Origin of the sequence: Rhodobacter capsulatus (assembly GCF_052363185.1) — a bacterium.
In the GTDB taxonomy this organism is placed as follows: domain Bacteria; phylum Pseudomonadota; class Alphaproteobacteria; order Rhodobacterales; family Rhodobacteraceae; genus Rhodobacter; species Rhodobacter capsulatus_E.
Map to the genome: position 1 here is coordinate 1,171,595 of NZ_CP198955.1, position 54,970 is coordinate 1,226,564.

The 54,970-nt window shown below is 66.5% G+C and carries 57 protein-coding genes and 1 tRNA gene (2 of these 58 cut by a window edge); 35 read left to right on the forward strand and 23 right to left on the reverse strand.

Translation table 11 applies throughout. The annotated features are described in order from the left end of the window. The 4 genes from ACTTAG_RS05890 to ACTTAG_RS05905 all read left to right on the forward strand — a co-directional run. A protein-coding gene (locus ACTTAG_RS05890) for an SLC13 family permease (protein ID WP_444464599.1) crosses the window boundary here: on the forward strand, positions 1–471 show its 3' end. It extends 1,314 nt beyond the left edge of the window; the window shows 471 of its 1,785 coding nt (coding positions 1,315–1,785); its start codon lies beyond the left edge, outside the window; the stop codon is at positions 469–471. Between the two features lie 7 nt (positions 472–478). After that, on the forward strand, positions 479–847 hold the full coding sequence (locus tag ACTTAG_RS05895; RefSeq protein ID WP_444464600.1) for a hypothetical protein: 369 nt from the start codon (positions 479–481) through the stop codon (positions 845–847). Between the two features lie 85 nt (positions 848–932). Then, the gene (locus ACTTAG_RS05900; RefSeq protein ID WP_444464601.1) at positions 933–1,673 is read left to right on the forward strand and encodes a YebC/PmpR family DNA-binding transcriptional regulator; all 741 of its coding nucleotides are present in this window, start codon (positions 933–935) and stop codon (positions 1,671–1,673) included. 113 nt (positions 1,674–1,786) lie between these two features. Then, positions 1,787–2,479 (forward strand): hypothetical protein, encoded by a 693-nt coding sequence (locus ACTTAG_RS05905; RefSeq protein WP_444464602.1) that lies wholly within the window; start codon positions 1,787–1,789, stop codon positions 2,477–2,479. A gap of 99 nt (positions 2,480–2,578) precedes the next feature. Here ACTTAG_RS05905 and ACTTAG_RS05910 read toward each other — a convergent pair whose 3' ends face one another. From ACTTAG_RS05910 to ACTTAG_RS05940, 7 genes are all read right to left on the reverse strand, one after another. Further along, a complete protein-coding gene (locus ACTTAG_RS05910; RefSeq protein ID WP_444464603.1) occupies positions 2,579–3,577 on the reverse strand; it encodes a hypothetical protein in 999 nt (332 codons plus the stop codon). After that, positions 3,574–4,251: an ABC transporter ATP-binding protein gene (locus ACTTAG_RS05915; RefSeq protein WP_444464604.1), complete on the reverse strand. Its 678-nt coding sequence runs from the start codon at positions 4,249–4,251 to the stop codon at positions 3,574–3,576. Before ACTTAG_RS05915 ends, ACTTAG_RS05910 begins: the two co-directional genes overlap by 4 nt. Beyond that, on the reverse strand, positions 4,248–5,387 hold the full coding sequence (locus tag ACTTAG_RS05920; protein ID WP_444464605.1) for an ABC transporter permease: 1,140 nt from the start codon (positions 5,385–5,387) through the stop codon (positions 4,248–4,250). The genes ACTTAG_RS05915 and ACTTAG_RS05920 overlap by 4 nt, the downstream gene beginning before the upstream one ends. Next, complete coding sequence (locus tag ACTTAG_RS05925) at positions 5,384–5,713, reverse strand: hypothetical protein (protein ID WP_444464606.1); 330 nt, start codon at positions 5,711–5,713, stop codon at positions 5,384–5,386. The genes ACTTAG_RS05920 and ACTTAG_RS05925 overlap by 4 nt, the downstream gene beginning before the upstream one ends. Next, positions 5,710–6,231 carry a nitrous oxide reductase accessory protein NosL gene (locus ACTTAG_RS05930; protein WP_444464607.1) on the reverse strand — a complete coding sequence of 174 codons (522 nt, stop codon included), beginning with the start codon at positions 6,229–6,231 and terminating at the stop codon, positions 5,710–5,712. Before ACTTAG_RS05930 ends, ACTTAG_RS05925 begins: the two co-directional genes overlap by 4 nt. A gap of 55 nt (positions 6,232–6,286) precedes the next feature. After that, the gene (locus ACTTAG_RS05935) at positions 6,287–6,934 is read right to left on the reverse strand and encodes a nitrous oxide reductase accessory protein NosL (RefSeq protein WP_444464608.1); all 648 of its coding nucleotides are present in this window, start codon (positions 6,932–6,934) and stop codon (positions 6,287–6,289) included. A gap of 95 nt (positions 6,935–7,029) precedes the next feature. Further along, entirely contained in the window at positions 7,030–7,464 is a 435-nt protein-coding gene (locus tag ACTTAG_RS05940) for a DUF2946 family protein (protein WP_444464609.1), read from the reverse strand. Between the two features lie 220 nt (positions 7,465–7,684). Between ACTTAG_RS05940 and ACTTAG_RS05945 the strand changes: the two genes are divergently transcribed. Next, positions 7,685–8,572: a DMT family transporter gene (locus tag ACTTAG_RS05945; RefSeq protein WP_444464610.1), complete on the forward strand. Its 888-nt coding sequence runs from the start codon at positions 7,685–7,687 to the stop codon at positions 8,570–8,572. A gap of 65 nt (positions 8,573–8,637) precedes the next feature. Here the strand turns inward: ACTTAG_RS05945 and choV are convergent, their stop codons facing one another. The 3 genes from choV to choX form a co-directional block, all read right to left on the reverse strand. Continuing rightward, positions 8,638–9,699, reverse strand: coding sequence for a choline ABC transporter ATP-binding protein (choV, locus tag ACTTAG_RS05950; RefSeq protein WP_444464611.1), 1,062 nt, complete (start codon positions 9,697–9,699; stop codon positions 8,638–8,640). Further along, complete coding sequence (choW, locus tag ACTTAG_RS05955) at positions 9,696–10,727, reverse strand: choline ABC transporter permease subunit (RefSeq protein ID WP_444464612.1); 1,032 nt, start codon at positions 10,725–10,727, stop codon at positions 9,696–9,698. The genes choV and choW overlap by 4 nt, the downstream gene beginning before the upstream one ends. A 75-nt stretch (positions 10,728–10,802) precedes the next feature. Further along, entirely contained in the window at positions 10,803–11,729 is a 927-nt protein-coding gene (gene choX / locus ACTTAG_RS05960) for a choline ABC transporter substrate-binding protein (protein WP_444464613.1), read from the reverse strand. Between the two features lie 116 nt (positions 11,730–11,845). Between choX and betI the strand changes: the two genes are divergently transcribed. The 5 genes from betI to ACTTAG_RS05985 all read left to right on the forward strand — a co-directional run bounded on the left by betI (position 11,846) and on the right by ACTTAG_RS05985 (position 16,632). After that, entirely contained in the window at positions 11,846–12,430 is a 585-nt protein-coding gene (betI, locus tag ACTTAG_RS05965) for a transcriptional regulator BetI (RefSeq protein WP_444464614.1), read from the forward strand. Next, positions 12,427–13,878: a betaine-aldehyde dehydrogenase gene (betB, locus tag ACTTAG_RS05970; protein ID WP_444464615.1), complete on the forward strand. Its 1,452-nt coding sequence runs from the start codon at positions 12,427–12,429 to the stop codon at positions 13,876–13,878. The genes betI and betB overlap by 4 nt, the downstream gene beginning before the upstream one ends. Positions 13,879–13,959: 81 nt before the next feature. Beyond that, a complete protein-coding gene (gene betA, locus ACTTAG_RS05975; protein ID WP_444464616.1) occupies positions 13,960–15,615 on the forward strand; it encodes a choline dehydrogenase in 1,656 nt (551 codons plus the stop codon). 53 nt (positions 15,616–15,668) lie between these two features. Continuing rightward, positions 15,669–16,304 carry a thermonuclease family protein gene (locus ACTTAG_RS05980; RefSeq protein WP_444464617.1) on the forward strand — a complete coding sequence of 212 codons (636 nt, stop codon included), beginning with the start codon at positions 15,669–15,671 and terminating at the stop codon, positions 16,302–16,304. 88 nt (positions 16,305–16,392) lie between these two features. Next, on the forward strand, positions 16,393–16,632 hold the full coding sequence (locus ACTTAG_RS05985) for a YdcH family protein (protein ID WP_444464618.1): 240 nt from the start codon (positions 16,393–16,395) through the stop codon (positions 16,630–16,632). 60 nt (positions 16,633–16,692) lie between these two features. On the opposite strand, the gene ACTTAG_RS05990 is transcribed toward ACTTAG_RS05985, so the two are convergent. After that, complete coding sequence (locus ACTTAG_RS05990) at positions 16,693–18,090, reverse strand: helix-turn-helix domain-containing protein (RefSeq protein ID WP_444464619.1); 1,398 nt, start codon at positions 18,088–18,090, stop codon at positions 16,693–16,695. Between the two features lie 110 nt (positions 18,091–18,200). On the opposite strand from ACTTAG_RS05990, the gene ACTTAG_RS05995 reads away from it, so the two are divergent. Next, positions 18,201–18,761, forward strand: a complete 561-nt coding sequence (locus tag ACTTAG_RS05995; protein ID WP_444464620.1) for a hypothetical protein — start codon at positions 18,201–18,203, stop codon at positions 18,759–18,761. Here ACTTAG_RS05995 and ACTTAG_RS06000 read toward each other — a convergent pair. Together ACTTAG_RS06000 and ACTTAG_RS06005 are read right to left on the reverse strand one after the other, a co-directional pair. Beyond that, a complete protein-coding gene (locus ACTTAG_RS06000; RefSeq protein ID WP_444464621.1) occupies positions 18,755–19,939 on the reverse strand; it encodes a multidrug effflux MFS transporter in 1,185 nt (394 codons plus the stop codon). The genes ACTTAG_RS05995 and ACTTAG_RS06000 overlap by 7 nt on opposite strands. A gap of 68 nt (positions 19,940–20,007) precedes the next feature. Next, complete coding sequence (locus ACTTAG_RS06005; protein WP_444464622.1) at positions 20,008–20,358, reverse strand: DMT family protein; 351 nt, start codon at positions 20,356–20,358, stop codon at positions 20,008–20,010. A gap of 175 nt (positions 20,359–20,533) precedes the next feature. Between ACTTAG_RS06005 and ACTTAG_RS06010 the strand changes: the two genes are divergently transcribed. The 14 genes from ACTTAG_RS06010 (at position 20,534) to ACTTAG_RS06075 (ending at position 35,143) form a co-directional block, all read left to right on the forward strand. Beyond that, positions 20,534–22,066, forward strand: coding sequence for an acyl-CoA carboxylase subunit beta (locus ACTTAG_RS06010; protein ID WP_444464623.1), 1,533 nt, complete (start codon positions 20,534–20,536; stop codon positions 22,064–22,066). A gap of 10 nt (positions 22,067–22,076) precedes the next feature. Continuing rightward, on the forward strand, positions 22,077–22,553 hold the full coding sequence (locus tag ACTTAG_RS06015) for a DUF6497 family protein (RefSeq protein ID WP_444464624.1): 477 nt from the start codon (positions 22,077–22,079) through the stop codon (positions 22,551–22,553). 427 nt (positions 22,554–22,980) lie between these two features. Continuing rightward, positions 22,981–23,379 (forward strand): hypothetical protein, encoded by a 399-nt coding sequence (locus ACTTAG_RS06020; protein ID WP_444464625.1) that lies wholly within the window; start codon positions 22,981–22,983, stop codon positions 23,377–23,379. A 328-nt stretch (positions 23,380–23,707) separates the two neighbouring features. Then, the gene (locus ACTTAG_RS06025) at positions 23,708–23,944 is read left to right on the forward strand and encodes a hypothetical protein (protein WP_444464626.1); all 237 of its coding nucleotides are present in this window, start codon (positions 23,708–23,710) and stop codon (positions 23,942–23,944) included. 153 nt (positions 23,945–24,097) lie between these two features. Continuing rightward, a complete protein-coding gene (locus tag ACTTAG_RS06030; RefSeq protein ID WP_444464627.1) occupies positions 24,098–26,101 on the forward strand; it encodes an acetyl-CoA carboxylase biotin carboxylase subunit in 2,004 nt (667 codons plus the stop codon). Between the two features lie 87 nt (positions 26,102–26,188). After that, positions 26,189–28,318 carry a methylmalonyl-CoA mutase gene (gene scpA, locus ACTTAG_RS06035; protein WP_444464628.1) on the forward strand — a complete coding sequence of 710 codons (2,130 nt, stop codon included), beginning with the start codon at positions 26,189–26,191 and terminating at the stop codon, positions 28,316–28,318. 175 nt (positions 28,319–28,493) lie between these two features. After that, on the forward strand, positions 28,494–29,540 hold the full coding sequence (gene cbiM, locus ACTTAG_RS06040; RefSeq protein ID WP_444464629.1) for a cobalt transporter CbiM: 1,047 nt from the start codon (positions 28,494–28,496) through the stop codon (positions 29,538–29,540). 8 nt (positions 29,541–29,548) lie between these two features. After that, the gene (gene cbiQ / locus ACTTAG_RS06045; protein ID WP_444464630.1) at positions 29,549–30,403 is read left to right on the forward strand and encodes a cobalt ECF transporter T component CbiQ; all 855 of its coding nucleotides are present in this window, start codon (positions 29,549–29,551) and stop codon (positions 30,401–30,403) included. Next, positions 30,403–31,161: an energy-coupling factor ABC transporter ATP-binding protein gene (locus tag ACTTAG_RS06050; RefSeq protein ID WP_444464631.1), complete on the forward strand. Its 759-nt coding sequence runs from the start codon at positions 30,403–30,405 to the stop codon at positions 31,159–31,161. The genes cbiQ and ACTTAG_RS06050 overlap by 1 nt, the downstream gene beginning before the upstream one ends. A gap of 60 nt (positions 31,162–31,221) precedes the next feature. Further along, positions 31,222–31,692, forward strand: coding sequence for a nickel-responsive transcriptional regulator NikR (nikR, locus tag ACTTAG_RS06055; RefSeq protein ID WP_444464632.1), 471 nt, complete (start codon positions 31,222–31,224; stop codon positions 31,690–31,692). Positions 31,693–31,740: 48 nt separating this feature from the next. Beyond that, entirely contained in the window at positions 31,741–32,133 is a 393-nt protein-coding gene (gene crcB / locus ACTTAG_RS06060) for a fluoride efflux transporter CrcB (RefSeq protein WP_444464633.1), read from the forward strand. Position 32,134: 1 nt separating this feature from the next. Then, complete coding sequence (locus ACTTAG_RS06065; RefSeq protein ID WP_444464634.1) at positions 32,135–32,545, forward strand: fluoride efflux transporter FluC; 411 nt, start codon at positions 32,135–32,137, stop codon at positions 32,543–32,545. 3 nt (positions 32,546–32,548) lie between these two features. Then, positions 32,549–32,893 carry a DUF190 domain-containing protein gene (locus tag ACTTAG_RS06070; RefSeq protein ID WP_444464635.1) on the forward strand — a complete coding sequence of 115 codons (345 nt, stop codon included), beginning with the start codon at positions 32,549–32,551 and terminating at the stop codon, positions 32,891–32,893. Between the two features lie 333 nt (positions 32,894–33,226). Continuing rightward, the gene (locus tag ACTTAG_RS06075; RefSeq protein WP_444464636.1) at positions 33,227–35,143 is read left to right on the forward strand and encodes a methyl-accepting chemotaxis protein; all 1,917 of its coding nucleotides are present in this window, start codon (positions 33,227–33,229) and stop codon (positions 35,141–35,143) included. 409 nt (positions 35,144–35,552) lie between these two features. Here ACTTAG_RS06075 and ACTTAG_RS06080 read toward each other — a convergent pair. The 3 genes from ACTTAG_RS06080 to ACTTAG_RS06090 all read right to left on the reverse strand — a co-directional run bounded on the left by ACTTAG_RS06080 (position 35,553) and on the right by ACTTAG_RS06090 (position 38,847). Beyond that, positions 35,553–35,626: transfer RNA gene (locus tag ACTTAG_RS06080), tRNA-Gly, on the reverse strand. Positions 35,627–35,675: 49 nt separating this feature from the next. After that, positions 35,676–37,703, reverse strand: coding sequence for an ASKHA domain-containing protein (locus tag ACTTAG_RS06085; protein ID WP_444464637.1), 2,028 nt, complete (start codon positions 37,701–37,703; stop codon positions 35,676–35,678). Positions 37,704–38,004: 301 nt separating this feature from the next. Further along, positions 38,005–38,847: an AAA family ATPase gene (locus ACTTAG_RS06090; RefSeq protein ID WP_444464638.1), complete on the reverse strand. Its 843-nt coding sequence runs from the start codon at positions 38,845–38,847 to the stop codon at positions 38,005–38,007. Positions 38,848–39,045: 198 nt separating this feature from the next. Here ACTTAG_RS06090 and dksA point away from each other — a divergent pair, with 198 nt between their 5' ends. Continuing rightward, the gene (gene dksA / locus ACTTAG_RS06095) at positions 39,046–39,468 is read left to right on the forward strand and encodes an RNA polymerase-binding protein DksA (RefSeq protein WP_444464639.1); all 423 of its coding nucleotides are present in this window, start codon (positions 39,046–39,048) and stop codon (positions 39,466–39,468) included. A 174-nt stretch (positions 39,469–39,642) separates the two neighbouring features. Then, on the forward strand, positions 39,643–40,815 hold the full coding sequence (locus ACTTAG_RS06100; protein WP_444464640.1) for an FAD-dependent monooxygenase: 1,173 nt from the start codon (positions 39,643–39,645) through the stop codon (positions 40,813–40,815). A gap of 8 nt (positions 40,816–40,823) precedes the next feature. Here the strand turns inward: ACTTAG_RS06100 and xth are convergent, their stop codons facing one another. Both xth and ACTTAG_RS06110 read right to left on the reverse strand, forming a co-directional pair. Continuing rightward, positions 40,824–41,603: an exodeoxyribonuclease III gene (xth, locus tag ACTTAG_RS06105; protein WP_444464641.1), complete on the reverse strand. Its 780-nt coding sequence runs from the start codon at positions 41,601–41,603 to the stop codon at positions 40,824–40,826. 104 nt (positions 41,604–41,707) lie between these two features. Then, a complete protein-coding gene (locus ACTTAG_RS06110; protein WP_444464642.1) occupies positions 41,708–42,856 on the reverse strand; it encodes a deoxyguanosinetriphosphate triphosphohydrolase in 1,149 nt (382 codons plus the stop codon). A 73-nt stretch (positions 42,857–42,929) separates the two neighbouring features. Between ACTTAG_RS06110 and ACTTAG_RS06115 the strand changes: the two genes are divergently transcribed. Then, complete coding sequence (locus ACTTAG_RS06115) at positions 42,930–43,259, forward strand: HesB/IscA family protein (RefSeq protein ID WP_444464643.1); 330 nt, start codon at positions 42,930–42,932, stop codon at positions 43,257–43,259. 45 nt (positions 43,260–43,304) lie between these two features. Here ACTTAG_RS06115 and ACTTAG_RS06120 read toward each other — a convergent pair whose 3' ends face one another. From ACTTAG_RS06120 to ACTTAG_RS06130, 3 genes are read right to left on the reverse strand one after another with little or no spacing between them, the layout of a single operon-like run. Then, positions 43,305–43,826, reverse strand: coding sequence for a copper chaperone PCu(A)C (locus ACTTAG_RS06120; protein ID WP_444464644.1), 522 nt, complete (start codon positions 43,824–43,826; stop codon positions 43,305–43,307). 16 nt (positions 43,827–43,842) lie between these two features. After that, positions 43,843–45,153 (reverse strand): ABC transporter permease, encoded by a 1,311-nt coding sequence (locus tag ACTTAG_RS06125; protein ID WP_444464645.1) that lies wholly within the window; start codon positions 45,151–45,153, stop codon positions 43,843–43,845. After that, complete coding sequence (locus ACTTAG_RS06130; RefSeq protein WP_444464646.1) at positions 45,146–45,850, reverse strand: ABC transporter ATP-binding protein; 705 nt, start codon at positions 45,848–45,850, stop codon at positions 45,146–45,148. Before ACTTAG_RS06130 ends, ACTTAG_RS06125 begins: the two co-directional genes overlap by 8 nt. Before the next feature lie 283 nt (positions 45,851–46,133). Here ACTTAG_RS06130 and ACTTAG_RS06135 point away from each other — a divergent pair, with 283 nt between their 5' ends. The 3 genes from ACTTAG_RS06135 (at position 46,134) to ACTTAG_RS06145 (ending at position 49,180) form a co-directional block, all read left to right on the forward strand. Beyond that, positions 46,134–47,627 (forward strand): alkaline phosphatase, encoded by a 1,494-nt coding sequence (locus tag ACTTAG_RS06135; RefSeq protein WP_444464647.1) that lies wholly within the window; start codon positions 46,134–46,136, stop codon positions 47,625–47,627. 70 nt (positions 47,628–47,697) lie between these two features. After that, entirely contained in the window at positions 47,698–48,123 is a 426-nt protein-coding gene (locus ACTTAG_RS06140) for a hypothetical protein (protein ID WP_444464648.1), read from the forward strand. A gap of 82 nt (positions 48,124–48,205) precedes the next feature. Next, positions 48,206–49,180 (forward strand): DUF808 domain-containing protein, encoded by a 975-nt coding sequence (locus ACTTAG_RS06145; protein WP_444464649.1) that lies wholly within the window; start codon positions 48,206–48,208, stop codon positions 49,178–49,180. Between the two features lie 3 nt (positions 49,181–49,183). On the opposite strand, the gene ACTTAG_RS06150 is transcribed toward ACTTAG_RS06145, so the two are convergent. Continuing rightward, positions 49,184–49,753, reverse strand: coding sequence for a hypothetical protein (locus tag ACTTAG_RS06150; RefSeq protein WP_444464650.1), 570 nt, complete (start codon positions 49,751–49,753; stop codon positions 49,184–49,186). 236 nt (positions 49,754–49,989) lie between these two features. Beyond that, positions 49,990–50,598, reverse strand: a complete 609-nt coding sequence (locus tag ACTTAG_RS06155) for a hypothetical protein (RefSeq protein WP_444464651.1) — start codon at positions 50,596–50,598, stop codon at positions 49,990–49,992. Between the two features lie 564 nt (positions 50,599–51,162). Between ACTTAG_RS06155 and ACTTAG_RS06160 the strand changes: the two genes are divergently transcribed. The 4 genes in view from ACTTAG_RS06160 to ACTTAG_RS06175 are tightly spaced (at most 48 nt apart) and all read left to right on the forward strand, a layout consistent with a single transcriptional unit that may run on beyond the window. Next, positions 51,163–52,761 (forward strand): ABC transporter substrate-binding protein, encoded by a 1,599-nt coding sequence (locus ACTTAG_RS06160; RefSeq protein WP_444464652.1) that lies wholly within the window; start codon positions 51,163–51,165, stop codon positions 52,759–52,761. A gap of 48 nt (positions 52,762–52,809) precedes the next feature. Further along, positions 52,810–53,874: an ABC transporter permease gene (locus ACTTAG_RS06165; RefSeq protein ID WP_444464653.1), complete on the forward strand. Its 1,065-nt coding sequence runs from the start codon at positions 52,810–52,812 to the stop codon at positions 53,872–53,874. Continuing rightward, positions 53,874–54,779 carry a nickel transporter permease gene (gene nikC, locus ACTTAG_RS06170; protein WP_444464654.1) on the forward strand — a complete coding sequence of 302 codons (906 nt, stop codon included), beginning with the start codon at positions 53,874–53,876 and terminating at the stop codon, positions 54,777–54,779. The genes ACTTAG_RS06165 and nikC overlap by 1 nt, the downstream gene beginning before the upstream one ends. Beyond that, positions 54,776–54,970, forward strand: partial view of an ABC transporter ATP-binding protein gene (locus tag ACTTAG_RS06175; RefSeq protein ID WP_031326033.1) — the 5' end (the start) only. 639 nt of this gene lie beyond the right edge of the window; 195 of the gene's 834 nt are visible here — the first part of the coding sequence; its start codon is at positions 54,776–54,778; its stop codon lies beyond the right edge, outside the window. The genes nikC and ACTTAG_RS06175 overlap by 4 nt, the downstream gene beginning before the upstream one ends.

Genomic DNA, 54,970 nt, shown 5'->3' on the forward strand with positions numbered 1-54,970 from the left:
GACCCCGACGAGGCCTTTTCCTTCGTCGAGGGGCGGCTGATGGCGCTGATCTTCGCGATGCTGGTCGTCGGTGTCGCGCTGGACAATTCCGGCGCGGTCGAGCTGATCGTGGGCTGGGTGGCGCCGTTCCTGCGCGATCTGCCGCCGCAGCTGACGCTTCTGGCGATCTATGCGCTCGGCTCCTTCCTGACCGAGGTGGTGTCGAACAATGCCGTGGCGGTGATCCTGACGCCGATCGCGATCCAGATGGGGCAATCGCTGGGCATCGACCCGCGCCCGCTGGTGGTGGCGGTGATGTTCTCGGCCTCGGCCTCGTTCGCGACGCCGATCGGCTATCAGACCAACACGCTCGTCTATGGCCCGGGGGGCTATCGCTTTTCCGATTATCTGAAGGTCGGCGTGCCGCTGAACGTGCTTCTGGCGCTGGTGGCGACTTTCGTGATCCCGCTGTTCTGGCCGCTTGTCCCCTGAGGTTCCCATGCGTTTCGCCCTCCTTCTGCCTGCTGTCCTAGCGCTTTCGGCCTGTGCCCTGCCCGCGCCGCCCCCGCCCAATCCGGCGCGGATCGACCTTCTGGCCGACCGTCTGACGGTGCATTTCACCGATGGCAGCCGCTGCAGCGCCGATATCGCCGCGGCACCCGCGGGGCGGCTTGCGGGCTGCGCGGTGGCGATGGACTACAGCGTCACCCTGCGCCGGCAGATCCACATTCCCGCCGCCGAGGGGCTGATCGAGCCCTATGCGACGGTGCGGCTGACCCGCCCCTCGGATGGCCGCGTCTTCGACTGGGTCACCCCCGAGGGCGGCGAGCGGCACCGGCCGGTCAATTACGGCCATCAGCCCGGCTGAGGGGCCGGTTCATTGGCGCGGCTTGCGGTAAGGGCGGGCTTTGGCTATAGCGGCCGCCAGCACACCAATTCGACGGAGTAGGGGCATGGCAGGCCATTCCAAATGGGCGAACATCCAGCACCGCAAGGGCAAGCAGGATGCGATCCGCTCGAAGATGTTCTCGAAGCTGGCGAAGGAGATCACCGTCGCCGCCAAGATGGGCGACCCCGACCCCGACAAGAACCCGCGCCTGCGGCTGGCGGTCAAGGCCGCCAAGGCGCAATCCATGCCCAAGGACGTGATCGACCGCGCGATCAAGAAATCGCAGATGGGCGATGCGGCGGATTACACCGAAATTCGCTACGAGGGCTACGGCCCGAACGGGATCGCGATCATCGTCGAGGCGATGACCGACAACCTGAACCGCACCGCCTCGAACGTGCGCAGCTATTTCACCAAATCGGGCGGCAACATGGGCCAGACCGGCTCGGTCAGCCACGGCTTCGACCGGGTGGGCGAGATTTCCTATCCGGCCTCGGTGGGCGATGCCGATACGGTGATGATGGCGGCGCTGGAAGCCGGGGCCGATGACGTCGAAAGCGACGACGAGGGCCACTGGATCTATTGCTCGGTCGAGGCGCTGTCGGAAGTCTCCGAGGCGCTGGAAAAGGCTTTGGGCGAATCGACCGAATCGAAGCTGATCTGGAAGCCGCAGACGACGACCGAGGTCGATCTGGAAACGGCGCAAAAGCTGATGAAGCTCATTGACGCGCTGGAAGACGATGACGATGTGCAGACGGTGACGCATAATTTCGACGTTCCCGAGGATGTCGCGGCGCAACTCTGAGCCGGTTCGGATCGAAACGGGGCGCCCTTCGGGGCGCCTTTCGTTTTTCGGGCGGAATATGTTGATCGCTTTTGCCGACGTGGCACTCTGGGGAAAACCACAGGGAGCCCATGATGATCCTGCGTTCGCTTGCTGCCGTTGCCGTTTCTCTGTCGCTTGCCCTTCTTTCGCTCGCCGGGCCGCTTGCCGCGGCAGAGATGGGCTGCCCCACGCCCGAACAATTGGCCCGCGGCCTCGCGGTCAAGGTGCCGAAGGGCCCCCCCTTCACGCTGGTCGCCGACCGCTCCGGGGCGCGGCTGACCTGGCAGCTGAGCGAGATGCGCACCGTCTCGACCTTCGGCCGCGGCGGCGTCGCGCTGATCGAGGAGACGGGCGCCTTCAACGGCAGCGTGCCCGACGATGTGGTGGGCGGGCCTGCGGGCACGGAAACCCGCGATGTCTACAGCTATAGCTTCGCCCCCAAGGCCGATCCGGGCAAAAGCTGGACCGGCCGGGTCCGGGTTTCGCATGATTTCGACTCGGCCTCGACCGGGCCGCAGCCGACCGAACATTACAAGGCCGAGGCGCAATATGTCTTCGCGCCGCAGCAGGTGGTGGCGATCTCGGGCTGCGACTATCGCGTCGTGCCGACCGAAGTGCTGCTCTCGGTGCGCGACCCGGAAGACGGCAATGTCTATGTGCTGCAAAAGCGCGGCCTGATCCATTTCCCCGATTACGGCTTTTCGGTCGTGACCAAGGCCGGACCCGACCGCGATGTCGCGGCAGCGCTGAAATGGGGCATCGTCGGCTTCAGCCCGCTGCCCTGACCGCGCTCCTTTCACCTTGGCTTAAATATCCCGGGGGTCCGGGGGCGGAGCCCCCGGCGGGTCGCCTCGGCGAGAGCCGAGGCGAAATATTCTGGGGGGTCAGCCGAACAGGATCAGGTTCGAACGCGCGATCACCCAAAGCGTCACCGCGCCATAGGCGGCAAAGCCCGCCATCGCCCAAATGGTCAGGCGGCGCATCACCGTGGGCAGGGGCGCGCGCAGGCTTGCACGCGATGCAAAGGGGCTGACCACGCCCAGCCCCAGCGCCAGCGCCGTGGCCCCGAAAAGCGGCAGATAAAAGGCATAGCCGATATGGCCATATTCCGGTTTCAGGATGCAGAAGGGGCAATGGTGGTTCGGGTTTTCATAGACGTATAGCGAGATCGTCGAGACCATCGCCACCAGCGCCGCGCCGAAATAACCTGCCCCCGCCAGGGCAAACAGCCCATGCCCGCGCCCGCGGCGCAGCGCGTAAAGGCCGCTTGCCAGCACCAGCCCCCCCGCCAGTGCCAGCGCCCCAAGCGCCAGCGCCGGATCAAGCGCCGCCATCTCGTCGGACACCCCTTCATTCGCCGGGGTGAAGAGCTTCGAGCAGCACGAGGTGATGACATCGGTGCGCAGGTTCAGGAAATAGGCCAGCTGCAGCCCGCCGGTGACCAGAACCAGCGGCGCGATCGCCAGCGCGGCCGCATATTTCACCCGCGTCAGCGGATAATCGCGCCCAAGCCGGTCGACATGATCCAGCACCAGCCAGACCGCCGCCGCGAAAAAGGTGGCGATCTGCCCATAAAGCGCCGGAAAGCCGTAGCCGTTCACGTTCAGCGTGCCCACCGCGCACATCGCGCCCACGAAGAGTGCGGCCATCCGGTCGGCGTTGAAGACGAACAGGAACAGCGCCGCCGCCTCGGCCGCCATCACCAGCGCGAAAAGGGTCGAAACCAGCTCCGTGCGCCGCTCCATCAGCACCTGCCCGCGCGTGCCGCTGGCCAGATCCCAGCGCCGCAGCACTGCAACCCCGAAGCCCGCCGACCAAAGCGCCACCAGCCCGGCCAGCGCCGAGACCAGAAGCAGCGTCAGGATCGGGGTGTGAAAGATCATGACCGCACCTGCACGATCGCGCCGTCCTGCATCTCGACCACCGCCGTCACCGGCGCGGCGGCGATGATGCGCGGATCGTGGCTGGTCAGGATCACCGTTTTCCCCTGATCCCGCAGCCCGGCGACGATATCCAGAAAGCGATGCGTCAGCGCGGTATCAAGGTTCGCCGTCGGCTCGTCGGCGATCAGCACCGGCGCGTCATTGACCAGCGCCCGGGCAATCGCCGCCCGCTGCGTCTCGCCGCCCGAAAGCACCTCGACCGGCATCCGCGCCTTGCCCGCAAGGCCAAGGCTGTCGAGCCGCGCCAGCGCCCGCGATTCGATCACGGCGCGGGGCTCGCCCAGGGGGGCGGCGGGCAGCATCACGTTTTCCAGCACGGAAAGCCCGCGGATCAGGTTGAAACGCTGAAAGACGAAGCCGAAGCGGCGCCGCCGCAGATCGGTCAGGAACCGTTCGGGCAGGGCAGAGATCACCTCGCCCGCCAGCGTGATCCGCCCCGTCGTCGGCCGCGCCATGCAGCCCACAAGGCTGAGCAGCGTCGTCTTGCCCGAGCCCGAGGGCCCCATGAACACCGTCACCCCCGGCGCAATCGCCAGGTCGATGCCCCGCAAGGCGGTGACTTCGTTCGACCGGCCTTCGTTGTAGGTCTTTGAAACCTCGTGCAGGGTGATCATCGCATCACCGCATCCGGATCGGCCGCCGCGGTGCGCCAGACCGGAACCACGGTCGCGGCGGCATAGGGCAGGGTGGTCAGCAGGAACAGCGTCCCCAGTTGCAGCGCGTCGATGGCGGGCGTCAGCCGGAAGTCGGGATAGATCACCGCCCAGCCCTTCAGCACCGGCGCAAAAAGCGGCGCCCCCGCCCAGAAGACATGCGCATAGGCCAGCGTGCAGCCCAGCAGGAAGGCCCCGCCCGACACAAGGCCGCCTTCCCACAGTTTCATCGCGATCACGTCGCTTGTGTCCCAGCCGATCGCCTTCAGGATGCCGATTTCGCGCGCCTCCTCGGCGGAAAGCCCGGTGGCCTTTTCGGCGGCGAAGATCGCGAAAGCCAGGATCGACACGAAGGCCAGCGCCACCATCACCCCCTCGCGCCAGTCGAAGAGCTTCTGATAGGTGCGGGCGATGTCGTCCCGGGTGACGAAACGCGCCTCGGGCAGCAGGGCCGAGGCCTTTTCGACCACGGTCGACAGCTCGCGCGGGTTTCGCACATGCACCGCCAGATCGGTGAACTGGCCCTCTGGCACGTTGAAAAAGCTGCGGAAATCGGCCTCGGTCATCAGGATCAGATCGGCGCTGACCAAAGCGCTGTCCGCCGCCAGCGTGCGGGCGATGTCGAACCGCACAAGGTCGCCCTCGCGGCGCGACAGGAACAGCGGCGTGCCCTGCCATTTGAAGCCGCGTACCCGCGGCACCGCCTCGCCCAGGATCACCTGACCGGGGGGCGGGGTCAGGGCGGCCTCGCCTGGCACCATCACCGTGTAATTCGCGCCATTGACGCGGTCGTAATGATAGCCCCAAAGCCGCCCCTCGACCCGGCTCACGCCGCGGATCGCGGCGATCTGCGGCACCGCCCCGGTGCCGATCATCGCCTGCCGACCCAGGGTCAATTGCTGCACGATCAGATCGGGGGCGCTCGCCAGCGTCGCGCCCGCCTCGCGGCGCAGGCTGGCGGCAAAGAACATCGCCGAGGCGAGCAGGAACACCACCGCGGCAAAGACCACGACCAGCGACAGGTTCTTGATACGTCGCCGCGCCAGCGCCGCGACGGTGAAATCCAGCAGCGCCCGGTGTCGGTTCAGCGCGCTCATCGCAGATCCTCGGCCGAAAAATCCAGCGCCGTCGGCCCGAAATCTGCCGGGGGGGCGATCAGGCTGCCCGAAGGAAAGTGTTCGAAAGACAAGGGGTTATCCTGAAAGGCTGTGGCAAGATCGGCCAGCGCCGGATGGCGGGTGTAGCGCGCCTCGGTGAACAGCGCCAGATCGGTCAGCCCAAGCGCGCCGACCAGCCGGGCCGTCTCGGCCAGGCGCGCGGCGTCGCGCGGGGCGGTGAGCAGCGCATGCGCGGCCTCGGCCCCGGCCAGGGCCGTCAGCGCGGCCAGCGCCGCCAGCACCGGGGTCGCGGGGCGCAGGCTCACTCGAACAGGCCCTCGTCCAGCTTCGCGGGCAGGTCGGCGGGAACCTCGGCGAAGCGCAACAGGCGCTTGCCCGCATGGTCTTTCATGAAGTCGGCCGCGTCGGCGTCACTGGACAGCGGAACGAATTCATGCCCCATCGGACCGAGCACATCCGAGCCGATGGCGAATTGCGCCTCGGCCGCCGCGATCTGACGCACAGCATAATAATCGGTCACGCCCATCGCGGTGATCTGATCGGCGCTGCGCCCGGCGGCATAGCGCGGCACGTCCTGCACGAATTTGAAGAAATCCTTCGGACCGTCGAAATGGAAGGCCATGCCATCGGCAAAGACCACCGTCGCGATCCATTCGGGGTAACGCGCGACGAACATGCCGCAGACGGGGCAGGTGTCGCGCGGCCCGGGTTTGGGCAGATCGACGGGCGCGGCATCGGCGCGGGCGGTCTGCGGCAGGCCGAAGGCAAGCGTCGACACGCCCGCCAGAAGGCCAAGCGCGTTGCGGCGGGAAAGGTTGCACATGGTCAACTCCAGACCCGGCCATGCCAGTTTGGCACGGCCGGAATGTTGCAAAAGGTCAATTCGAGCCGGGCATCTTCATGCCCATTTCATGGCGTTTCTCGCCGCGGCGCTTGCGGATCATGCTGGTGTCCTTGGCCATTTCGACATAGGCGGCCATCAGCGCCGCGTCGAAATCCGCAAGGCTTGCCCCGGCGCTGGCCGCGGCGGCGGCTTCGGCCTTGGCCCGGTCGGCATAGGCGCGTTTCGACACCGCCGACATCGTGCCCGGCTTCGCGGGGTCGATCACATAGGTCATCGCGGCGGTATCGGCGAGCGGCTTCAGATCGCCCTCGGCCCCGGCATCGCCCGCATAGATCGCCTTCGGTCCGGCATCCATGTTCAGCGCCAGCGAGATCGCCGCGCAATGGATCGAACAGGTGCCGTCCACGGTGTCGTTTTCATAGACGATCAGATGGCGCGAGGCGGAATACATCCCCCGCATCATGCCGCAATAGGGGCAGCGCGGATATTTGCCCAGATCATCGGTCAGCGGGTCGGTATCGACCTTGAGAAACCGGGTCAGGCCGTTTTCATCGGTCCATTGCATCGGGCTGACGGGCTTTTCGGCGGGCGTCATCGCCATTTCGGCGCGGGCGGGCAGGGCGGCCAGCGGCATCAGCGCGGCGGCAGTGGTGGTGGCGGCAAGAAAATCACGACGTTTCATGGCTGTCTCCAAAACGGATGGCAGGGTTGGGATCAGGCGCGGCGGGGAACCCGCGGGGACGGGGAGGGCGGGACGCTGCCCCCCTCGCGCCCCCGTCACAGGTCCGCGACAGTCGGCGGCGCGCGGATCAACCCGCCGCGGGGGACGGGCGCAACGAAGACAAAGGGGATCAGCGCCGCGGGCTCGAGCGCGGCCAGAAACTGCGGCACGGGCGGCACCAGCAGCGGCGGCGCGGGCGTGGCAAAGGCGCAGACGGCGGCGCTGGTGCAGATGGCGCAACTGCCGTGCCCGGCGGTCTTTGTGTCAAGCACCCGGCCCGAGACGGGGTCGTAAAGTGCCCCCCCCTCGCCGGTGCAGAGCTGCAGGAACCCCGCCCGCGCGCCCGGGCCAAGGCCGCCCAGATCCTGCAGCGCCGAGGCGCTGAGATGTTCGGCAAAGAACAGGCCTTGCAGGACCATCGCCAGCACCGCCAGCCACCGGGCGAAAACGCCGGTGCGCAGGGGCATCTGGGGGTGGGCGGGGCGGATCATCGGGGCTCGTGGGCGTGGGTTCGGGTCAGGATCGCGGCAGTCGCGGCGGAAAGCAACATCATTCGTGCAGCTTTTCGGGCGGTGCCATGCGTCCTTGGCTACCGCGAACCGCAAGGCCGCCGCCTTGACCGAGGTCAAGTGTCGCGGGCCAATCGGCCGCGCCCTGTATCCCGCACAATCGCCCGCTTGCGCCTGCGCGCGGGGCAGGGCAGCAAGGGGCATGACCCCGATTTCCGACCAGAACCGCCCGCTCGAGGGCGTGCTGTGGATGCTGGCCACCGGCCTTGCCTTCGTTTTCGTCAACGGCATCGTGCGCCATCTGGGCACCGCGCTGCCCGCCGCCGAATCCGCCTTCATCCGCTTCGCCTGGGGGCTGCTGTTTCTGGCCCCCTCGCTGCGGCCGCTGATGCGCTCGGGCATTTCGCCCGGCCTGTTCAAGCTTTTCGCGCTGCGCGGTGCGCTGCATACCATCGCCGTGATGCTGTGGTTCTATGCCATGGCGCGGATCACGATTTCCGAGGTGACCGCGATCGGCTATCTCAATCCGATCATCGTCACCCTGGGCGCGGGGCTTCTGTTCGGCGAAGGCTTCCGCCCGGCGCGGATGGCGGCAATTGCCGTGGCTATGATCGGCGCGCTGGTGGTGCTGCGCCCGGGCCTGCGCGAGCTGTCGCCCGGCCATCTGGCGCAGCTCGGCGCGGCCATCGGTTTCGGTCTGTCCTACCTTGTGATGAAGCGGCTGACGCAGCTGGCCCCGGCAACGACCGTGGTGGCGGTGATGGCGCTGTCGGTGACGATCGGCCTTGCGCCTTTCGCCATTGCCGTCTGGCAACCGGTGAGCCTGTCGCAGCTGCTGTGGCTGGGCGGCGTCGCGGTCTTTGCGACGGCTGGGCATTACTGCATGACCCGCGCCTTCGCCTGCGCGCCGATGACGGTGACGCAGCCGGTGACCTTCCTGCAGCTGGTCTGGGCGACGCTTCTGGGCTGGTCGGTCTTCGGCGAGCCGGTCGACCCTTTGGTGATTCTGGGCGGCGCCATCATCCTGGCCGCGGTGGTGTTCCTGACCTGGCGCGAGTCGCGTGGGCAGCCGTCGCAAGGGCGTATTTGAGCCAAGAAAAAGCCCGAGGTCGAAGGGCCCCGGGCTTTGCTTTTTCTTGGTGCAAATACGCCTCTTTACCCCTTGGCGGCGGTGCCGCGCGGGTCGATCAGCCGGGCGATCACGCCTTCGCGGGTGATCCGCCGCCCATCGGTCAGCGCCACGGCGGGGACGGTTTTCAGCAGCTCCATCACCTTGATCACCGGGGTTTCGGGGGCAATCGGCGTGCCCTCGGCCGCGCCCGGTTCGGCCATGTCCTCGGCCGTGAGCACCCCAAGCGGGTTCATGTGGGCGACGAATTCGGCCACATAATCATCGACCGGATTGGCGATGATTTCCCGCGCCGTGCCCATCTGCACCAGCCGCCCCCCCTCCATCAGCGCAATGCGGTTGCCAAGCTTGAAGGCCTCGTCCAGATCGTGGCTGACAAAGACGATGGTGCGCCGCAGCGTCGATTGCAGTTCCAGAAGTTCATCCTGCAGCTTCGCGCGAATGAGTGGGTCCAGCGCCGAGAAGGGCTCGTCCATCAAAAGGATCGGCGCTTCGGTGGCAAAGGCGCGGGCCAGACCGACGCGCTGCTGCATGCCGCCCGAAAGCTCGCCCACCTTGCGCTCGGCCCAGTCCGTCAGGTTCACCAGCTTCAGCTGCGCATCGACGCGGTCGCGCCGCTCGGCCTTGCCCATGCCGCTGAGTTCCAGCCCCAGACCGACGTTTTCGCGCACCGTCCGCCAGGGCAGGAGGCCGAATTGCTGGAACACCATCGCCACGCGGGTTTGCCGGATGCGGCGCAGGGTCTGCGGATCGGCATGGGTGACATCGACAAGGCCGTTGCCGTCGCAAACCTCGACCTTGCCGCGGCAGACCGGGTTCAGCCCGTTCACCGCGCGCAAAAGCGTCGACTTGCCCGAGCCTGACAAGCCCATCAGCACAAGGATTTCGCCCTCGGCCACGGAAAGCGAGCAGTCATGCACCCCCAGAACCTGACCCGTGCGGGCCTGGATCTCGGCGCGGGACAGGCCCTCGTCCATCAGCGGCAGGGCGCGGTCGGGGTGATCGCCAAAGACGATCGAGACATTGTCGAACCGCACCGCGACGCCCGCGGTCAGCTTCGGATCGGTGATCAGGGTCGCGTGTCTCATTTCGATCCTCCGAAGCGCATCATCCGGTCCAGCACGATGGCGACGACGACGATGATCATCCCCGATTCAAAGCCCAGCGAGGTGTTGACCGAATTGAGCGCCCGCACCACCGGCACCCCAAGCCCGTTCGCGCCCACAAGCGCCGCGATCACCACCATCGAGAGCGAGAGCATGATCGTCTGGTTCAGCCCCGCCATGATCTGCGGTAGGGCATAGGGCAGTTCGACCTTCCACAGCACCTGCCGCGGCGTGGCCCCAAAGGCGCGCGCGGCTTCCAGGAGCGGCTGCGGCGTGGTGGACACCCCCAGATGCGTCAGCCGGATCGGCGCGGGCAGCACGAAAATCACCGTCGCAATCAGCCCCGGCACCATCCCGATGCCGAAAAACACGATCGCCGGGATCAGATAGACGAAGGTCGGCAGCGTCTGCATCAGGTCAAGGATCGGCTGCATCGCCATGTAAAGCCGCGGCCGGTGCGCGGCGGCAATGCCGATCGGCACGCCCAGCGACATGCAGACAACACAGGCCGAAATCACCAGCGTCAGGCTTTCCGTCGTCGGTTTCCAGTAGCCCTGGTTGAAGACGTAAAGCAGGCCCAGAAGCACGGTGAGCAGGATCGACACCCGCCGCTGCAGGAACCACGAGATGCCCAGGAAAAACCCCGTCATGATGAAGGGCTGATAGTCCGGCGGGTAAAGCGGGGTATATTCTGCCGCCCCGGTGATCCAGGAAATGTCCAAGGGCGTCGCAAAGATCGCCATGATTGCGTCGATCAGCGTTTCGAAAATCGCGGCCAGATGGTCGAAGACAAGCGAAAAGCTGTCGCGCATCCATTCGAAGACCTGCTTGGCCCAGGGGCCGACCGGGATTTTCCATTTGCCGGTGAAAAGATCGGTGCCGCTGTGGCCGGTGATCAGCCCGGTGCCGATCAGCAGCCCAGCCAGTTTCTCCAGCACCGTCTTCACCAGAATGGCGCCGAAAATCGATACGGCGATGGTGCCGATCAGGCGCATCGTTTGCTGTAGCATGTCGCTTGCCTTGCGTGGTTCGGAAAACCGGCAGGCGGGGGCCCGCCTGCCGGGATCGTCAAGTCAGCGCAAGGCTTATTTCAGCGCCGCGGTCACCGCCGCCAGACCGTCGCCGCCGTCCTTGGTGGTGACGCCCGCAAGCCAGGGGGCCAGAACCTCGGGATGGGCGGCCAGCCAGGTCTTGGCGGCCTCGGCCGGGTCGATGCCGTCATCAAGGATCTTGCCCATGATCTCGTTTTCCATCGCCAGGCTGAATTCGAGATTGGAGAGCAGCTTGCCCGTGTTCGGGCATTCGGTGGCATAGCCCTTGCGGACATTGGTGCGCACCTCGGCGCCGCCGAAATTCGGGCCAAAGACGTCATCGCCGCCGGTCAGGTAGCTCATCTTGAAATTGGCGTTCATCGGATGCGGTTCCCAGCCCAGGAACACCACGGGCGTATTGTCCTTTTCGCCCTTGGCGACGGCGGCGAGCATCCCTTGTTCCGAGCTTTCGACAACCTCGAAGCCCGACAGGCCGAACTGCCCCGCGGTGATCATGTCGAGCACCAGACGGTTGCCGTCATTGCCCGGCTCGATCCCGTAGATCTTGCCTTCCAGCGCGTCCTTGTGGGTGGCGATATCGGCGAAATCCTTGATCCCAAGCGCGGCGCCCGCGGCATTGGTGGCCAGCGTGTATTTCGCGCCGACAAGGTTCGTGCGCAACGTCTCGACCGAGCCATCCTCGCGGTAGGGCGCGAGATCGGCCTCCATCGAGGGCATCCAGTTGCCGAGGAAGACATCGACATCGCCCGAGGACAGCGCCGTATAGGTCACCGGCACCGACAGAAGCTTGATGTCGGTTTCATAGCCCAGCGCCTGCAGCACCGTCGTCGTCACCGCGGTCGTCGCGGTGATGTCGGTCCAGCCCACATCCGAGAACGTCACCTTGTTGCAATCGGCCGCGGCGGGAAGGGCAAGCGAAACTGTCGCAGCCCCGGCAAGAAGGAAGGAACGAAGCGTCATCAGGGTCTCCCGTTGGTTGCCCGGTTTACGGTCAGGCTTTTTGTTGATTGACGAGTCAATAAACTTGCCTGTAGCTCCTAAAAGCAAGATCTTTTTTGAGCGGAGTCGCAAAAGACATGCCGAAGCTTGGAGCAGAGCCTATTCGACGGGCGGCCTTGGTGAAAGCCACGATCGAAACGGTGGGCGAGGCGGGATCGCTTGAAGTCACCGTAGCACAGATTGCGCGGCGTGCGGGGATGTCCTCGGCCTTGGCGCATCATTATTTCGGCTCGAAAGAACAAATCTTTCTGGCGGCGATGCGGGCGATTTTGACGCTTTACGGGGCGGAGGTGCGCGGTGCGCTGGCGGCGGCGGACCGCAGCCCCGAATCGCGGCTGCGCGCGATCATCGCGGGGTCATTCTCGCCGGGCAGTTTCCGGCGCGAGGCGATTTCGGCCTGGTTGAATTTCTATGTGCTGGCGCAGACCAGTCCCGAGGCGATGCGGCTGTTGCGGGTCTATCAGCGCCGGTTGCGCTCGAACCTGCGCCACGAGCTGCGCCCGCTGGTGGGGGATCGGGCCGAGACGGTGGCCCGCGGTCTGGGCGCGATGATCGACGGCGTCTATATCCGCGCCGCTTTGGCCGAACATGCGCCGAACCGGGCCTATGCGCTTGAAATCGTGAATGAATATCTGAACCGGGAGTTGGAGGTGCGGCCGTGAAAGCACAACCGAAGGCCAGCCATTTCGTCAATGGTCTCTGGGTCGAGGACAAGGCCGGGGCCGAGATCGAGGTAATCTTTCCCGGCACCGGCGAGGTGATTGCGGTTTTGCACGAAGCAACCCCCGCGGTGATCGAAGCGGCGCTCTCGGGTGCGGTGGCGGCGCAACGCGCCTGGGGCGCGCTGAAGCCCGTCGAGCGCGCGCGCATTCTGCGCCGCGCCGCCGATCTGATTCGCGACCGCGGCGCGGAGCTGTCGCTTCTGGAAACGCTCGACACCGGCAAACCGCTGCAGGAAACGCTGGTCGCTGACTGGCCCTCGGGCGCGGACAGTCTGGAATATTTCGCTGGGCTTGCGCCGACGCTGACCGGCGAGACGATCCCCTTGGGCGGTGATTTCGCCTATACGATTCGCGAACCTTTGGGCGTTTGCGTCGGCATCGGCGCGTGGAATTACCCCAGCCAGATCGCCTGCTGGAAGGCGGCCCCGGCGCTCTCGACCGGCAATGCGATGGTGTTCAAGCCCTCGGAGCTGACGCCGCTTGGCGCGCTGCAATTGGCCGAGATTTTCATTCAGGCCGGGATGCCCGCGGGGGTCTTCAACGTCGTGCAGGGCCGGGGCGCGGTGGGCGCCGCGCTGACCACTGATTCGCGCGTGGCCAAGGTCTCGCTGACCGGCTCGGTCGCGACCGGCGCGCGGGTCTATGCGGCGGCGGGCGCGGGGATGAAGCATGTGACGATGGAGCTGGGGGGCAAATCGCCGCTGATCGTCTTTGACGATGCCGATCTGGAAAGCGCGATCGGCGCGGCGATGCTGGGGAATTTCTATTCCTCGGGGCAGGTTTGCTCGAACGGGACGCGGGTTTTCGTGCACAAATCCATCAAGGAGCGCTTCCTGACCCGGCTGGCGGAACGGACGGCTTTGATCAAGGCGGGCGACCCCTTGGACGAGGCCACGCAATTCGGCCCGCTCGTCAGCGCGGCGCAGCATGCCAAGGTTCTGGGCTATATCGCCACGGCGAAAGCCGAGGGCGCGCGGCTGATCTGTGGCGGCGCTGCGGGCAACGAGGGGCCACTTTTCGTGCAGCCGACGGTCTTTGCCGATGTCACCGACGGCATGACGCTGGCGCGCGAGGAGGTCTTTGGTCCCGTCATGGCGGTGCTGGATTTCGACACCGAGGAAGAGGTGATCGCGCGGGCGAATGGCACCGAGTTCGGGCTGGCAGCGGGGGTCTTCACCGCCGATCTGGCGCGCGGGCACCGGGTGATTGCGCAGTTGCAGGCGGGGACGTGCTGGATCAACGCCTATAACCTGACGCCGGTGGAGATGCCCTTTGGCGCGGTGAAAGCCTCGGGTCTGGGGCGGGAAAATTCCAAGGCCGCGGTCGAGCACTATACGCAGCTGAAGGCCGTCTATGTCGGCATGGGGCCGGTCGAGAGCCCCTATTGAAACGCAGGCCGGGGGCGCTGCCCCCGGACCCCCGGCGTATTTGCGCCAAGAAAAAACAGGGTTCAGGCAGAGGGTCGCGGGATGGATGCGGACTATGTGATCGTTGGGGCAGGCTCGGGCGGCTCGGCGCTGGGCTATCGGCTGGCCGAGGCCGGTCATCGCGTCGCGATCATCGAATTCGGCGGCACCGACTGGGGCCCCTTCATCGAAATGCCCGCGGCGCTGTCTTACCCGATGAACATGGGGCGCTACGACTGGGGCATGGGCACCGAGCCCGAGCCGCATCTGGGCAACCGCCGTCTGGTGACGCCGCGTGGCAAGGTGATCGGGGGGTCGTCCTCGATCAATGGCATGGTCTATGTGCGCGGCCACGCCTGCGATTTCGACCATTGGGCCGAGCAGGGCGCGGCGGGCTGGGGCTATGCCGATGTGCTGCCCTATTTCAAGCGGCAGGAACATTGGCACGGCGGCCATGACGGCGCCGACGCGACCTGGCGGGGTTTGAGAGGCCCGCTGCATGTGACGCGGGGCCCGCGCAAGAATCCGCTGTTTCAGCATTTCATCGAGGCGGGGGCGGCGGCGGGCTATCCGGTGACGATGGATTACAACGGCGAACAGCAAGAGGGCTTCGGCCCGATGGAGGCGACGATCTGGCAGGGGCGGCGCTGGTCGGTGGCCTCGGCCTATCTGCGGCCCGCGATCAAGACCGGGCGGCTGAAGATCGTCCGCGGTCTGGCCCGCAAGGTGGTGATCGAGAATGGCCGCGCCGTGGGCGTCGAATATGAAAAGGGCGGCGAGATCAAGGTTCTGAAGGCGCGGGCCGAGGTGGTGCTGGCGGCCTCGGCTTTGAACACGCCGAAGCTTCTGATGCTGTCGGGGATCGGCGATGCAGAGCATCTGCAAAGCCACGGCATCGAGGTTCTGGCGCATCGCCCCGGCGTGGGGTCGAACCTGCAGGACCACCTTGAAATCTATATGCAATTCGCGTCGAAAGAACCGGTGACGCTTTACAAATACTGGAATCTCTGGGGCAAGCTGACGGTCGGCGCGCAATGGGTGCTGACGAAGCGCGGCCTTGGCGCCTCGAACCAGTTCGAGGCCTGCGGCTTCATCCGGTCCGACAAGGGCGTCGAATATCCCGACATCCAGTATCACTTCCTGCCGATTGCCGTGCGCTATGACGGCAAGGCAGCCGCCGAGGGCCATGGCTTTCAGGTGCACACCGGCCCGATGCGGTCGAAATCGCGCGGCACGGTGCGGTTGCGCTCCGCCGATCCGCGCGAAAATCCCGAGATCCGCTTCAACTACATGTCGCATCCCGACGATTGGGAGGAATTCCGCAAGGTGGTGCGGCTGACGCGCGAAATCTTTGCGCAGGCGCCGATGGCGCAGCATGTGAAGCACGAGATCCAGCCCGGCGCGGCGGTGCAAAGCGATGCCGAAATCGACGCCTTCATTCGCGATCACGCCGAAAGCGCCTATCACCCCTGCGGCACCTCGCGGATGGGGCGGGCCGATGATCCGATGGCGGTGGTCGACCCGGATGCCCGGGTGATCGGGGTCGAGGGGCTGCGCGTCGCCGACAGCTCGATCTTCCCGCGGGTGACGAACGGGAACCTGAACGGCCCCTCGATCATGACCGGCGAGAAGGTGGCCGATCATATCCTGGGCCGCCGTCTGCCCGCCGAGAATGCAGCCCCCTGGATCAACCCGAACTGGCGGGTGTCGCAGCGGTAAGCATGACCGGCCAGGCGGGTTGTGTTCGCCTTACGTTCTGTTAACTTGCGCCCATGGTGAAGTGGGTTCTGATCGGGCTTGTGCTGGGGCTTCCGGCACAGGCCGATGTCGTGCAGGGGCAGGCGCGGGTGGTCGACGGCGATACGCTGGTGATCGGCACGCAGAAGGTGCGTTTGTTTGGGATAGATGCGCCGGAGCATGATCAGCTGTGCAAGGATGCGCAGGGACGCGACTGGCCCTGCGGGCAGGCCGCGCGCGATCGGCTTGCGGGGCTGGCGGCGGAGGGCGTGCGCTGCGTGGGTGCGGATCGGGACCGCTACGACCGGCTGCTGGGCGTCTGTGCCGCGGACGGGCGCGATCTGAACGCCACGCTGGTGGCCGAGGGGCTGGCCGAGGCGTATCGCAAATATGCGCTTGACTATGTGCCCGAGGAGGAGACCGCGCGCGGGCCCCGTCGCGGCATCTGGGCCGGGCCGCATCTGGCGCCCGAGGCGGCGCGGCACGGCCCGGTGCAGACCCCGCCCGGGGCCTGCCGGATCAAGGGTAACATCTCGAAAAAGGGGCAGATTTTCCACCTGCCCGGCACGCGCGATTACGACCGCACGAAGATCGACACCGCCCGGGGCGAGCGCTGGTTTTGCACGCCGCAAGAGGCGATGCAGGCCGGTTGGCGGCCGGTGGGCGGCTGAGCGCCAACTTGACACGGGTCAAGGTGCCGCGCCCGCGTCCGGTCTAGGCTGGAGTCGTGAGAAATGATGACCGGAAAGGGAGAGGCCCATGTCGAACACCCCGCATACGCTGTCCGAGGAATTCCCGTTCGAGATGGAAAAGCTGCATGCTTTGAAGGTCTCGAACGCGCATTTCGCCAAGCTTCTGGAAGATTACGACGCGGTGAACGACAAGGTGCACCGGGCCGAAACCCATGTCGAACCGGTGGACCATTTCGCCGAGGTGGATCTGCGCAAACAGCGCGCGCATATCAAGGATGAAATCGCCTACATGCTGCACCATTCCTGACGACCTCCAACGACTGATCGGGAAGCCTCGGATTTTCCGGGGCTTTTCGATGTCCGGGGGTCAGGCGATGTCGTAGGGCAGCAGGCCGCGGCGGTTCGGATCGACGCGCAGGCGCCGCTCCAGCGGCGGAACCGAGCGCTGGTGGCAGTCCTTGCGTTCGCAGATCCGGCAGGAAATCCCGATCGGCTGATAGGCGCGCGGATTGCCCAGTTCCATGTCGTCGGCATAGACGAGGCCGCGGGCATGGCTGACCTCGCAGCCCAGACAAATCGCATAGCGCCGCACCGGGGCGGTGAAGCTGCCGCCCGATTTCGACACGTCGCGGGCGAGGCACAGATAGCGCACCCCATCTGGCGTCTCGGCCAGTTGGCGCAGGAATTTTGTTGGTGTTTCAAAGGCTTGATGGACGTTCCACAGCGGACAGGCGCCGCCGAACCGGGCGAATTGCAGCCGCGTGGCGGAATGGCGCTTGGTGATCGTGCCGGCCTGATCGACGCGGACGAAGAAAAAGGGAATCCCCTTGGCGCCCGGCCGTTGCAGGGTTGAAAGCCGATGCGCCACCTGCTCGATGCTGGCGCCAAAGGCATCGGCGAGCCGTTCCAGATCGTGGCGGGTTTCCTGCGCGGCCTCAAGGAAGGCGCGATAGGGCAGAAGTGCGGCGCCGGCGAAATAATTCGCCAGACCGATCTTCGCGATGGCGCGCGAGGTCTCGGACTGGAACCGCGCCAGATCGAGCGTGGCTTCCAGAAGCTCGTTCTGGGTGATCAGCGCGACCTGATGCAGCAGCTGGAAGGCCTGGGTCGAGCGGCTGGCATGGGCGGAAATCAGGATGCGGTCGCCCTCGCGGGTGCGCAACTCGGAAATGTTCGAAAAGTGAACGTTTACCCCCCGCGCCCGCAGGGCATCGCAGGCCCGTGTGATCGGGTCCAACCTTTTGCCATCCGGGCAGGAAAAGCGTTCGGCGGCGCGGTCGACGGCGTCGATGTAATTGTCGCAATAGTGAAAGAAGTCCCGGACCTCTTCCCAGGGCGAAACCACCGTCTGCGCGCCTTCGCGGCCCAAAGCCTCGTCGAGCGAGGCCAGCCGTTCATGGGCCTGCCGGTAGGCGCGGTGCAGTTCCAGAAAGGCCCGCGCCAGCGCCGGGGCGTTCGAGGCCGCCAGCCGCAGATCGGCCAAGGGCGGCGTGCCGCCATCGGCAAAGACCGGGTCGGCCATCGCCTCGCGCATGTCGGAGACCAGCCGCTCGGCATCGCCCGCCGAAAGCTCGGTCACGTCAAGCCCGAATTCCCCCGCCAGCGCCAGCACCACCGCGGCCGAAACCGGGCGGTGGTTGTTCTCCATCTGGTTCAGATAGGGCAGCGAGACGCCGAGCCGGTCGGCAAAGGCCTTTTGCGTCAGACCCAGACGCGCCCGGGTTTCGCGCAGCTTCACACCGGCATAGAGTTTTTGCGTGGCCATGGCGCCCTCTGCTTTGCAAAGCTCTCGTATCCTTTGCAAAGGCCGCGTGCAAGGGGAGGTTGCATGGCTGGGACAAACCGCCGTAGCATCGGGGCCGAGCGGGAGGAAAGATGCGACATCTGTTGGTTGTGATTGCACTGGTGCTTTGCGGCTGCGCCCCCGTGCCGCCCGAGATCACCCCGGCCGAGGCGGCGCGGATCGCGGCGCCCGATCCGGCGCTGGCGGCGCAGATCGCGCGGCTGTTGCCGAAACTGCGCCGCGAGGAAGCCCGGCGCGAGGCCGAGGCGCAGGCGATGGGCCGGGCGCTTGATCCGCGCGAACAGGAAATCGCCCGCAAGGTCGGCGTGCAACATCCTGAAAGGGTGCGGCTTTTGGTGGTTGAACGGATCGCCCCGCTGGCCGATCCGGATCTGGCGGGGTTGTTTTCGCTGCACCGTGCCTGGGGGCTGACGACGGGCTATGGCATCACCGTGACGAAAGCGCCGGTGCCGGATTGGCTTTTGGCGCATGAGCTGGTGCATGTGGCGCAATATGAACGGCTGGGGGCCGGGCCGATGCTGCGCCGCACCCTGACCGAGACGCTGGTGCTGCGCGGCAATCTGATCCCGATCGAGCGCGAGGCGATCGCGCTCGGCGATACCGTGGCGAAATCGCCCGCCTATGGCTATTGAGGCTGGCGCATCACCCAAAGGATCGCCACCACCGAGAGCGCCGAGGATCCGAACATCACCCACAAAAGCCGGGCCACCTCGACCTCGGGGCCAAGCAGCGTCGCGGTCAGGCTGGCCAGAACCGCGCCGGTGCCGATTGTCATCGTCGCGCCCAGGCCCGAGGCGGTGCCCGCCAGATCGGCCCGCACCGACATCAGCCCGGCATTGGCCGAGGGCAGCGACAGGCCGTTGCCGATGCCGGTGATGCCGACCGCCGAGAAAAACAGCACCGGGCCCAGCGCCTCTGCCGCCCGCGCCAGCAGCGCCACGGCGATGGCCGCGGTGGCAAGGGTCGTGCCCCAAAGCACCATCCGGTCCATGCCCAGATGCAGCGAAAACCGCCCCGAGACCCAGTTGCCGATCAGATAACCGAGCGAGGGCAGGGCGAAGAAATAGCCGACCTCGATCGGGGAGAGGCCAAAGGCCTGCTCTCCCACCAGCGCCGCGCCGCCGAGATAGGCGTAGAACAGCCCCGCCGAGGCGGCGGCCGACAGCGCATAGCCCCAGAACCGGGCCGAGCGCAGCAGGATCGGATAGGCCCGCATCTGCGCGCCAAAGCCAAGCCCCCCGCCCGAGACGGTCTCGCCCATGTCGGCCCAGACCAGCGCGAACAGAAGCGCCCCCGAAATGGCCAGAACCGCCAGATTGGCCTGCCAGCCGAAAAGCCCGTCCAGAAGCCCGCCCACCGCCGGGCCGATCATCGGCACCACCGACATCCCCATGGTGACATAGCCGATCATCGAGGCGGCGCCGGGCCCGGGAACCATGTCACGCACCGCGGCGCGCGACAGCACGAAGGCGGTGGCGATGACCGCCTGCACGAAGCGGGCCGCCAGAAAGGTCTGGGCATTCGGCGCAAAGAGCGCGGCGACCGAGGCGAGCGTGAAGATCGCCACCACCCACAGCAGCACCGGGCGGCGGCCGTAGCGGTCCGAGATCGGCCCGACAACGAATTGCGCCAGCGCCGAAAAGGCCAGATAGGCCGAGACCGCGAGCTGCATCAGCCCGTAATCGACACCGAAATGCCGTGCCATCCCGGGCAGCGAGGGCAGGAAGATGTTCAGCGCCAGCGCCGCCACCCCGGTGGCCAGCACGAGGGTGACGATATGCGGCGGTGTGTTGCGGGTCAGGAAAGCCATGCACGGCCGCTAGGCTGCGCGCGTCATTTTGTCCACGGGGGAAAATGTATGCGTCACAAGATCGGGGCTCAGCCCTTGTTCGAAAAGATCAGCGCCGCCCCGGCGATGATCAGGACGAATCCGCCCAGCGTGCGCCAGGTCGGCGGCTCGCCCAGCCACCAGCTGTTGAAGCCGACAAAGACGGTGAGCGAGATCACCTCCTGCATCACCTTCAGCTGCGCCGCCGACATCACGCCGTAGCCGATGCGGTTGGCGGGCACCATCAGGCAATATTCGAAAAAGGCGATGCCCCAGGACACCCCGATCGCCACCAGCATCGGCGCCGATTTGAAGCGCAAATGGCCATACCAGGCGAAGGTCATGAAGACATTCGACGCGGTGAGCAAAAGAAAGGTGACGAGAGGGGCGGGAAGGGTCATGATCGCCTCGGGCAGGGTGGCTTTTCCTAGCGCGGCCCGGGGCGCGGCGCCAGTTTATTTGCAATATTGCAATTCGCACTTGGTGGTCTGAGAATTATTTGCAAATTTTCCCGAATCCGCTTGGTAACATTCTTTCGTTCCGATAGGTTGCACGGAAATTCTCGGAGGGGACCCCATGAAAGACATCCTGAGCGAGCTGGAAAGCCGGCGTGCGGCGGCGCGGCTTGGCGGCGGCGAGCGGCGCATCGAGGCCCAGCACAAGAAGGGCAAGCTGACGGCGCGCGAACGCATCGAACTTCTGCTCGACGAAGGCTCGTTCGAGGAATTCGACATGTTCAAGGCGCATCGCTGCGTCGATTTCGGCATGGAAGCCGAGCATATCTCGGGCGATGGCGTGGTCACCGGCTGGGGCACGGTGAACGGCCGCATGGTTTATGTGTTCTCGCAGGACTTCACCGTCTTCGGCGGCTCGCTGTCCGAAACCCACGCCGAGAAGATCTGCAAGATCATGGATATGGCGATGCAGAACGGCGCCCCGGTGATCGGGATGAACGATTCGGGCGGCGCGCGGATTCAGGAAGGCGTGGCCTCGCTCGCCGGTTACGCGGAAGTCTTCCAGCGCAACATCATGGCCTCGGGCGTCGTGCCGCAGATCTCGCTGATCATGGGGCCCTGCGCCGGTGGTGCGGTCTATTCCCCCGCGATGACCGACTTCATCTTCATGGTGAAGGACAGCTCCTACATGTTCGTGACCGGTCCCGACGTGGTGAAGACGGTGACGAACGAAATCGTCACCGCCGAGGAACTGGGGGGCGCGTCGACCCACACCAAGAAATCTTCGGTCGCGGACGGCGCCTATGAAAACGACGTCGAGGCGATTGCGGAAACCCGCCGCCTGATCGACTTCCTGCCGCTCTCGAACCGCGAAAAGGCGCCGGTGCGGCCCTTCTTCGATTCCGTGGACCGGATCGAGGAAAGCCTCGATACGCTGATCCCGGCCAACCCCAACATGCCCTATGACATGAAGGAATTGATCGCGAAAATCGCCGACGAGGGCGATTTCTTCGAGATTCAAAAGGATTACGCGGGCAACATCATCACCGGCTTCATCCGCATCGAGGGTCAGACCGTGGGCGTGGTCGCGAACCAGCCGATGGTTCTGGCGGGCTGCCTTGACATCGACAGCTCGCGCAAGGCCGCGCGCTTCGTGCGCTTCTGCGATGCGTTCGAAATCCCGATCCTGACGTTGGTCGATGTGCCCGGCTTCCTGCCCGGCACCGGCCAGGAATATGGCGGCGTGATCAAGCACGGCGCGAAGCTTCTGTTCGCTTACGGCGAGGCCACCGTGCCGAAAGTCACCGTGATCACCCGCAAGGCCTATGGCGGCGCATATGACGTGATGGCGTCGAAGCACCTGCGCGGCGATTTCAACTATGCTTGGCCCACCGCCGAAATCGCGGTGATGGGGGCCAAGGGCGCGACCGAGATCCTCTATCGCTCGGAACTGGGCGACAAGGACAAGATCGCCGCCCGCACCAAGGACTACGAAGACCGTTTCGCCAACCCCTTCGTGGCGGCCGAACGCGGCTTCATCGACGAGGTGATCAAACCCTCGTCCACCCGTCGTCGGGTGGCCCGTGCTTTCGCGAGCCTGCGCTCGAAGAAGCTGGCCAACCCGTGGAAGAAACACGACAACATTCCGCTCTGAGGGGCGCGGAATGCTTCGTGGGGCCGGGCAGGCGCGCACAGCCTTGCGGGGGACGATCGCGGTCGTTCTCGCTGTGACGGCGCTTGCCCGGCCCGCCTTTGCCGAAGAGGCCGGGCCGGTGCAGGAAACCGGGCCGCTGCCCGTGCCTTCGGGGCCGCCGCTTCCGGTGCCGTCGGGGATCGCGCTGCACTGGCTCGAGACCCGGATGGACACCGCCGGGCCGCGCGGGCTGACGCTGCGCTTTCGCTTCGTCGCGCCGGAGGTGGCCGGGGCGGGCTATGGCCCGGACAAGGCCTCGGCCGATCTGCAGGCTTTGTGCGACGGCTGGGCGCTGCCGCGGATTGCCGAAACCGGGCCGCAACCGGCCGAACTCGTCCTTGATCTGTCCGACCGCGTGGTGCCGTTCGGGGCGTCCGATGAAACCGCGGTGCAATTCTTCGAGGCCTATTCCATCGCCGATGGGGCCTGTCAGTGGGAGCTTTTCTGATGGCGATGCTGCGCCAGAACACCAAGGATGGGGGCCCGGTCACGGTCGCCCCGAAACTTTTGTGTTCACGCGCTTTTCGCTTCAGCCCGGACGTGGCGCGCGGTAAATCTGCGCGCGATCGGAATCATCCGATCCGAACAATGACAAGCAAGGACCAGATGGACGGAGCCTTCCGTGCCCTCGTCGGTCCTGACAGGAGACACCCATGTCGAACAAAGTCCTCTTCGCCCTCGTTGCGATCGCTTTCGTGGCCGCTTGCGCGCCCAAGACCGAGCCGGTCGCTCCGGTCACCATCGAACCGGCCCAAACCGGCAAATACAAGTAAGATCTTTCGGGGGCAGGGCCCGGCCTGCGCCCCCGGCTTGCCCGTTCCGTGCTTGCGCGGGACGGGCCTGATGTGCCACCCCGCGCGGGAAAGGGGCACATCATGCTGAAACACCGTGGCTTCCCGGGGCGTCTTCCCGGCACCGATTTCCAGTTCACCATCCGGCGCGCCAATGCCAAAAAGGGCGCCACCAAGATCGTCCGCCGCGAGCGTTACAAGGATCGGGCCGCGCCCGACCGTCGCGCCGATGCGGGCTTCATGGCTGCGCTGTGGAATTATTTCGGCGAAGAGCCCTTCGAGCGGGGCAATCTGGATGCCGGGCGGCTGTCCTGGCTGATCGGCCGCGAGGTCGTCTGGGCCTCCGAACCCGCCGATCCCTGCAGCTACGAGCAGCTTTTGCGCATCGACCGCAAGCGGGCCGAGGCCAGCTTCCCCGAGGTTTTCGCCGATCCCGACGCTTTCGACTGGGACGAAGACGACGCGGAGGACGACTGGGAATGACCGGGGTCCGGGCGGCATATCGGCAGAAAATCGCCTATTTTGGCGGGGCTTTTGCCCCCGCCTCTGGCAATGCGGCATCGGCGCCCCATATCGGGATGCAGATGGCGTGTTTCGAAGCCGCGCCGTCCAACCTCCATGTTAGTGTCTTGGGGTCGCGGCCCGGCGTTTTCGTCGGGCCGCGCCTTTGCGCCCGGGCGACGGGGCCGGATGGGCAAAGCCTTGCCGATCTGGCGCAGGCCTGTCCCGTCGGGCGGAACTATCCGTTGTGCTGGCGCATTTCCGCGCTAGATCCGGGGGTAATCATAACCCCTGTCGGAGGCAGACACTCATGCGCAGCACTTCCCTTCTTCTGGCCCTTCTGGCCGCCGCGACCCTTGCGGGCTGCACGCAACCCCAAGGCGGGGCCGGCGTGTTGCAAACCCAGGGCGGGCGGGCGCTTGCCGGTGCCGCCGCCGGTGCCATCATCGCCGATGCGGCCGACGAAAACATGGTCGCCGGAGCGGCGCTTGGCGCGCTGGCCGGTGGGGCGACCTGCAACGTCGGCGTCGGCGGTCCCTGCTACTGAGCCGCGCGACATTTTCCCGCCTGCGCGGGTCGCGACCCCATGCCGCCACCGAGGGTTCCCCCCTCGGTGGCGTTTCATTTCGCCCGCCTTGACGGCACATGACATCACGAAAGGGGGCGCGGGCCAATCCGCGCCCGGAGGAAGGGACTGACCATGTTCAAGAAAATCCTGATCGCCAACCGCGGCGAGATCGCCTGCCGCGTCATCAAATCGGCGCGCAAGATGGGCATCAAGACGGTGGCCGTCTATTCCGACGCCGATGCGCAGGCGCTGCATGTCAAGATGGCGGACGAGGCCGTCCACATCGGCCCGCCGCCCGCGAACCAGTCCTATATCGTGATCGACAAGATCATGGACGCCATCCGCAAGACCGGCGCCGAGGCCGTGCACCCGGGCTATGGCTTCCTGTCGGAACGGATGGATTTCGCCGCCGCGCTGGAAAAGGAAGGCGTGATCTTCGTCGGACCGCCGAGCCCCGCGATCGAGGCGATGGGCGACAAGATCACCTCGAAGAAACTGGCGCAGGAAGCCGGGGTTTCGACCGTTCCGGGCTACATGGGCCTGATCGCCGATGCCGATGAAGCGGTGAAGATCTCGGACCAGATCGGCTATCCGGTGATGATCAAGGCCTCGGCCGGGGGCGGCGGCAAGGGGATGCGGATTGCCTGGAACGCCGAGGAAGCGCGCGAGGGCTTCCAGTCCTCGAAGAACGAAGCCGCGGCGTCCTTTGGCGATGACCGTATTTTCATTGAGAAATTCGTCACCCAGCCGCGTCACATCGAAATTCAGGTGCTGGCCGACCAGCATGGCAATTGCGTCTATTTGAACGAGCGCGAATGCTCGATCCAGCGCCGCAACCAGAAGGTCATCGAAGAGGCGCCCTCGCCCTTCCTCGACCCCGCCACCCGCAAGGCGATGGGCGAACAGGCCTGCGCGCTGGCGAAAGCGGTGGGCTACACCTCGGCGGGCACGGTTGAGTTCATTGTTGACGGCAACCGCAACTTCTACTTCCTGGAAATGAACACCCGTCTGCAGGTGGAACATCCGGTGACCGAACTGATCACCGGCATCGACCTTGTCGAGATGATGATCCGCGTTGCCGCCGGGGAACCGCTGCCCTTCAAACAGGAAGATATCGGCATCAACGGCTGGGCGATGGAAAGCCGCCTTTACGCCGAGGACCCCTATCGCAACTTCCTGCCCTCGATCGGGCGGCTGACGAAATACCAGCCCCCGGTCGAAGGGCCGACCGCCTCGGGCGGGATCGTGCGCAACGACACCGGCGTCTTCGAGGGCGGCGAGATCTCGATGTATTACGACCCGATGATCGCGAAACTTTGCACCTGGGGCCCGACCCGCGAAGCCGCGATCGAGGAAATGCGTCTGGCGCTCGACACGTTCGAAGTCGAAGGCATCGGCCACAACCTGCCGTTCTGCGCGGCGGTGATGGATCATGACCGCTTCGTCGAGGGCTCGATCACCACGGCCTTCATCGCCGAGGAATATCCCGAGGGCTTCCAGGGCGTGACCCTGACCGAGGAGATGCTCAAGCGCGTCGCCGCCGCCACCGCCGCGATGAACCGTGTGGCCGAAATCCGCCGCACCCGCATTTCGGGCACGCTTGGCAATCACGAGCGCAAGGTGGGCGATGACTGGGTGGTCAGCCTGCAGGGCGAAAGCTTCCCGGTGAAGATCGCCGCCGACAAGGCGGGCTCGACCGTGACCTTTGCCGATGGCACCAGCCTGCGCGTCGAAAGCGACTGGACGCCCGGCAAGTCGCTGGCGAAACTGACGGTCGGCGGCACGCCTTTGGTGCTGAAGGTCGGCAAGATCCCGATGGGCTTCCGCATCCGGGTGCGCGGCGCCGATCTGAAGGTGCATGTGCGCACGCCGCGCCAGCATGATCTGGCGCTTCTGATGCCGGAAAAACTGCCGCCGGATACCTCGAAGTTCCTGCTCTGCCCGATGCCCGGCCTGATCGTGAAGATCTCGGTCGAGGAAGGGCAGGAAGTGCAGGAAGGTCAGGCGCTGGCCACCGTTGAAGCCATGAAGATGGAAAACATCCTCAAGGCCGAGCGCAAGGGCGTGGTGAAAAAGATCAACTGCGCGGCCGGTGCCTCGCTGAAGGTTGACGACATCATCATGGAATTCGAATGAGGCCGGGGCTTTCCCCCGAATGACCTGAACGGACCGGCCGGGAGGGGGCGCCCCCCCGGCCTTTGCCCCCCGAAACGAGGCTCGCACATGACCGACAAGATGGAGGGCTGGCGCAAGCTGGCCGAAAAGGAACTCAAGGGCCGCTCGCCCGACAGCCTGACCTGGAACACGCTCGAAGGGATCGCGGTCAAGCCGCTTTACACGGCGGAAGACACCGCCGATCTGCCGCATATGGGCACGCTGCCGGGCATCGCCCCCTTCACCCGCGGCGTGCGCGCGACGATGTATGCGGGCCGTCCCTGGACGATCCGGCAATATGCGGGCTTCTCCACCGCCGAGGAGAGCAACGCCTTTTACCGCAAGGCGCTGGCGGCGGGGCAGCAGGGCGTTTCGGTCGCTTTCGACCTGGCCACCCACCGCGGCTATGATTCTGACCACCCGCGCGTTGTCGGCGATGTCGGCAAGGCGGGCGTCGCCATCGACTCGGTCGAAGACATGAAGATCCTCTTCGACGGGATTCCGCTGGAAAAAGTTTCGGTCTCGATGACGATGAACGGCGCGGTGATCCCGATTCTGGCGAATTTCATCGTGACGGGCGAGGAACAGGGCGTGGACCGCAGCCTGCTGTCGGGCACGATCCAGAACGACATCCTCAAGGAATTCATGGTCCGCAACACCTATATCTATCCGCCCGAACCCTCGATGCGGATCATTGCGGATATCATCGAATACACCTCGAAAGAGATGCCGAAGTTCAACTCGATCTCGATTTCCGGCTATCACATGCAGGAAGCGGGCGCGAACCTGGTGCAGGAGCTGGCCTATACGCTGGCCGACGGGCGCGAATATGTGCGCGCGGCGCTGGCGCGCGGCATGAACGTCGATGATTTCGCGGGCCGCCTGTCGTTCTTCTTCGCCATCGGCATGAACTTCTTCATGGAAGCGGCGAAGCTGCGCGCCGCGCGACTGCTGTGGCACCGGATCATGTCGGAATTCGAGCCGAAGAAACCGGGCTCGCTGATGCTGCGCACGCACTGCCAGACCTCGGGCGTCAGCTTGCAGGAACAGGACCCCTACAACAACGTCATCCGCACGGCCTATGAGGCGATGTCGGCGGCGCTTGGTGGCACGCAGTCGCTGCACACCAACGCGCTTGATGAAGCCATTGCGCTGCCGACCGAATTCAGTGCCCGGATCGCGCGCAACACCCAGATCATCCTGCAGGAAGAAACCGGCGTCACCAAGGTCGTCGATCCGCTGGCGGGCAGCTATTATGTCGAGGCGCTGACGGCGGAGCTGGCTGACAAGGCCTGGGCGCTGATCGAGGAAGTCGAGGCGATGGGCGGCATGACCAAGGCCGTGGCCTCCGGCATGCCGAAGCTGCGGATCGAGGAATCGGCGGCGCGGCGTCAGGCGGCGATCGACCGCGGCGAAGACGTGATCGTTGGCGTGAACAAATATCGTCTGGCCAAGGAAGACCCGATCGACATTCTGGACATCGACAACGTGGCGGTGCGCGACAGCCAGATCGCGCGGCTGACGCAGATGCGCGCGACCCGCGACGAAGCCAAATGTGCGGCCGCTCTGGCCGAAGTCACCCGGCGCGCGCGCGAGGGGGGCAACCTTCTGGAAGCGGCCGTCGAAGCGGCCCGGGCGCGGGCCTCGGTGGGGGAGATCTCGATGGCGATGGAAGAAATCTTCGGGCGTCACCGCGCCGAGGTGAAGACGCTGGCCGGGGTCTATGGCGCGGCTTACGAGGGCGATCAGGGCTTTGCGCAGATCCAGGCCGATGTGAGCGCCTTTGCCGAAGCCGAGGGGCGGCGTCCGCGGATGCTCGTCGTGAAGATGGGGCAGGACGGTCACGACCGCGGCGCCAAGGTGATTGCCACGGCTTTCGCCGATATCGGCTTTGACGTCGATGTGGGCACGCTGTTCCAGACCCCCGAGGAAGCGGCGCAGGATGCGGTGGACAACGACGTGCATGTTGTCGGCATTTCCTCGCTCGCCGCCGGTCACAAGACGCTCGCGCCGAAGCTGATCGAAGCGCTGAAGGAAAAGGGCGCCGAGGATATCCTGGTGATCTGTGGCGGGGTGATCCCGCAGCAGGACTATGACTTCCTGAAGGCGGCAGGCGTGAAGGCGATCTTCGGGCCCGGCACCAACATTCCGGCGGCAGCGCGCGAGATCCTGGATCTGATCCGCGCCGCGCGCGGCTGAGATCGGGCCGAACCCCGGCCCAGCCTTTCGGGCGCCCGCAGGTCGGGCGCCCTTTTTCGTCCTGTCGCGGCGCATCGGCGGTTCCGAATTTCTTGACAGGAGGGCGATGTGACGAAATGATCCGGAAATCATACCGCCACGCGCCCCCATCCGCGCCCGCCAAAGGACATCAGCGATGCATATTCCGGACGGATACCTCAGCCCCGCGACCTGTGCGGTGACCTTTGCCGCGGCGGCGCCGTTCTGGTATCTGGCGATGCGCAGGATCGAGCGGGTCGAGGCCGCCCGCACCATCCCGCTGATCGCGCTGGTGGCGGCTTTCAGCTTCGTGATCATGATGTTCAACCTACCGGTGCCGGGCGGCACCACGGCCCATGCCACGGGCCTTGCCATCGCGGCGATCCTGCTGGGCCCCTGGGCGGCGGTGCTGGCGATTTCGGTGGCACTGCTCATTCAGGCGGTGCTCTTCGGCGATGGCGGCATCACCGCCTTTGGCGCCAATTGCTTCAACATCGCGGTGGTCGGGCCGATGCTGGCCTATGCGGTCTACCGACTGGGCAGCCTTGGCGCGGCGGTCGGATCGCGGCGGCGGGTGCTGGCGGCGGGGCTGGCGGGCTATCTGGGCATCAATGCCGCGGCGCTGGTGACGGCGCTCGAATTCGGGCTGCAGCCCGTGCTGTTTCACGACGCGGGCGGCGCGCCGCTTTACGCGCCCTATCCGCTGTCGGTGGCGGTTCCGGCGATGGCGATCGCCCATCTGACGGTCGCGGGGATCGCCGAATTCATCGTCACCGCCGGGATCGTCGCCTGGTTGCAACGCGCCAATCCCGATCTCTTGGCGCCTTCGGAAGGCGCGGGGGCCGAGGCGCCCGGTCTGGCCTGGCTCTGGGGCGGGCTGGCGGCGCTGATCGCGCTCAGCCCGCTGGGGTTGCTGGCCTCGGGCACCGCCTGGGGCGAATGGGGGGCCGAGGATTTCACCACGCCCGAGGGCCGCGAGACCATCGCCAGCGTCTCGGGCGGCGTGGCCCCGCCCGAGACGGTGCCGGGCGGGTTCGAACGGCTGTCAAGCTTCTGGAGCGCCCCGGTCCCCGATTACGCGCCCGGTTTCCTGCAAAATGAAACGCTTGGCTATCTGCTCTCGGCCGGGATCGGGGTCGGGCTGGTGGTGGCCTTCGTCACGGTCGTGGCGCGCTGGCGCGCCGGTCGGGCCCGCGCCGCCTGAGCCGGGTCATGGCCGAACCCTCCTTTGCAAGCCATCCGCCCGCCGCGGGCGGTGCCGATCTGGTCGGGCGGATCGCGGGCGGCATCACGGCGCTGCTGCGTCACGCCGAGGAGTCGGTGGCGCTGGCCCGCGGTCCGGGCCTGCTGCAGGGGCTTGATCCGCGCGCCAAGGTGGCGGGGCTTTTCGCGCTGATCCTGGCGGCGGTTGCCACCCGGTCGCTGCTGGCGCTGGCGGCGGTGTTCGGGCTGGCGGTGGTTCTGGGCGCGCTCTCCGGGGTCGGGCCGCGGCGGCTGGCGCGGCAGGTCTGGGGGGCGGTTCTGCTCTTCACCGGGCTGATCGCGCTGCCCGCGCTGGTGCTGGTGCCCGGAACGCCGCTGCTGGCGCTGCCCTTCGGCCTTGCCGTCACCGAACAGGGGCTGCGCGCGGCCGCCTTTCTCCTGGGCCGGGCCGAAACCAGCGCCACGCTGGCGCTGCTTGTGGTGCTGACGACGCCCTGGCCGCATCTGCTCAAGGCGCTGCGCAGTCTGGGCGTGCCCCGGGCCGCTGTGATGATCCTCGGCATGACGCATCGCTACATCTTCGTTCTGGCGCAACTGGCGCTGGAGCTGTTCGAGGCGCGGCGCAGCCGTCTGGTCGGGCGCTGCGACGGGCGCACCGCGCGCAGTCTGGCCAGCGGCATCGCCGGGACGCTTTTGCAACGCTCGCTGGATCTGGCCGGCGAGGTGCATCTGTCGATGATCGCCCGCGGCTGGCGCGGCGAGGTGCATCTGCTGCATGATTTCCGCTTTCGCCCCCGCGACGGGCTGTTTCTGGCGGCGCTGCTGGCCGCGGCGCTGGCCCTTGCGCTGGCGGGGCGGCCGTGATGACCGATCCCGCATTCCGTCTGCGCGACGTGCAGTTTTCCTATCGCGGCCATCCGGCCCTGACGGGGCTGGATCTTGACCTGCCGCGCGGGCGGCGCACGGCGGTTCTGGGGGCGAATGGCTCGGGCAAATCGACGCTGCTGCGGCTGCTGGATGCGCTGCAATTTGCCCAGACCGGCCGGGTCGAGGCGCTGGGCCAACCGCTGACCGAGGCGGCGCTGCGCGATGACGCCGCCGCCATCGCCTTTCGCCGCCGCGTCGGCTTCGTGTTCCAGAACCCCGATGTGCAGCTCTTTTGCCCCACGGTCTTTGACGAGCTGGCCTTCGGCCCGCTGCAGATGCACTGGCCGCGCGACCGCATCCGCGCCCGTGTGGCGGCGCTTCTGGCCGATTTCGGGCTGACGGGGCTGGCCGACCGGCCGCCGCACCGGCTGTCCGGGGGCGAGAAAAAGCGCGTGGCGCTGGCCTCGGTGCTGATCCTCGACCCCGAGGTGCTGCTGCTCGATGAGCCCACCGCGGCGCTGGACCCGCAGGCAAGCGACGATATCGTGGCGGCGCTGCAGCGCGATTTCGGCGCCGCCAACCCCGCGCGGACGCTGATCTTTTCCACCCACGATCTGGATGTGGTGGCGCGCATCGCCGATCATGTGGTGGTGCTGGAGGACGGCCGCGCGGTGGCGGCAGGCGCCCCGGCCGAGCTGCTCGCGGACACCGCGCTGTTGCAGCGCTGCCGCCTTTTGCCCGCCCGGTCGGGCTAGCCCCGGGGCTTGTGCCGCCCCGTCCCGCCATGCAAGATCCGGCCACCGGGAGGGCCGCGCATGCAACGTGTCACCATCACCATCGAAGACGATCTTCTGGCCGCGCTGGACGGGTTCATGGCGCGCTCGGGCGCCTCGAACCGCTCCGAGGCGCTGCGCGATCTGGTCCGCCGCGGTCTGGCCGAGGATGCGCCCGAAGCCGCCGAATGCGTCGGCGTGATCACCTATGCGCTGGACCCGTCGCAGCGCGATCTGGGCCGGGCGGTGCCCGAAAGCCGCCAGCGCCATCACGATACCACGATTGCCGCGCTGTCGGTGCCGCTCGATCACACCGCCGCGGTCGAGGTGACGGTGATGCGCGGCACGGTCGGCTCGGTCACGGCCTATGCCAATTCGCTGTTCCTGCAGCGCGGCGTGTTGCACGGGCAGACCGCGCTGGTGCCGATCCGCACCGAGATCGAGTTCCATCTGCACGGCGCCCGCGCCCATACCCATGAACATCTGCGGGTGCAGGAGCGCTGGCAGGACTGACCGCGGGGCCGCATTGACAGCCGCACGCCCGCGCCGCACCTTGGCCGCATGACTGGATATCTGACCGAAATTGCGCTGGTGGCGCTGGGCGGGGCCCTTGGCGGCAGCGCCCGGTTTGCGCTCTCTGGGGCGGTGGCGCGGCGCTGGGGCGAGGCCTTTCCTTGGGGGACGCTGGTCGTCAACGTCACCGGCGCGGCGCTGATCGGTGCGCTGGCGGGGCTGATCGCGCCGGAGCCCGGGGCGGCGCCCTCGCTGTGGCTTCTGCTCGTCGTCGGGGTCTTGGGCAGCTACACGACCGTTTCGTCTTTTTCGTTGCAGACCATGGCCTTGGCGCGTGGCGGGCAGATCGGCGCGGCGCTGGCCAATGTGGCCGCCTCGGTCGGGCTGTGCCTTGCGGCCTGTGCGCTGGGGCTTTGGGCCGCCCGGATCTGGGTCGGCTGAGATGCGCCGCGAGATCCGCCTTTACGCCGCCGTCGCCGCCGCCAGCGCCCTGGGCGCGGTCTGCCGCTATCTGTGCGGGCTTGCGGTGCTGGCCGTGGCGGGGCCGGGCTTTCCCTGGGGCACGCTGGTGGTGAATGTCCTTGGCTCCTTCGGGATCGGGCTTTTTGCCACGCTGAGCGGCCCCGACGGCCGCTGGCTGCTGGGCCCGACCCGGCGGCAGGCGGTGATGACCGGCTTTTGCGGCGGCTTCACCACCTTTTCCGCCTTCGGTCTGGAGACGGTTCTGGCGCTGGAACAGGCCGATTACGCGTTGGCCGGGCTGAACCTGGGCGTTTCGATCGCGGGCTGGCTCGTCGCGGCCTGGGTCGGTCTGGCGATCGCGACGAGGATCAACCGCCTGAAAGGAACGTGACCGATGCGCGAGACCACCGACGCCGTGCTGTTGCGGCTGATGATCGGCGAAAGCGATGACTGGGAGGGCCGCCCGCTTTACGAGGCGCTGGTGTTCAAGGCCCGCGAACTGGGGCTGGCGGGGGCCACGGTGCTGCGCGGCGCGATGGGCTTCGGGCGCTCCAGCCGGATGCATACGGCCAAGATCTTGCGGCTTTCGGACGATCTGCCGCTGGTGATCGAGGTGATCGACACCGCCGACAACATCGAGCGGCTGCTGGCCGCGGCCGAACCGATGCTGGGCAGCTGTCTGGTCACGCTCGAGAATATCCGGGTGCTGCGCTACGGCCATGACCGCGGGCTGAGCTGAGCGCTTGGGCCCCGACGGCGGCCGGGCCTGTGCGCTGGTCGCTCGCATTTGATTCATATGCCTTGCAATATTCCGCTGCGTCACCCTGCGGATTTGACCTCTGTCACGGTGATCCCGGCGGAAATCGCCGCGACGATGAACCGAATCTTTTCTTTGTTGCGCGACACTGGGCGGGATTCGACAGTTCGGCTTGAGGGCGCATATGACATCCCGACCCCGCACGCGGGCCAGCTTCCCAAGCGTCTGCCCGGCCGGGCAGGGCGCCCGGCACGGCTGCGGCACCGCCCCCGGTTCTGTCCCCACACGTCAGCCTTTCTGAAAGGACCCGATATCATGCGCCTTTGGGGCATCTCCGCTCGCATCTACACCATCGTGGCGCTCGCCTCGCTGTCGCTTCTCGTCCTGTCCGAGACGCTGCTGCATTTCGCCGTCGAAAATGCCTATGAGATGCGGGGGCAGCATCTGAGCGATGTGACCGATACCGCGGTCAGCGTGCTGGTCGAGCTGGAAAAGCAGGTCGCCGCGGGCGAGATGGATCTGGCCACCGCGCAGGCCGAGGGGGCGAAGCGGATTTCCGGGCTGCGCTTTGACGATTCGGGCTATTTCTTCGTCATCGACCACAGCGCAACGGTGGTGGCGCATCCGTTCAAACCCGATTGGATCGGCACCTCGCAGATCGAGCTGACGGACCCGCAAGGCACGAAGATCTATCAGGAAATGATCGCCATCGCCAAGGCCGCGGGGGCCGGGTCGCTGCGCTATCTGTTCCAGAAACCCGACACCGACACGCCCGAGGAAAAGATCGGTTTCGTGCGCGATTTCACCCCCTGGGGCTGGATCGTCGGCACCGGCTCCTATGTCAGCGACATCACCGCGGCGCTTGGACATCTGCGCAAGGTCAGCTTCATCTCGATGGCGCTGGTGGCGCTGGTGCTGGTGGCGGCGGCGACGGGGCTGGCGCGCAGCGTGACCAAACCGCTGGCGCTGGTGCATGGCCGGATGGAGCGGATGACCGCGGGCGATGCCGAAAGTCCGGTTCCCTGCACCGATCTGGGCAGCGAGGTCGGCGACATGGCGAAAGCGATCGAGGTGTTCCGGCTCTCGATGCATGAAAAGGCGCAGATGGAGTTGCAGCGCAAGGCGCAGGAAGCCGCGCTGGCCAAGGCGCAATCCGAGGCGCGCGCGCGCGAGGAAGAGATGCGCCAACGCGAGGCGGAGCTGGAACGCGAGCGCCTGCAGGACGAGGCCCGGCGCCTGTCTGAGCGCGAAGAGCAGCGCCGCCGCGAAGAGGCCGCGCGCGAGGCGCAGATGAACGAGCAAAATCATGTGGTTGGCACGCTGGCCGCGGGTCTGCGCGCGATGTCTGCGGGCGATCTGACCGCGCGGATCACCCAGACCTTCCCGGACTCTTACGAAAATCTGCGGCTCGATTTCAACGCCGCTCTGGCGAAGATGTCGGGGCTGATCGCCTCGATCGTGCGGGCGACCGATGTGGTGGAACTGGAAACGCGCCATCTGAGCACCGCTTCGAGCGAGCTTGGACGGCGGACCGAGATGCAGGCGGCCTCGTTGGAGGAAACCGCGGCGGCGATGAACGAGATGGCCTCCTCGGTGGAAAATTCGGTCGCCGGGGCGCGCACGGCGGCGCAGGCGGTCAGCCGGACCCGCGCCACCACGGCCACCGGGCGCGATGTGGTGCGCCAGACCGCGCAGGCGATGGACGACATTGCACGCAGCTCCGAACAGATCTCGCGCATCACCAGCGTCATCGACGACATCGCCTTTCAGACCAATCTTCTGGCGCTGAACGCCGGGGTGGAAGCGGCGCGGGCGGGCGAAACCGGGCGCGGCTTTGCCGTCGTCGCCTCCGAGGTGCGGGCGCTGGCGCAGCGGTCCTCGGAAGCGGCGCGCGAAATCGCGACGCTGATCGACACCTCGTCGCGGCAGGTGGCTTCGGGGGTGGATCTGGCCTCGCGTTCCGACACGGCGCTCGAACAGATCGAAACCCTTGTGACCGAGCTGGACGGGCTGCTGGTCGGCATTGCAAGTGCGGCGACCGAGCAATCGGCAGGCATCAGCGAGGTGACGGCGGCGGTGAACCAGCTTGATCAGGTCACCCAGCACAACGCTGCGATGTTCGAGGAAAATTCGGCCGCGACGCAGGGGCTTTTGAACGAGGCGCGCACCCTCAAGGAGCTCAGCGGCGTGTTCCGGGTCGAGGACGAGATGGCGGAAAGCCGGGCGGCCTGAGACCCGGCCGGGGGTGCCAGCCCCAGTCCGGTGATCCCGGCCAGAGCGGTGATTCGGAACACCGCCTTCAGCCCCGGCGCGATCGCCACGTTCTGCCGCAGAATGGCCAGGCGGCGCAATCCATGCCGCCAACCTGCCATTCATGCGATTCGACGGAGGAATGTTCTCTCAACCCAACCTCTTGCGCCATTTCCTGCCGGTGCGCCTGCCGGGAGTGATCCGGGACCACCAACCCCTCCAGTCGGTGGAGAGGCAAGGGGGGATGCGCAGGGCGGAGGAAGGCGGCCTTCGCGGGCTGTCGCGATGCTGAAGGCGGCGGGCATTTGCCCCGGCCGCATCCATGCCCGAAACGCTAGGACGGGGCCGTAAGCCCCGGAACTGATCGGGAAAACCGGGCCTGAAAGGGGATTGGAGCGGGTGAAGGGAATCGAACCCTCGTCATCAGCTTGGGAAGCTGCGGCTCTACCATTGAGCTACACCCGCGTTGCCGTTCAGATATGCGATGACGCCGGGCGCGTCAAGCGCCCAACGTTCAGCCCCGCCGCCGACGCCGGGTGCCGCCATCGCCCGAACCGCCGGTGTTGAAACTCACCTCGGGCAGGCGCACCACCGCGGCCAGTTCCGGGAACGGATCGGTCGCATGCGGAATCGCATTGGCCGCCACGAAATGCTCCTGAAAGCGCGGCTCGATCGCGGTTTCGATCTTGATGATCCGCTGCACCTGCGCCTCGATCGCGCGGCGCGCGGCGCGCGAACACAGCGCCATCCGCGCCCCGGTTCCGGCCGCATTGCCCGCCGAGCTGACCGCGTCCAGCCCCACATCGGGGATCATCCCCAGCACCATCGCATGTTTCGGGCTGATATGCGCGCCAAAGGCCCCGGCCAGCACGACCCGGTCGACCCGGTCCACCCCCATCTCGTCCATGAGCAACCGCGCGCCCGCGTAAAGCGCGGATTTCGCAAGCTGAATCGCCCGGATGTCGCCCTGGGTCACGGTGATCCGCGGCCCGCCTGCGGCGCTTGCGTCATGGATCACATATTCCTGCGTCCGCCCCATCGGCACGCAGCGCGCGCTGCCCACCTGCTCGGCCGAGCCGATCAGCCCCGAGGCGTCCAGAATTCCCGCCATGCGCATCTCGGCCACCGCCTCGATGATGCCCGAGCCGCAGATGCCGGTGATCTCGGGCGTGCCGAAGGCCGGATCGTCCGACCAGTGGTCATTGCCGATGATGCGGAACCGCGGCTCCTTGGTCATAGGGTCGATCTCGATGCGCTCGATCGCGCCGGGCGCCGCGCGCTGCCCGGACGAAATCTGCGCCCCTTCAAAGGCCGGGCCGGTGGGCGAGGAACAGGCCAGAACCCGGGTGCTGTTGCCCAGAAGGATTTCCGCATTGGTGCCGACATCGACGATGAGCGACAGATCCTCGCGGGTTTCGGGCGCTTCCGAGAGCGCGACGGCCGCGCAATCCGCCCCGACATGGCCCGCGATCAAGGGCAGGATATAGGCGCGCGCGCCGGCGGCAATGGGCGTCAGTCCGATTTCCCCCGCCGACAGGTTCAGCGCCTGACCGCTGGCCAGCGCGAAAGGCGCCTGACCCAGTTCGACCGGATCAAGCCCCAGAAGCAGATGGTGCATCACCGGGTTGCAGACCACCACCGCTTCGACCACGGCGGCCTTCTCAACGCCCGCCTCCAGCGCCAGCGCCTCGGCCAGCGTCGCAAGCGCGCCGCGCACGGCCGCGGTCATCTCGGCCGCGCCGCCGGGGTTCATCATCGCATAGCTCACGCGGCTCATCAGATCCTCGCCAAAGCGGATCTGCGGGTTCATCAGCCCCGAGGAAGCGAGCACCCAGCCATCGTCGAGCGCCACCAGATGGCCTGCAATGGTGGTCGAGCCAAGGTCGATCGCCAGCCCGTAAAGCGGCGCCTCGCGCAGGCCCGGGAAAACGGCGACAAGACGGGGCGCGGAGCCGTCGCCCGCCTCCTGCACCGCCGCCGTGACCTGCCAGTTGCCCTTGCGCAAGACCGGCTGCAGGCCCGCCATCACCGCAAGATCGGCCTGCAATCCCTTGATCTGCCACTGGCTTTCCAAAGCGGCCGCAAGGCGTTCGAAATCGCCCGAAGGTTCCTGCATCGAGGGCTCGGCCACTTCGACGTAAAGCGGCCGGGTGGCCGGGTCCATCTCCATCACCCGCTCGGAGGCGGATTTGCGGATCACCTGCTTGTGCACCTGGCTCTCGGCGGGCACGTCGATGACCACATCGCCCATGACGCAGGCCTGACAGCCCAGACGCCGGCCTTCCTTCAGGCCCCGGATGCGGTCGTAACGCGCCTCGACCGCGTTGATCGGGCTCAGCGCCTCGGCGCCGACGGTGACGCCATGCTTGGGAAATTCTCCCACGCCGGGGGCAATCTGGCATTTCGAACAGATCCCCCGCCCGCCACAGACGGAATCAAGATCCACCCCCAACGCCCGGGCGGCCGCCAGAACCGGCGTGCCCTTGGCCACCCGGCCGCGTTTGCCCGAGGGCGTGAAAATCACCAAAGCCTCATCCACCATCGCACGCTCTCCCTTGTCCGCCCCCTGTTCTAGGACAGCAAAGCCGGAAGGCAAAGCCCGGCTGCGACGGCAGGTCGCAGCTTTGCGGCATGTTCCGCCTGTCTCGGGCCGGGCAGGGGGCTCTGCCCCCGTCCCTGCGGGACTCCCCCGGGATATTTGCCCCAAGGTGAAAGGCGCGCGCCCCGGGTTTCGTTTCACCTTGGCGAAAATATCCCGGGGGGTGAATTTTGCGCGGCACGCGCAAAAGAGGGGGGCAGCGCCCCCCCCTGTGAGTCGCCCGCGACAGCGGGCGAAACGCGCCTCAGCGCGTCTGCCGCCGGGCCATGAAGGCGAGCCGCTCGAACAGATGCACATCCTGCTCGTTCTTCAAAAGCGCCCCGTGCAGCTTCGGCAGCAGGTTCGCCGGATCGGCCTTCAGATCCTCGGGCGCAAGATCCTCGGCCAGAAGCAGCTTCAGCCAGTCGAGCACCTCGGAGGTCGAGGGCTTCTTCTTCAGCCCCGGCGTCTCGCGGATTTCGTAAAACCGGGTCAGGGCCGCGCTCAGCAGCGCCTCCTTGATCGCGGGGAAATGCACCTTCACGATCGCCTTCAGCGTCTCGGCATCGGGGAAGCGGATGTAGTGAAAGAAGCAGCGCCGCAAAAACGCGTCGGGCAGTTCCTTTTCGTTGTTCGAGGTGATGATGACGATCGGCCGATGGCGGGCGCGGATCGTCTCGCCGGTCTCGTAGACGTGGAACTCCATCCGGTCGAGTTCCTGCAAAAGGTCGTTCGGAAATTCGATGTCGGCCTTGTCGATCTCGTCGATCAGAAGCACCACCTTGGCCTCCGCCTCGAAGGCCTGCCAGAGCTTGCCTTTGCGGATGTAGTTGCGCACCTCGTTCACCCGCGCATCGCCCAGCTGGCTGTCGCGCAGGCGCGAGACGGCATCGTATTCGTAAAGCCCCTGTTGCGCCTTCGTCGTCGATTTCACCGCCCATTCGAGCATCGGCAGATCCAGAGCCGCCGCGATCTGGCGGGCCAGTTCGGTCTTGCCCGTGCCCGGCTCGCCCTTCACCAGCAGCGGCCGTTCCAGGGCGACGGCGGCATTCACCGCCACGATCAGATCGGGCGGCGCGACATAATCCCGGGTCGAGCTGAACTGCACTTGCCTCTCCTTGCGCGGTTGGACGGAAAGCCTAGCCGCGCCCCGAAAATGCCGCAAGCGTCGTGCAAGGCCATGGCATGAAAGATGCCGCGGCCGCAAAGCGGGGCGTGACAACCCATGCGGGTTAGGGTATGGGAGCGCCGAGCGGTGCCGGGGGGCAACCCCGACAGAACCGAGGGCCCGACAGTGAGTGACGCGATGAAAGCCGAGACCTTCCTTCCCGACGATTACCGCCCCGCCGAGGACGAGCCCTTCATGAACGAAAGGCAGCTTGAATATTTCCGCCGCAAGCTCACGGCGTGGAAATCGGAGCTGCTGGAACAATCGCTCGAAACCCTCGAAGGTCTTGCCGAATCGGCGCGCAACGTCCCCGATCTGGCCGACCGCGCCAGCGAGGAAACCGACCGCGCGCTGGAATTGCGCACCCGCGACCGGCAGCGCAAGCTGGTCTCGAAGATCGACGCCGCGCTGCGCCGGATCGAGAATGGCGAATATGGCTATTGCGAAATGACCGGCGAGCCGATCTCGCTCAAGCGTCTTGACGCCCGTCCGATCGCCACGATGACGCTGGAAGCGCAGGAAAAACACGAACGCCGCGAGCGCGTGCACCGCGACGACTGACCCCGGCCGGGCGGCCGCGGGCGGCGCGTTTGGGGGGGTGCGACGCGACGCCCCAGCGCAGGGGGGTTGATTTCGCGCAGGGACATGGGACACCGGCACCAGTAGGGGCCGGTGCTTTTATTTGGAAAGAGGTCTCCGGGTCGGCGGGGGCCGTTGGTCGGAAAGGGTCTGGTCGTGTTGATCGGTCGGAAGGTGACGGTGCTCGGGGCCGGGGTCGCGGGTCTTGCGGTGGCCCGGGCGCTGGCGCTGCGGGGTGCCGAGGTGACGGTGCTGGAGCAGGCCGATGCGATCCGCGAGGTCGGCGCGGGCCTGCAGATTTCGCCCAATGGCGCGCGGGTGCTGCATGCGCTTGGCCTGGGCGAGGCGCTGGCGGCGGCCGGTCCGCAGGCCGAGGCGATCGAGCTGCGCGAGGGCGAGACCGGGACGCGGGTGGTGCGGCTTGATCTGGCGAAGCTGCGCCCGGGCCAGGAATATCGCTTCGTGCATCGGGCCCGGCTGATCGAGCTTCTGGCCGAAGGCGCCCGCGCGGCGGGGGTCGAGATCAAGCTGCAGCATCGCGTGGCCGAGGTGACGCTGGGCCCGCATGCGCCGCGGCTGAAGCTGCTCAAGGGTGAGGAGATCGAGACCGGCCTCTTGATCGGCGCCGATGGCCTGCAATCGCGGGTGCGGCGCGCGCTGAACGGCGAGGGGCGGCCCTTTTTCACCCATCAGGTCGCCTGGCGCACGCTGGTCCCCTGTGACGATGCCGAGCCCAAGGTGGCGCAGGTCTTCATGGGCAACGGGCGCCATCTGGTCAGCTATCCGATCGGGCGGGGGCTGCGCAACATCGTGGCGGTCGAGGAACGCCAGCGCTGGACCGCCGAGGGCTGGTTTCACCGCGACGATCCGATGAGCCTGCTGGCGGCTTTCGAGGAGTTCTGCCCGCAGGTGCAGGACTGGCTGGAAACGGTGAAGGAGCCCTGGCTCTGGGGGCTGTTCCGGCACCGTGTGGCCCGGGTCTGGCAGGGGCGGGGCGCGGCGATCCTGGGCGATGCGGCGCATCCGACGCTGCCCTTCATGGCGCAGGGCGCGGTGATGGCGCTGGAAGACGCCTGGGTGCTGGCGGCCTCGCTGGCCGAGGCGGAAAGCGACGCCGAGGGGCTGGCCGCCTATCAGGCGGCGCGGCGGTCGCGCTGCGAGGCGATCGTCGAGGCGGCGAATGAAAACGCCCGCAATTATCACCTGTCGGGTCCGGCGCGGGTGGTCGGCCATCTGGCGCTGCGCACGGCTTCGGCGATTGCGCCGGGCAAGGTGCTGGGCCGCTTCGACTGGGTCTATGGCCACGATGTGACGGCGCCGCAGAAGTAAGGCGCCGTTCAGGCGTTCAGCTCGATCCAGACCGGGACATGGTCCGAGGGTTTCTCGCCCGCGCGCACCTCCTTGTCGATGCCCGCATCGCGCAGCAGATCGGCCGCCTGGGGCGAGAGCAGCAGGTGGTCGATGCGGATGCCGTTGTTCTTTTGCCACGCGCCCGCCTGATAATCCCAGAAGGAATACTGCCCCGGACCCGGCACGCGGGCGCGGAAGGCATCGGTCAGGCCAAGGTTCAAAAGCCGCCGGAAGGCCGCGCGGGTTTGCGGCAGGGCCAGCGCATCTTCGCGCCAGCTTTCCGGTTTCGCGGCGTCTTCGTCTTGCGGGATCACGTTGTAATCGCCCGCGAAAACCAGCGGTTCCTCGGTCTGCAGCAGGGTTTCCACCCGCGCCTGCATGCGCGCCATCCAGGCCAGCTTGTAGTCGTATTTCGGCCCGGGCGCGGGGTTGCCATTGGGCAGGTAAAGCCCGCAGACCCGCACCGCGCGGGTGCCGATCACCGTGGCCTCGATCCAGCGGGCCTGTTCGTCGCTCTCGTCGCCGGGCAGGCCGCGGGTGATGTCCTCGACCGGCAGGCGCGACAGGATCGCGACGCCGTTGAAGCCTTTCTGCCCGTGGGTGTGCACCGTGTAGCCGGTGCCGTCCAGAACCTCGTGCGGAAAGGCCTCGTCGGTGGATTTGATTTCCTGCAGCAGCACGACATCGGGTTCGGCCGCGCGCAGCCAGGCGGGCAGGGCCTCGGCGCGGGCCTTGATGCCGTTGATGTTGAAAGTGGCGATTTTCATGGGCGGCCCTCCGTTGCGGGCGGTGTCGGGGAAAGCGGCGGTTCCAGCGCGGGCGATGGCCGGGGGGGGCGAAGCTGGCAAGCCCTCCGGCCGTTTCGGCGGGCTCAGGCGTCGCCGAACAGCCGGTGGTATTCCTGAATGGCGAAACGGTCGGTCATGCCCGCGACGTAATCCAGCACCGTGCGCGCCAGTTCCGCATGCCCCTTGGCCCGGGCCCTTGCCACATCGGCCTGCCAATCTTCGGGCAAAAGCTCGGGGCGTTCCAGAAACAGCGGAAACAGCGCATTGACCATCGCCGTCACCCGCTGGCGTTCCACCACCACCGAGGGCGCGCGATACATGCGGGTGAACAGGAACCCCTTGATCGCCTTGATGTTCTGGTAAAGCGGCTTCGAGAACCGGATGATCGGCCCCTGCATCTGCCGGATGTCGTCGACATGACGCGGCTGCAGGCTTTCCAGCCGGTTCTTCGCTACCGCGATCACGTCTTCGACCATCACGCCAAAGACCCGCCGCAGCGCCTCGTGACGGCGCCGCATCGGGTCCAGCCCCGGGTAAAGCTTGTCCACCGTGGCAAAGCACTCGCCCAGCACCGGCAACTCGCACAGATCGGCTTCCGTGAACAGCCCGGCGCGCAGACCGTCGTGCAGGTCGTGGTGGTTGTAGGCGCAGTCATCGGCGACGGCGGCCACCTGCGCCTCGGCGCTGGCATTGGTGGTCAGTTCCAGATCCCAGGCCGCATTCACCTCGGCCAGCGCGTAATTCCACGGCTGCGCCACCGGGCCGTTGTGCTTGGCGATGCCTTCGAGCGTTTCCCAGGTCAGGTTGAGCCCGTCGAAATCGGCGTAATGGCGTTCGAGCCGCGTCACGATCCGCAGCGCCTGCGCATTGTGATCGAAGCCGCCATGGGGTTCCATCAAGAGCGCCAGCGCATCCTCGCCGGTGTGACCGAAGGGCGGATGGCCCAGATCATGCGCCAGCGCCACCGCCTCGGCCAGATCGGTGTTCAGCCCCAAAGCCCCGGCGATCGTGCGCGCCACCTGTGCCACCTCGATCGTATGGGTCAGCCGGGTGCGGTAATAATCGCCCTCGTGTTCGACAAAGACCTGGGTCTTGTGTTTCAGCCGCCGGAAGGCCGAGGAATGGATGATCCGGTCGCGGTCGCGTTGAAACGGCGTGCGGAAGGTGGAATAGCTTTCGGCATGCAGCCGACCGCGGCTGGCCTCGGGATTGCAGGCATAGGGCTGCAGCATTCGTCACCTCACCTTGTCGCAGGGCATGGCCCCTCCTATACTCTAAAGCGAACAACGGAACAGGTCCAACGCGATGCTTTTGCCGCCGAAAGTCACCCCCCGCGCCTTTGCGCGTCTGGCGAAACTGAATGCGAAGGAAACGACGCCCAAGGCGCTGCGCGTCGCGGTCGAGGGCGGCGGCTGTTCGGGCTTTCAATACGATCTGAAGCTGGAGGAGGTGGCCGCCCCCGATGATCTGGTGATCGAGGGGGAGGGCCAGCGCGTGCTGATCGACCCGGTCAGCCTGCCGTTCCTGCAAGATGCGGTGATCGACTACACGCAGGAATTGATCGGCGCGCGGTTCGTGGTGAACAATCCCAATGCCACGGCCAGCTGCGGTTGCGGGATTTCTTTCTCGATGTAAGCCCCGCCCGGGCCGCGGTTGGGGGCCGTCTTCGGGGCCCCCGTCTCAGTGCTTGTGCCCGGCGTGGCTGTGCTGTTGCGCGTCGGCGGCCTCGATCTCCACCAGGACCGGCACATGGCCGCTGCTCAGGTGCAGCTCCATCGCGAAGGTCTCGCCCGGATGCAGCGGCGCGCTCAGGCCGGTCAGGCGCAGCGCCGCCTGTTCGGGGGCCAGCGCCATATGGCCCCGCGCCGCCACCTTCAGCGCCCCGAGCCCGACATAGCGGCCCGCGCCGCCCGCCAGCTGAAAGCCCACCACCTCGACGGTCTTTGCCAGCGCGGTCTCGCCCCCTTCCAGCGTCACCGCGGCCGGGCTGTCGTTTTCGATCTCCAGAAAGACCAGCGCCTCGCCGCCCTCGGTGGCGCGACTCCAGGCATGGATCAACCGCACCGCGCCAAGGCTGGCGACATGGTTGGAATGCGTCTCGTGCGCCTCATGCGCGGCTTCGGCGGGGGCTGGCGTGGCGTCTTCGGCAAGCGCGGGGCAGGCCAGCGCCAGTGCGGCCAGAAGCGGGATCATCGGGTTCATCGGCACACTCCTTGGCTCAGCCCCGCAGATCGGCAATCACGGGGCGGTTCATCGTCAGAAAGGCGGGCAAAAGCGCCAGAACGGCGGTCAGGCTGAAGAAGCCCGCCACCAGATGCAGCTCTGGCCAGCCCAGGGTCGACTGCACCAGAATGTCGGTGCGGGCGGTGATGGCGGCGGAAATCGCCGCCGTGGCGGCCAGGCCGAAGACCAGCCCAAGCGCCGTGCCCAGGCCGATCAGGCTGACCGCATAGGCCCAGGTCAGCGCGAAGACGAAGCGGCGCGGGGCGCCCAGACCGCGCAGCAGCGCCAGACGCCGCGCGATCAGCCGCGTCAGCAGCATCAGACCGGCCAGAACCCCCGCCGTCACCAGAACCTGGGTGATCAGCGCCAGCACCGACATCACCTGCCGGATATCGCCCATCAGCGCATGCAGCCGCGCGAGGATCGTGCCCGGAAAGAAGGCCATGGTGCGATCGGTGGCATATTCCGCCTGCATCCCGTAGCTGGCGGCCAGGCTTTTGGCGCGCACCAGAACCGCGGGCGTGCCCGGAAAGGCTGCCGGGTCAAAGGCGGCGCCAAGCGTGCCGTCCCAGCCCTCGGCATGGCCCGAGCCCATGCCATGCAGCGACCAGACCGACTCGATCGGCACCAGAAGGGCGCGATCCCAGGGCGTGCCGGTCAGCGGCATGCGGCCGACCACCGTGTAGGAAAAGCCCGCGTGGGCCTCGGCCTCGGCGTCGTGGCCGAGCCCATGCGCGGGGGTGAATTGCGCGCCAAGCGCTATCGGCACCCGCGCGCCCGCCACCGCCTCGGCCCCGGTGGCGAAGATCCGCCCCTCGGCCAGATCGGGGGCCAGATGCTGCAGGAATTGCGGCGTCGTGCCGACCGAGGGCAGGCCGTTCCAGCTGTCGCCAAAGCCGATCGGCGCGACCAGCGCCGCCTCGGGATGGGCGGCGATCGCGGCATAGCTCGGCCCGTCGATCAGCGCCATATCCGAGGGTTGCAGATAGACCGCCGCCAGCATCGCGGTGAATTCGCTGCCCGGGGCGGCGATCACCAGATCGAATTTCGCCGCCGCCTGTGCCGTGCCCTGCCGCAGCCCGCGTTCCTGCGCGATCAGCCCGACACCAAGCCCGACCGAAACCGCGATGAGCAGGGTGAAGACCGCGCTGATCCAGAGTTGCCGCCGGATCAGCCCGCGCAAAAGCGGCCCAAGGCGAAAGCCGCGCAGCACAAGCGCGCCGATCAGCGCCGCGGGCGCCAGCAGCGCCAGCAGCAAAAGGCTGTCCTGGCCCCAGTTCGGCAGCATCTGCCACAGATCACGCATCCTGCCCCCCGATCTGCTGATCGCCGACGATCCTGCCGTCGCGCAGCTCGATCCGCCGGTCGGCCAGATCCTGCAGCGCCGGATCATGGCTGACCACGATCAGCGTCCGCCCCGCGTCACGCGCCAGCGCCATCAGATCGGCGGCCAGACGGTCGGCATTGGCCCGATCCAGATTGGCCGTGGGTTCATCGGCCAGCAGCACCGCCGGATCGGTGGCGAGCGCCCGGGCCACCGCGATGCGCTGCCGCTCGCCGCCCGAATAGCTGGCTGCGGGCCGCGTTCCGGTCTGATCCAGCCCAAGCCGCGCCAGCGCCGCAGCCCCCCGCGCCACAATCGCCGCCCGCGCGGCGGCGGGGGCATAAAGCGCCGACAGCCCGGCATTGCCCTGCGCCGAAAGTTCCTCGAACAGCAGATGTTCCTGAAACACCAGCCCGACCGAACGGCGTCGGAAGGCCGCCCGGCCCGCCTCGCCCAGGGCGGCGATATCCTGCCCGCCCCAAAGGATGCGCCCGGCCTGCGGTGCGATCAGCCCGGCCAGCGTCTGCAGCAGCGTCGATTTTCCCGCCCCCGAGGGGCCGCGCAGCACCACCGCCGAGCCCGCCGCAAGGGTCAGATGCGGCACGTCCAGCAGCCTGCGCCCGGCCTCGCCGGTGACCACGAGCCCCTCAAGGCACAGATCAAGGCCGCGCGGGCTCATGCGCGCGACCGCAGCGGCGGGCAAGACAGGGCGGGGCACGAAAGGGGCATGGCGGGTCTCCGGCGGGCCAAAGGATCGCCGTCTTATGGCGGCGGCTTTGTAACAGTTTCATGTGCGCCGCCGCGGCGCAGCCTGCCCCGGCCTGCGTATGTTATTATATTACATATTAAATTCAGGGACTTGCACGGCGGTAAATTTTCCCTGACCGGCGGTCTGTCGCAAATGTGTTGCGCACCGCCCCTAGGGTCCGCCGCGAAACAGCCACCAACCGCAGGGATAACCGATGACTCGTCTTCTTCTTTCCACCGCCCTTTGCCTGGCTACCTCGGTCGCCGTTCTGGCCGAGGATCTGCCGCAGGCGCAAAGCGACTGGTTCAAGGCCGGGCAAGCCACGATCGCCGAGCGCATGACGGTGGCGCCGATCACCAAGCCCGCGAAAAACGTGATCCTGTTCACCGCCGACGGCAACGGCGTGGGCACGAACTATGCGATCCGGCTGTTCTCGGGCCAGCAGGCCGGGGGTCTGGGCGACGACTATGTGCAGCCGCAGGAGACCTTTCCGCATGTGGCGCTGGTGAAGACCTATTCCTCGAACGGCCAGACCCCGGATTCGGCGCCCACCGCGGCGGCGATGAATTCGGGGATCAAGACGAAGAACGGCATGATCAACGTGCTCGATACCGTCAATGTCGGCGATTGCGCCGCGGGCGCGACGGCGGGCACGAAGACCTTTGCCGAGATCGTGTCGGACATGGGCAAATCGGTCGGCGTTCTGTCCACCGCGCGCATCACCCATGCCACCCCGGCCGCGGTTTATGCCCGCACCGTGAACCGCGATTGGGAAGATCCGTCGAAGATGCCCGAGGGCTGCACGCAAAAGGATATCGCCGCGCAGCTGATCGACCAGATGAAAGCGGGGGTGATCGACGTGGCCATGGGCGGCGGGCGGGCGCATTTCCTGCCCAAGGATGTGAAGGACGTCGAGGGCAAGGACGGCAAGCGCACCGATGGCCGCGACCTGACCGAGGAAGCCAAGGCGATGGGCGCGCAGGTGGTCTTCGGGCAAGACGATTTCACCGCGCTGAGCACGGGCGGCAATGCCCCGGTGCTGGGGCTCTTTGAATCGAGCCACATGAAATACGAGACCGACCGCACCGGCGAGCCCTCGCTGGCGGAAATGACCGAAGCGGCGATCAAGACGCTCTCGACGAACGCAAACGGCTTTTATCTGAACATCGAGGGCGGCCGCGTCGATCATGCCAACCATGACGGCAACCTGTATCGCACCGTCACCGACGGCAAGGCCTTTGCCAATGCGATCGCGGTGGCGATGAAGATGACGAACCCGGAAGAGACGCTGATCATCGTCACTGCCGATCATGAACATGCGATCAGCTTCAACGGCTATTGCGGCCGCGGCTCGAACATCCTTGGCCTGTGCATGGAGGAAAACGAGCAGGGCGTGACCCATACCGGCAAGCCGAACCTGGCCGCCGATGGCAAGCCCTTCACCGTGGCGGGCTATCTGAACGGCGTCGGCTCGGTTCTGGTGAAGCAGGAAGACGGCAGCTTCTCGGGCGCGCGTCCCGAGGTGACCGAAGATCAGGCGACCGACAAGGATTACATCCAGCAGGCGCTGGTGCCGATGGAGTCGGAAACCCATTCGGGCGAGGATGTGGCGGTTTATGCCCGCGGCCCCTGGGCGCATCTTTTTGGCGGCGTGATCGAGCAGAACGTGATCTTCCACGTGATGAACCATGCCGTGAAGCCCGAGTGATCGGCTGATCAATCCTGCAGGCCCCGGGGGTCCGGGGCCTGTTTTTCGTTTTCCGTCACAGGGGGGGACCATGCACCGCCGCCGCTTTCTTGCCCTTGCGCCCGCCCTGCTGCTGGCGCCCGCCTGTCCGGTGCGGGCCGAAGACCCGATCCGCCTGCGCGATCTTTACAACAAGGATCTGAGCTTTTCCGATCTGGCGCTGGCAAGGCAGGGGCAGCGGCTGCCGGTCCGGGGCTACATGGCGCCGCCGCTCAAGGCCAATTCGGTGTTCTTCGTGCTGACGAACCGGCCGATGGCGGTCTGTCCGTTCTGCGAACCGGGCATGCCCTGGCCCGACGACATCCTGGCCATCTATGCCCGTCGCGTCGTCGAGGTGGAACCCTTCAACGTGCCGATCCTCGTCGAGGGCAGGCTGGAGCTGGGCGACGATATCGACCCGGAATTCGGGTTTTATTCCAAGGTCAGGTTGCGCGACGCGGTGTTTTCGCGCCTCTGAGCGACCTGCGGTCCCCGGTTGCGCCCCCTTGCGCCGCTTGCAGTCACCCCCTAGTTTCGCGCAAAACCCAAGGGAGACATGAATGAGCGGCCTTCTTGCCCTTCTGGATGACGTGGCGGGGATCGCCAAGATTGCCGCCGCCTCGGTGGATGATGTTGCCGCGGGCGCGGCCAAGGCGGGGGCGAAGGCCGCGGGGGTCGTCATCGACGATGCCGCCGTCACGCCGCGCTATGTGCACGGGTTCGAAGCCAGCCGCGAATTGCCGATCGTCGGCAAGATCGCGATGGGCTCGATCCGCAACAAGCTGGTGTTCCTGCTGCCCGTCGCGCTGATCCTCTCGGCCTTTGCGCCCGGGGTGATCACGCCGCTTTTGATGATCGGCGGCGCCTATCTGTGCTTCGAGGGCGCCGAAAAGGTCTTTCACGTCCTGTTCCCGCATGCCCCCCATGCCGATGGCCATGTCGATCCGAACGACGATCCGGCGGGCGATCCCGCGCATCTGGAGCGCGAAAAGGTCTCGGGCGCGGTGAAGACCGATTTCATCCTCTCGGCCGAGATCATGACCATCGCCATGGCCTCGCTGCCCGCGGGGCAGCCGCTCTGGATGCAGACGCTGGCGCTGGCGGTGGTGGCCATCGGCATCACCGTTCTGGTCTATGGCGGCGTCGCGCTGATCGTGAAGGCCGATGATGTCGGGCTGTGGCTGGCCCGCAAGGGCAAGATTGCGCCGGTGCGCTGGGTCGGGCGCGGCCTTGTGCGGGCGATGCCGCCGCTGATGACGGCGCTGTCGATCATCGGCACCGCCGCGATGATCTGGGTCGGCGGCTCGATCCTGTTGCATGGCGCGGCGGAACTGGGCTGGCCCGCCGCCTATGACGCGATCCACCATCTGGCCGAGGGGGCGGGGCATCTGTTGCCCGCGGGCGGCTTTACCGCATGGCTGGTGACGGCCGCCTGCGATGGCGTGCTGGGGCTGATCTTCGGGATGGCGCTGATCCCGCTGGCGATGTATGTCGTCGATCCGGCTTTGCGGCTGGTCGCCCGGCTGCGCGGCTGAGGCTCAGACCGCGGTCGGCATCGGCCGCGCCGCGGCGGGAACCGCGCTCAGCACCCGGGTCTTGCCCTGACGCCGCGGGGCGGGGCGGGACGGATCGGGCTGGCGCCCCTCGGGGCCAAGCGGTGCGGGCCCAAGCGGTTCGGGATGCGCCATCAAGAGCCCGTGCCGCGCCTTCAGCGCCGAAAGCGCCGCGGCCGTGCGCAGGTCTTCCAGCGCGGCGACCGTGTGGTGCAGCTGGCCCAGCATCTCGGTCAGTTGCGCTTCGGGCAGGGTGTCGCAGCGGGTGCGCTGGCTTTGGGCGCGCAGGGTGAATTCCGCCTGCATCGTCACCGCGGCCAGCATCCGCATTTCGGACACGGCCAGATCAAGATCCTGTTCCTGCAGCAACAGCCAGCGTTCGCGTGCCTCGCCCGCATGGGCGATTACCTGAAGCGCCTTGTCGCGCACCGCATCTATCTGCAGGCGCAGTTCCGACAGCCGGGCGGCACGCCGTGCGGCGCCGGGGGAAAGCCGGTTGCGGACCCGCTCCCAGAAGGTGGGGGGCTGGTGCAGGTCGTGGTCTTCGGGGGACATCTCGATCTTCCTTTGCCTCTCGTCCGTCGGTGGAGGGGGTGGACCACCCCGACGGGCTTCTTTTTTGCGAGACTCGCGCAGGAATGGTTAAGAAAGGGTTAACATTTCCGGCCTCCCCTCTGGGTTGAGGAAAAATGGCGCGGACAGATGTCGGTTTGCATCGTTTCCGGCCCGATCCGGGCCCGGAGCGGCGTTCACGGCCCCGCCCGGCGGGCGGCAGGCCGGGCGGTCGGCGCTCAGACGATGCGGCGACGCTCGACCTTTTCGATGATCATCGCGCATTCCTCGACCAGATAGAAGAAATAGTCATGCTTGATGTCGAGCCCGTCGAGCATCAGGCTGGACATGAAGCGCAGCTTCGCCGTCGCTTCCAGGATCGAGGTCGGACGGTGGTCGAGGATGTCCTGTTCCGCCACGCCCATGCGGTAGCGGTAAAGCTTGATCATCTCTTCCAGATCCTCGATCGCCACCATTTCGGGGCTGCAGGCCTTGAGCACGAAGCGGCGATGCGCATTGGGCAGGCCATTGGGCACGACGCGCTTGGCCAGATCGCTCAGCTGCTGGAAATCGTCAAAGGAGATGTCAGTGATCGTCAGCTCGTCGCGCGCGACCACCTCGCCCGAGGCCAGCGCGACCGGATCGGCGGCCGTTTCCTTTTGCTTGGCATAGAACTGACGCGACAGGGTTTCCTGTTCGACGATCAGATCTTCCAGCAGATGTTCGAGATAGTCGTATTGCGCGATCTTCTCGGACAGGCCCATCTGTTCGGGTTCCGCAACCGCCGCGGCGACCGCAACCGGCTGGGCTTCCTTCATCTCGTGCTTCTTGCGGAACGTGAACGCCATGTTGGTTCTCCTCGGCTGTGCTGCACCCTTCGGGCACCGGTCTGATGAAGCCACTATCGGCGTCGGCTGCGGCATGAGTGAGGAAGCTTTTCGGAATTGTCGCCCAAAGTGGAAACAAATGGTTAACGACGTTTTACCGGCATCAAGAAACCTTAATGAATCCTTGATTGGCGCTGGAACCCCTTAAAATGTGGAAGAATTTGTTAACCAAGCGGCATCAATGCGCGTCTTGAGATGCCAATATGCCGGCCTGCTCAACCCTGAGTTCGGGGCAATTGTGTCAAAATTGAGCGATCTGGACGGTTTTGCCCCGATCTGGCGCCGCGAAGGGGGGCCGGGCGGGGCAGGGGGGCTTGACCTGTCGGCACAGGTGATTCTTGCCCGCGGGCGGGGCCGGTCGTCCACGCCGCGGAAACGCCCGAAACGCGGGCAGATGCGCGGACAGGGCGGCGCCGTGTTCACATGCGCTTGATCTTCCGCAAGGAACGGGCCAGCTTCGTCGGATCGGGTCGGTCCGCTTCGGATCGTCCGGTGTCAAGAACAGACAGGACAGGGAGTCCGCATATGACATCACTCCGCAGCCTTCGCCCGGTGGCCGCTTTCGCCACCCTTCTTGCTTGTGTCGCGCCCGCGGCGCTTTTCGCGCAAACGCCCGCCGACACGCTGGTTCTGGCCGATGCGATCGACGACATCGTCTCGATCGACCCGGCCGAAGCCTTTGAATTCTCGGGCGCGGACCTGAACAACAACCTTTACGATTCGCTGGTGGAACTGGACCCCGCGAAACCCGGCGAGCTGGTGCCCGGTCTCGCCGAAAGCTGGTCGGTCGATGCCGATGGCGTCACCTATCGCTTCAAGATGCGCGCGGGTGTCACCTTCTCCAGCGGCAATCCGGTGACCGCCGAGGCCGCCGCAGAGTCGCTGCGCCGCGTCGTCAAGATGGACAAGACCCCGGCCTTCATCCTGACCCAGTTCGGGCTGAGCAAGGACAATGTCGATCAGACCGTCAGCTTTGAGGGCGACACGCTGATCCTGAAGACCGACAAGCCCTATGCGCCGACCTTCATCTACAACTGCCTGACCTCGACCCCCGCCTATATCGTCGATGTCAAGGCGGCGATGGAGCATGAGGTGAACGGCGACATGGGCAATGAATGGCTCAAGTCGAATTCGGCGGGCACCGGCGCCTATGTGCTGCGGTCCTTCAAGCCGAACGAGGGCTATGTGCTGCAGGCCCGCGAAGGCCATTGGCGCGGTGATGCGCCGATCAAGAACGTGCTGATGCGCCACATTCCCGAAGGCGCGACGCAGCGGCTGATGCTGGAAAAGGGCGACATCGACATTGCCCGCGAAATGACGCCGACCGATATCGAGGGCGTCAGCGGCAATCCCGAAATCCGGGTGCAAAATGACGTCGGCGGGCAGATCTACTATCTGGCGATGAACCAGAAGGTGGCCGAACTGGCCAATCCGAAGGTGCTCGAGGCGATGCGCTGGGCGGTGGATTATCAGGGCATGGCCGACAGCCTGCTGAAAGGGCAGTGGATCGTGCATCAGGCCTTCCTGCCCAAGGGTTTCCTTGGGGCGCTGGAAGACACGCCTTACAGCCTGGATCTGGACAAGGCCAAGGCGCTTCTGGCCGAGTCGGGCGTCACGCTGCCGCTGGACGTCAGCCTGACCGTGCGCAACAACCCCGAACGCATGAACATCGCGCAATCGGTGCAGAACACCTTCGGGCAGATCGGCATCAACGTCACGCTGGATGTGGGCGACGGCAAGCAGGTGCTGGAGAAATACCGCGGCCGTCAGCACCAGATCACCCTGCAGACCTGGGGCCCGGATTATCCCGACCCGCACACCAACGCCTCGACCTTCGCCGAAAACCCCGACAATTCGGACGAGGCGAAGGCCACCGGCTATCTGGCCTGGCGCACGGCCTGGGACCCGGGTGCGATGGGCGCGCAAGCCGAAGCGGCCGTGGCCGAGCCCGATGCCGCCAAACGCGCCGCAATGTATGAAGACATGCAGCGCGTGCACCGCGACACCTCGGCCTTCGTGACGATGTTCCAGATGGCGCGGCAAGATGCTTTGCGGGCGAATGTGCAGGGCTTCCATGCCGGCGGCGCCACCGATCAGGCGAGCTACTGGACCGTGACCAAGTAAGACGATCCCGCCGCCCGGGATTGATCCGGGCGGCGGGGCTTGCCCCTCATGACCACGACCGAACCTTCCCCCGCTTCGCCCTCCCGTCTGCCCGCGCTTGCGCGCCATGCGGCCGGGGGTCTTCTTACCCTTGCCATAACGCTTCTGGGCCTTTTGCTGGTCACCTTCGTCATCGGCCGCGTCGTGCCGATTGATCCGGTGCTTTCGATCGTCGGCGAACGCGCCACCGAGGCGCAGTATCAGGCCGTCCGCACCGCGCTGGGCCTGGATCAGCCGCTTTGGCAGCAGTTCTGGATTTACGTCCGCGACGCCGTGCAGGGCGATCTGGGCCAGTCGATCCGCACCCGGACCCCGGTGATCGAGGATGTCGCCCGCGTCTTCCCCGCGACGCTGGAACTGGCGACGCTGGGCACGCTGATCGGCGTCGCCTTGGGCGTGCCCGCGGGCGTGCTGGCCGCGACCCGCCCGGGCACGCTGGCCGATCAGATCGTGCGGCTTGTCGGCCTTGTCGGCTATTCGATGCCGGTCTTCTGGCTGGGCCTCATTGGCCTTTTGATCTTTTACGGCCAGCTCGGCTGGGTCGGCGGCCCCGGGCGGCTCGATGCGACTTACGAGATGATGCTGGAATTCAGCATGACCCGCTACACCGGCGCCATATTGATCGATTCCGCGCTGAACGGCGCCTGGGACATCTTTGCCAATGCGATCTCCCACATCCTCCTGCCCGCGGGGATTCTGGGCTATGTGTCGATGGCTTACATCAGCCGCATGACCCGCAGCTTCATGATGACCGAACTGAGCCAGGAATATATCACCACCGCCCGCGTCAAGGGCATGCCGGAATGGCGGGTGATCTGGGTGCATGCGATGCGCAATGTCTCGGTGCCGCTGATCACCGTCATCGCGCTGTCTTACGCCTATCTTCTGGAAGGCTCGGTCCTGACCGAGACGATCTTCGCCTGGCCGGGGCTGGGCCTTTACATCACCGACGCGCTTTTCGCCGCCGACATGCCCGCCGTTCTGGGGGGCACCGTCGTCGTGGGCGTCGTCTTCGTCACGCTGAACATGATGTCCGACATTCTTTACCGCCTTGTCGATCCGAGGGCCCGCTGATGACTGCGCTGACCCTTTGGCTGACCGATCCGAACCCGTCCTCGCGCCGTCAGGCCCGGCTGGGCCAGGCCTGGCTTGCCTGGCTCAGATTGCGCCGCAACCCTTTGGCGATGCTCGGGCTTTTCATCATCGCGGCGCTGTGCCTGATGGCCGCCGCCGCGCCCCTCTTTGCCACGCAGGACCCTTTCGCGCAAAACCTGGCGGAGCGGCTTTTGCCCCCCGGCACGCCGGGCCACTGGCTTGGCACCGATGATTTCGGCCGCGACATCTGGAGCCGGATCGTGCATGGCGCCCGCATCACGCTGTCCATCGTCGCCCTTGTCGCCGTCACCGCGCCGCTCATCGGGCTTTTGATCGGCACCGTCGCGGGCTATTTCGGCGGCTGGGTCGATACCGTGCTGATGCGGATCACCGATATCTTCCTGGCTTTCCCGCGGCTTATCCTGGCGCTGGCGCTGGTTGCCGTGCTGGGGCCGGGGGTGCAGAACGCGGTTCTGGCCATTGCCCTGACCGCCTGGCCGCCCTATGCCCGGGTCGCGCGGGCCGAAACCCTGACCGTGCGCAATTCCGATTACATCGCCGCCGTGCGTCTGCAGGGCGCGGGGCCGGGGCGGATCATCTGGGGCCATGTCGTGCCGATGTGCCTGCCCTCGGTGATCATCCGGGTCACGCTGGACATGGCCGGGGTGATCCTGATCGCCGCGGGGCTGGGCTTTCTGGGCCTTGGCGTGCAGCCGCCGCTGCCGGAATGGGGTCTGATGATTTCGTCGGGGCGCAAGTTCCTCTTTGAGCAATGGTGGGTCGCCACCATGCCCGGCCTTGCGATCTTCACCGTCTCGCTCGGCTTCAACCTTTTGGGGGATGGTCTGCGCGATGTCCTCGACCCGCGGAGTGCCGCCCGATGAGCCTGTTGCAGATCGAAAACCTGCGCGTGACATTCGCCACCGAAACCGGCCCGGTGCAGGCCGTGCGTGGCGTCAGCTTTTCGCTGGGCCGCGAACGGCTGGGGATCGTCGGCGAAAGCGGTTCGGGGAAAACCATCACCGGCCGATCCGTGCTGCGGCTGATCCGGCCCCCGGGGCGGATCGAGGCGGAT

Coding starts and splice junctions, on each gene's coding strand:
- ACTTAG_RS05895 (WP_444464600.1), top strand. CDS start 479: ATGCGTTTCGCCCTCCTTCTGCCTGCTGTCCTAGCGCTTTCGGCCTGT.
- ACTTAG_RS05900 (WP_444464601.1), top strand. CDS start 933: ATGGCAGGCCATTCCAAATGGGCGAACATCCAGCACCGCAAGGGCAAG.
- ACTTAG_RS05905 (WP_444464602.1), top strand. CDS start 1,787: ATGATCCTGCGTTCGCTTGCTGCCGTTGCCGTTTCTCTGTCGCTTGCC.
- ACTTAG_RS05910 (WP_444464603.1), bottom strand. CDS start 3,577: ATGATCTTTCACACCCCGATCCTGACGCTGCTTCTGGTCTCGGCGCTG.
- ACTTAG_RS05915 (WP_444464604.1), bottom strand. CDS start 4,251: ATGATCACCCTGCACGAGGTTTCAAAGACCTACAACGAAGGCCGGTCG.
- ACTTAG_RS05920 (WP_444464605.1), bottom strand. CDS start 5,387: ATGAGCGCGCTGAACCGACACCGGGCGCTGCTGGATTTCACCGTCGCG.
- ACTTAG_RS05930 (WP_444464607.1), bottom strand. CDS start 6,231: ATGTGCAACCTTTCCCGCCGCAACGCGCTTGGCCTTCTGGCGGGCGTG.
- ACTTAG_RS05935 (WP_444464608.1), bottom strand. CDS start 6,934: ATGAAACGTCGTGATTTTCTTGCCGCCACCACCACTGCCGCCGCGCTG.
- ACTTAG_RS05940 (WP_444464609.1), bottom strand. CDS start 7,464: ATGATCCGCCCCGCCCACCCCCAGATGCCCCTGCGCACCGGCGTTTTC.
- ACTTAG_RS05945 (WP_444464610.1), top strand. CDS start 7,685: ATGACCCCGATTTCCGACCAGAACCGCCCGCTCGAGGGCGTGCTGTGG.
- choV (WP_444464611.1), bottom strand. CDS start 9,699: ATGAGACACGCGACCCTGATCACCGATCCGAAGCTGACCGCGGGCGTC.
- choW (WP_444464612.1), bottom strand. CDS start 10,727: ATGCTACAGCAAACGATGCGCCTGATCGGCACCATCGCCGTATCGATT.
- choX (WP_444464613.1), bottom strand. CDS start 11,729: ATGACGCTTCGTTCCTTCCTTCTTGCCGGGGCTGCGACAGTTTCGCTT.
- betI (WP_444464614.1), top strand. CDS start 11,846: ATGCCGAAGCTTGGAGCAGAGCCTATTCGACGGGCGGCCTTGGTGAAA.
- betA (WP_444464616.1), top strand. CDS start 13,960: ATGGATGCGGACTATGTGATCGTTGGGGCAGGCTCGGGCGGCTCGGCG.
- ACTTAG_RS05980 (WP_444464617.1), top strand. CDS start 15,669: ATGGTGAAGTGGGTTCTGATCGGGCTTGTGCTGGGGCTTCCGGCACAG.
- ACTTAG_RS05985 (WP_444464618.1), top strand. CDS start 16,393: ATGTCGAACACCCCGCATACGCTGTCCGAGGAATTCCCGTTCGAGATG.
- ACTTAG_RS05990 (WP_444464619.1), bottom strand. CDS start 18,090: ATGGCCACGCAAAAACTCTATGCCGGTGTGAAGCTGCGCGAAACCCGG.
- ACTTAG_RS05995 (WP_444464620.1), top strand. CDS start 18,201: ATGCGACATCTGTTGGTTGTGATTGCACTGGTGCTTTGCGGCTGCGCC.
- ACTTAG_RS06000 (WP_444464621.1), bottom strand. CDS start 19,939: ATGGCTTTCCTGACCCGCAACACACCGCCGCATATCGTCACCCTCGTG.
- ACTTAG_RS06005 (WP_444464622.1), bottom strand. CDS start 20,358: ATGACCCTTCCCGCCCCTCTCGTCACCTTTCTTTTGCTCACCGCGTCG.
- ACTTAG_RS06010 (WP_444464623.1), top strand. CDS start 20,534: ATGAAAGACATCCTGAGCGAGCTGGAAAGCCGGCGTGCGGCGGCGCGG.
- ACTTAG_RS06015 (WP_444464624.1), top strand. CDS start 22,077: ATGCTTCGTGGGGCCGGGCAGGCGCGCACAGCCTTGCGGGGGACGATC.
- ACTTAG_RS06020 (WP_444464625.1), top strand. CDS start 22,981: ATGCTGAAACACCGTGGCTTCCCGGGGCGTCTTCCCGGCACCGATTTC.
- ACTTAG_RS06025 (WP_444464626.1), top strand. CDS start 23,708: ATGCGCAGCACTTCCCTTCTTCTGGCCCTTCTGGCCGCCGCGACCCTT.
- ACTTAG_RS06030 (WP_444464627.1), top strand. CDS start 24,098: ATGTTCAAGAAAATCCTGATCGCCAACCGCGGCGAGATCGCCTGCCGC.
- scpA (WP_444464628.1), top strand. CDS start 26,189: ATGACCGACAAGATGGAGGGCTGGCGCAAGCTGGCCGAAAAGGAACTC.
- cbiM (WP_444464629.1), top strand. CDS start 28,494: ATGCATATTCCGGACGGATACCTCAGCCCCGCGACCTGTGCGGTGACC.
- cbiQ (WP_444464630.1), top strand. CDS start 29,549: ATGGCCGAACCCTCCTTTGCAAGCCATCCGCCCGCCGCGGGCGGTGCC.
- ACTTAG_RS06050 (WP_444464631.1), top strand. CDS start 30,403: ATGACCGATCCCGCATTCCGTCTGCGCGACGTGCAGTTTTCCTATCGC.
- nikR (WP_444464632.1), top strand. CDS start 31,222: ATGCAACGTGTCACCATCACCATCGAAGACGATCTTCTGGCCGCGCTG.
- crcB (WP_444464633.1), top strand. CDS start 31,741: ATGACTGGATATCTGACCGAAATTGCGCTGGTGGCGCTGGGCGGGGCC.
- ACTTAG_RS06065 (WP_444464634.1), top strand. CDS start 32,135: ATGCGCCGCGAGATCCGCCTTTACGCCGCCGTCGCCGCCGCCAGCGCC.
- ACTTAG_RS06070 (WP_444464635.1), top strand. CDS start 32,549: ATGCGCGAGACCACCGACGCCGTGCTGTTGCGGCTGATGATCGGCGAA.
- ACTTAG_RS06075 (WP_444464636.1), top strand. CDS start 33,227: ATGCGCCTTTGGGGCATCTCCGCTCGCATCTACACCATCGTGGCGCTC.
- ACTTAG_RS06085 (WP_444464637.1), bottom strand. CDS start 37,703: ATGGTGGATGAGGCTTTGGTGATTTTCACGCCCTCGGGCAAACGCGGC.
- dksA (WP_444464639.1), top strand. CDS start 39,046: ATGAAAGCCGAGACCTTCCTTCCCGACGATTACCGCCCCGCCGAGGAC.
- xth (WP_444464641.1), bottom strand. CDS start 41,603: ATGAAAATCGCCACTTTCAACATCAACGGCATCAAGGCCCGCGCCGAG.
- ACTTAG_RS06110 (WP_444464642.1), bottom strand. CDS start 42,856: ATGCTGCAGCCCTATGCCTGCAATCCCGAGGCCAGCCGCGGTCGGCTG.
- ACTTAG_RS06115 (WP_444464643.1), top strand. CDS start 42,930: ATGCTTTTGCCGCCGAAAGTCACCCCCCGCGCCTTTGCGCGTCTGGCG.
- ACTTAG_RS06120 (WP_444464644.1), bottom strand. CDS start 43,826: ATGAACCCGATGATCCCGCTTCTGGCCGCACTGGCGCTGGCCTGCCCC.
- ACTTAG_RS06125 (WP_444464645.1), bottom strand. CDS start 45,153: ATGCGTGATCTGTGGCAGATGCTGCCGAACTGGGGCCAGGACAGCCTT.
- ACTTAG_RS06130 (WP_444464646.1), bottom strand. CDS start 45,850: ATGAGCCCGCGCGGCCTTGATCTGTGCCTTGAGGGGCTCGTGGTCACC.
- ACTTAG_RS06135 (WP_444464647.1), top strand. CDS start 46,134: ATGACTCGTCTTCTTCTTTCCACCGCCCTTTGCCTGGCTACCTCGGTC.
- ACTTAG_RS06140 (WP_444464648.1), top strand. CDS start 47,698: ATGCACCGCCGCCGCTTTCTTGCCCTTGCGCCCGCCCTGCTGCTGGCG.
- ACTTAG_RS06145 (WP_444464649.1), top strand. CDS start 48,206: ATGAGCGGCCTTCTTGCCCTTCTGGATGACGTGGCGGGGATCGCCAAG.
- ACTTAG_RS06150 (WP_444464650.1), bottom strand. CDS start 49,753: ATGTCCCCCGAAGACCACGACCTGCACCAGCCCCCCACCTTCTGGGAG.
- ACTTAG_RS06155 (WP_444464651.1), bottom strand. CDS start 50,598: ATGGCGTTCACGTTCCGCAAGAAGCACGAGATGAAGGAAGCCCAGCCG.
- ACTTAG_RS06160 (WP_444464652.1), top strand. CDS start 51,163: ATGACATCACTCCGCAGCCTTCGCCCGGTGGCCGCTTTCGCCACCCTT.
- ACTTAG_RS06165 (WP_444464653.1), top strand. CDS start 52,810: ATGACCACGACCGAACCTTCCCCCGCTTCGCCCTCCCGTCTGCCCGCG.
- nikC (WP_444464654.1), top strand. CDS start 53,874: ATGACTGCGCTGACCCTTTGGCTGACCGATCCGAACCCGTCCTCGCGC.